Here is a 55,864-nt window from a genome sequence, read left to right as displayed (position 1 = left end):
GTGATGCCGGCGGGCCTGTCCTTCAACATGGACGGGTCGTGCATCTACCTCACCATGGCCATCGGCTTCATCGCCCAGGCGCTCAACATCCCGCTCAGCTGGGAGCAGCAGCTCGGCCTCCTCGCCATCGCTCTCGTGACCTCGAAGGGGGTGGCGGGCGTCGCCGGCGCCATCCTGTTCGTGCTCGCCGCGACGCTGCAGGCGTCGCAGGTCCTGCCCGTCGCCGGCATCGCACTCATCATCGGCGTCGACCGCATCCTCAACGAGCTGCGCTGCATCACCAACGCCATCGGCAACATGGTGGCGACCCTGGTGATCGCCCGCTGGGAGGGCAAGATCGACCTCGCCCATGCCCGCGCCGTCCTCGACGGGCGCATCCAGCCGGACCTCGACAGCCTCGACGAGCCGGACGAGGCGATGGACGAGGCGCCCGCGCCGGTCGCCCCCGCCAACCCGGCCCGTCACCGCCCGATGCCCGCCGTGGTCCCGGCCACCTGAGGGGCCGCATTCCCGCAACCGGAGTTTTTGTCCCTTGCCGACATCAGACACGCCGACAGGTCGCATGCCGAAGATCGTCATCAGCGAATTCATGGACGAGGCCGCCATCGCGGGCGAACTCGGCGGGTTCGCGACCCTCTACGATCCGGGCCTCGTGGACCGGCCCGCCGACCTGATGGCGGCGCTGGCGGGCGCGGACGCCCTGGTGGTCCGCAACCGCACGCAGGTGAATGCGGCGCTCCTGGCCGCCGCGCCCGACCTCAAGGTGGTCGGACGCCTCGGGGTCGGGCTCGACAACATCGATCTCGCGGCCTGCCGCGCCCGCGGCATCGCGGTCTATCCCGCCACCGGTGCCAACGACGTCGCGGTCGCCGAGTACGTCATCGGCACGGCGATGCTGCTCCTGCGCGGGGCCTACGGCGCGACCGACGCTGTGGCGGCGGGAACCTGGCCGCGCAACGCGCTCATGGGCCGGGAGATCGCGGGCAAGCGCCTCGGCCTCGTCGGTTTCGGCGCCATCGCCCGCGAGACCGCGCGCCGCGCCGTCGCCCTGGGCATGCAGGTCGCGGCCCACGATCCCCTCCTGCCGGCCGAGGATCCGGCGTGGCGGCCGGCCTACGGCACGATCGCGCGCCTCGACCTCGACACCCTCCTCGCCGGCAGCGACGTCCTGTCCCTGCACGTGCCGCTGACGCCCGAGACGCGGGGGATGATCGACGCGCGGGCCCTCGCCCGGATGCCGGCCGGGGCCGTGCTGATCAACGCCGCGCGGGGCGAGGTGATCGAGGTCGCCGCGGTGGCGGCGGCTTTGCGCGGCGGCCATCTCGGCGGGGCCGCCCTCGACGTCTTCCCGCAGGAACCCCTGGACGCGGCGGCGGGCGCCGTGTTCCGGGACCTGCCCAACCTCATCCTGACCCCGCACATCGCTGGGGTGACCCGGGAATCGAACGTGCGCGTCTCGGCCGTCACGGCCCGGGCCGTGCGCCGTCACCTCTCGGAGGGCTAAGCCATGACGACCCTGACCCTCGCCGAAGCCCACACCCTCGTGGCCGATGCCCTGGTCCGCTGCGGGACGGCGCCCCCCGCGTCGCGGAGCGTCGCCCGGGCCCTCGTCGGCGCCGAGGCCGACGGACTGAAGGGCCACGGCCTCTCGCGGGTGGCGTCCTACGCGGGGCAGGTCCGGGTCGGGAAGGTGGTGGGCGACGCCGCGGTCGCGGTGACGCGGCCCCGGCCCGGCCTCCTCGCGGTGGACGCCGCCCACGGCTTCGCCTATCCGGCCCTCGACGCGGTGATCGAGCAGCTTCCGCCGATGGTCCGGGATCAGGGCATCGCGGCGGCCGGCATCCGCCGCTCCCACCATTGCGGCGCGGCGGGGCGGCCCGTGGAGGCCCTGGCCGAGGCCGGACTCGTGGCGATCCTGTTCGCCAACACCCCGGCCGCCATGGCGCCCTGGGGCGGGTCGCGGGCGGTGTTCGGGACCAACCCCCTCGCCTTCGCCTGTCCCCTGCCCGGGCGCGCGCCCATCGTCATCGACCTCTCCCTCTCGAAGGTGGCGCGGGGCTCGATCATGGCCGCCCGGCAGCGCGGCGAGGCGATCCCAGAGGGCTGGGCCCTCGATGCCGAGGGCCGGCCGACGACCGATCCGGGCGCGGCCCTGAAGGGCACCATGGTGCCGCTGGGCGACGCCAAGGGCACCGCGCTCGCCCTGATGGTGGAGCTTCTCGCCGCCGGCCTGACGGGCGGGCGCTTCGCCGCCGAGGCGAGCTCGTTCCTCGATGCCGAGGGCGATCCGCCGGGCACCGGCCAACTCGTCCTCGCCATCGCGGCGGATGCGTTCGGGCCCGGGGCCCTCTCCCGGTTCGCCGATCTCGCGGGCTCCATCGCGGCGCAGGCCGGGGCGCGCCTGCCCGGTGCGCGCCGCCTCGCCCTCCGGACCCGGGCCGAGGCCGAGGGGCTCACCGTCCCGGACGCGCTCGTCGCCGAGATCAGGGCGCTCTGACCATGAAGGCCGCCAGCCCGAGCGGATTTCGTCCCAGGCCTCCGGCCCTCCGGATCGACCGATTGCCCGGAGCCGGGCTCGGCCTTATCGAGGAACGGGACACCGTGCTGGGAAACCTCTCCTTTCCTCTTCCCACGCCCGGGGAGCAGCGGCGCACCGACATGGAACGCACAGGTGGCAATGCGGTCGGTTTCCGGCCGCTCTATCGGCAGGTCTACGACACGCTCCTGCGCCGCCTCGCCGATGCGGTCTGGCAGCCGGGCCAGATCCTGCCGAGCGAGGGCGTGCTCGCCGCCGAACTCGGCGTCAGCCAGGGGACGGTGCGGAAAGCCCTCGACGCGCTCACCGCCGACAGCCTGCTGGTGCGCCGCCAGGGGCGCGGCACCTTCGTGGCCGAGCACGACGACAAGCAGAGCGTCTTCCGCTTCTTCAAGCTGCGGCCCGACGGGGCGGTCGCCGGCACGCCGTCGAGCCGCGTCGTCGCCATCGCGGAGGCCGCCGCCACCCTCGACGAGCGCGACCGGCTCGCCCTCCTGCGCAACGCGCGCGTGGTACGGCTGGAGCGGGTGCGCTCCCTCGACGGGCGCGCCTGCCTGTTCGAGACCATCGCGGTCCCGTCGAGCCTGTTTCCCGGCCTGGCCGGGATGGCGCTGCCGAACACGCTCTACAGCCTCTACGCGACCCGGTTCGGCATCACGATCGCGACCGCGCACGAGCGCCTGAAGGCGATCGCGCTCAGCCCCGACAAGGCGGCCCTGCTGGACAAGCCGGCGGGAACGCCCGTCCTCGAAGTCGACCGCGTCGCCGTCGATCTCGAGGACCGCCCGGTGGAGTGGCGCCTGTCGACCTGCCTCACCGAGGACATCCACTACGCCTCCGTCCTGCGATGATCGCGCGGAGGCTGCCAGCGGGACATGGAGATTCCGGGATGATCGAGACCGATCGCAGAACGCTCCTGAGGCAGGCCGGGGCCGGGCTGCTCGGTGCGGCCCTCGCACCCTTCGCGGCCCGGGCCGGCGAGGCCGTCACCTTGCCCTTCGGCAACGGCGAGCGCCCCCTCGTGGCCTATCCGGGCAAGCGCCCGCTGCTGCAGATGACCGCGCGGCCGCCACAGCTGGAGACGCCGTTCGCGGTCTTCGACGAGGCCGTGATCACGCCGAACGACGCCTTCTTCGTGCGCTACCACCTCGCCGACATCCCGACCTCCATCGATCCCGCCACGTTCCGCCTGACGGTCGCGGGGCATGTCGACGGGCCGGTCTCGCTGTCGCTCGCCGAGCTCAAGGCGATGCCGAACGCCGAGATCGTCGCGGTCAACCAGTGCTCGGGCAATTCCCGCGGCTTCGTCGAGCCCCGCGTCGCCGGCGGCCAGCTCGCCAACGGCGCGATGGGCAACGCCCGCTGGACGGGCGTGCCGCTGAAGGCCGTGCTCGACCGGGCCGGCGTGAAGGCCGGCGCGGTACAGGTCGTGTTCGAGGGCCTCGACGGCCCGGTCCTCCCGGAAACCCCGGACTTCGCCAAGGCGCTCGGCCTCGATCACGCCCGCGACGGCGAGGTGATGCTGGCCTGGGCCATGAACGGGCAGGACCTGCCCTGGCTCAACGGCTATCCCTTACGCCTCGTGGTCCCGGGCTTCTACGGCACCTACTGGGTCAAGCACCTCGACGCGATCACGGTGATGGATAAGCCCCACGAGGGCTTCTGGATGAAATCGGCCTATCGCATTCCCGACAATGCCTGCGCCTGCGTCGAGCCCGGGCAGACCCCCAAGGCCACCGTTCCGATCAACCGCTTCACGATCCGATCGTTCGTGACGAACCTCACGGACGGCGCTTCCGTTCGGGCGGGGCGCACGGACCTGCGCGGTATCGCCTTCGACGGCGGTTCCGGCATCCGGGCGGTGGCGGTCTCTACCGATGACGGGCGGAGTTGGACCGAGGCGAGCCTCGGCCCCGATCTCGGTCGGTATTCGTTCCGGCCCTGGACCCTGTCGGTCGATCTCCCCGCCGGTGCGCACGCGCTCCGGGTCCGGGCGACCGGCAACGACGGCGCGACCCAGCCGATGGAGCCGCGCTGGAATCCGCCGGGCTACATGCGCAACGTGATCGAGACCGTCCGGGTGCGGGCGGCATGAGGAGAGACAGGATGATTGTGCGTCCCCTCGCGGCGGCGCTGGCCGCCGCCGGCCTTCTGGCGAGCCTCCCGGCCGCTGCCGCACCCTTGAGCTACGACCTGCCGGAGCCGACCGCGCAACTGCGCCCGGCGCCCGGTCACGAAGCCGGCCTCGCGGCGGCCGAGGCGAACTGCCAGAGCTGTCATTCGGTGGACTACATTGCGATGCAGCCACCGGGCAAAGGCGCGGCGTTCTGGGTCAGCGAGGTGACGAAGATGCGCAAGGTCTACCATGCGCCGATCAGCGAGGCGGACGGCCCGGCCATCGCCGATTACCTCGCGGCGGCGTACTAGGCTCCGGCTTACGAGGCCGAGGGATACCGGGCACCGTACACGCGGCACCGGACCCTTACCGGAAGGCCCTTACAGGATGGCGGTGATGAAGGCGGCAACCTGCGCATGAGCGTTCGAGACCATCTGCGCCACGGGCTCGTCGGCGAAGTAGATCCGGCTCGCCGTCAGGGTCGCGGCCACCAGCCAGAAGCCGGTCACGGCCACGCTGCGCGCCCGGCGGTCGCCCGCCTGGGTCGTACCGTGGCAGGCGATCTCGACGGGTTCGCCGAACGGATCGTAGGCCATCGCCGGGCTGTCGGAACGCTTGCTCATGGGGGTAAATGTCGCGCTTCGACCCCGACCGATCAATGGACGGGATTTGCGAAGATTCCCGCCGGGAGAGAGCTTTATTCTCGTGGCTCCGCCCGTAGTAGAAGTTCCTTCCGATCGCCGCATGGGACGGCAGCATGAGCGTCAAGAGCATCTCCACGGCCGCCGCCGGGGCGGGCAAGCCGGGGGCCGCCAGCGGCCGGATCGCCTCCCTCGTGCCCGGCATCCTCGTCTGCCTCGCGGTCACGGTGGTGGCTCTCGCCGTGCAGGCCCTGGAGGAGCGCGCCACGGGCCACCCCTATGTCGAGGCGCTGGTCATCGCGATTCTGCTGGGGATCGCGCTGCGCACCCTGTGGAGCCCGGGCGAGCGCTTCCGGGCCGGCATCGCGTTCTCGGCCAAGCAGGTACTCGAACTCGCCGTCACCCTGCTGGGCGCCTCGATCAGCCTGGGCGCCATCGTCGCCTCCGGGACGAGCCTCCTCGTCGGCATCGTCGCCACGGTGGTGCTGGCGATCGTGGCCAGCTACGCCATCTGCCGGCTGCTCGGTCTGCCGCCCCGCATGGCGATCCTGGTGGCCTGCGGCAACGCCATCTGCGGGAACTCGGCCATTGCCGCGGTGGCACCCGTGATCGGGGCCGACAGCAAGGACGTGGTGGCAGCCATCGCCTTCACGGCGGTTCTGGGTGTCCTGATGGTGCTGGGCCTGCCCCTGTTCATCCCCCTCGCCGGCCTGTCCGAGCATCAGTACGGCACGCTGGCGGGCCTGACCGTCTACGCGGTGCCGCAGGTGCTCGCCGCAACCGTGCCGGTCGGCATTCTGGCGACCCAGGTCGGCACCCTGGTCAAGCTGGTGCGCGTGCTGATGCTCGGGCCCGTCGTGGTGGCGTTCTCGTTCATCGCGCCGCACCTGCCAGCGGAAGGGGCCTCCGCCAAGGGGCGGCCCGGGCGCCTCGGCTTCTTCAAGATCGTGCCCTGGTTCATCCTCGGCTTCCTGGCGCTGGCGACCCTGCGTTCGGTGGGGCTCGTCCCGGATGCGGCCTCCCAGCCGGTGACGCGGCTGGCCGGCCTCCTCACCGTGGTGTCGATGGCGGCGCTGGGTCTCGGCGTCGACGTGCGTGTGCTGGCGCGGGTCGGCGGCCGGGTCACCCTGGCGGTGACGGGCTCTCTCGTCGTCCTCCTCCTCGTCAGCCTGTCGCTGATCTGGGTTCTGCGGATCGCCTGAATCCGATCGACGTTCGCCGTCAGCGCGCCGTCAGCGCGCCGTCAGGCGCTCGGGAAGGCCGTGAACGTCTCCACCGGGCGTCAGGGCGTGAGCTGGCTGAAAGGTCCGCAGGAACGTGTCAATCGTTCGGCACAGGGTCTCGCGCTTGATGTGCGTGAGTTCCGGTCGCTCGATCCCGAAGGTCGCCCGGTCCAGGGGCGGCATGATCGCGACGTTGACGAAGTAATCGGCCGCGAAGCGCAGGTCGTCGATCGCGATGTCGCCGCGCTTCACGCCGAGGGCGAGGCTCTGCTCGATCAGGATCGCGATGCGCGCATGTCCGAAATCATGCAGCGTGCGCGCGAATTCGGGGAACCGGACCGCCTCCGCGGCGGCGATGCGACGCAATGCGATACAGGAGGGGGCGATCGCCGCCGTCAGGACCGCGTGGGCGATGCGGTAGAGGCACTCGGCCGTGGAGCCGCCGAGGGCGGCCTCCAGTTCGACGCGCGGCATGTGCGTCTCGATGAAGCGCAGGCAGGCCGCCTCGAACAGGTCCGCCTTCGAGGTGAACTTCGTGTAGACGGTCTTCTTGGAGGCGCCCGCCGCCGCCGCGATGGCATCGACGCTGGCCGCCTCGAAGCCGTCCGCGAGGAAGATCGGGATCGCCGCGTCGATGATGCGGCGGGTGGCCTCACCCTCCGTGCCCCGGCGCGGACGCCCGACGCGCCTGGGCGGATGCGCTTCCTCGATCGCCAAGCCGCCCCTCCCGCCCGTGTGCGCCACGAGTCTTCCACCCGCTCGGCCCCGGTGCAACCCGTCCTCTTGGGGGGAAGCGCGCGCGGGCGCGGTGCATCATGCGGCGGGGCGCGCCAGCACGCCGCCGGTGGTCGGCGCGCGCACCCCGGTGGTCGACGGGAAGGTGATCGGCAGGCCTTTCAGCGAGCGCACCGCGAGATGCGCGAACGCCTGGGCCTCGAGGTAGGCCGAGGACCAGCCGATGGCGTCGGCGGTCGTGATCTCGGCGCGCAGGTGGTAGTTCAGGAGGCGCACGAGTTCGCCGTTGCGCGCGCCGCCCCCGGCCACGATCCAGCGGGCCGGAATCTCGGGGGCGTGGTCGAGGGCGCGGGCCACCGCCCGGGCGGTGAAGGCGGTGAGCGTCGCCGCGCCGTCCTCCGTGGAGAGCTGGCCCGCGAGCTTGTGGGAGAACCAGTTCCGGTCCAGCGATTTCGGCGGGCGCCGGGCGAAGAACGGGTGGATCAGCAGCCAGGCCAGCAGGGGCTCGTCGGGGCGACCGCGGGCGGCGGTGCGGCCGCCGTCGTCGAGGGGGCGGCCGGTGCGCTCGCGCATCCAGTCGTCGATCAGCGCGTTGCCGGGGCCGGTGTCGAAGGCGATGACGTCGCCGTTGGCCGACAGGATGGTGGCGTTGGCCACCCCGCCGATGTTGAGGATGCCGAGCGCCCCCTCGAATCCGGAGGCGCGGGCGAGCGCCTGGTGGAACACCGGCACGAGCGGCGCCCCCTGCCCGCCCGCCAGCACGTCGGCGTGGCGCAGGTCCGAGACCACCGGGATGCCGAGGCGTCGGCTGAGCGCCGCGCCGTCCCCGATCTGCACGCTCATGCGTTGGTCCGGCCGGTGCACGACGGTCTGGCCGTGGAAGCCGATCACGTCGATGTCGGCGGGCGTCAGGCCGTTGTCGGAAAGGAAGCTCTCCACCGCCTCCGCATGGGCGGCGGTGACGAAGGCTTCCGCCGCGCCGAGGCAGCCCGGCCGGTCCTCGCGGGCGACGATCCCTTCCGCATCGACCAGCGCCTGGCGCAGCAGCGCCCGGTCCTCGTCCGCGTAGCCCCGGTAGCCGGTGGGCCCGAGGGGCTCGAGGTAGCCGTTGTGGCTCTGGACCACCCGCACGGTCTCGCCGTCGGTCTCGATCAGCGCCACGTCGACGCCGTCCAGCGACGTGCCGCTCATGAGTCCGATCGCGCGCATCATCGTCATGGTGCCTCCCCGGGCGTTCATGCCCGTGCCTTCCGTCCGCAGCCCTGCTAAGGAGCCGCCCATATCCCGTGCGGTGCTATCACGCGGCCTCCGAGCCTGTCGCGCGCCGCGTTGCCAGAGACCGGAACCACGCATGTCCTCCGACGCCCCCTTCCAGCCGCAATCCGATTTCCTCAAGGTCCTCACCGAGCGCGGCTACATCCACCAGGGCTCGGATCTCGCCGGCATCGACGCGGCGGCGCTGGAGGGCCGGCTGACGGCCTATGTGGGCTACGATTGCACGGCGGCCTCGCTCCATGTGGGCCACCTCCTCTCGATCATGATGCTGCACTGGCTCCAGGCCACGGGGGGCACGCCCATCACCCTGATGGGTGGCGGCACCACGCGGGTCGGCGACCCCTCGGGCCGCGACGAATCGCGAAAGATCCTCACCCTGGAGCAGATCGAGGAGAACAAGGCCGGCATCCAGAAGACCTTTTCGCGCTTCCTCACCTTCGAGGGTGCCGCCAACGCGGCGACCATGGTCGACAACGCCGAGTGGCTGACGAAGCTGAACTACATCGAGATGCTGCGCGACATCGGGCGCCACTTCTCGGTGAACCGGATGATGTCGATGGACAGCGTCCGCATGCGCCTGGAGCGCGACCAGGAACTCTCGTTCCTGGAATTCAACTACATGATCCTGCAATCCTACGACTTCGTGGAGCTGAACCGCCGCTACGGTTGCGTATTGCAGATGGGCGGCTCGGACCAGTGGGGCAACATCGTCAACGGCATCGATCTCGGCCGCCGCATGGGCACGCCGCAGCTCTACGGGCTGACCTGCCCGCTCCTGACCACGGCGTCCGGCGCCAAGATGGGCAAGACCGCCGCCGGCGCGGTCTGGCTCGATGCCGGTTTCCTCAGCCCGTACGCGTACTGGCAGTTCTGGCGCAACACCGAGGACGCGGATGTGGGCCGCTTCCTCAAGCTCTTCACCCTGCTGCCGATGGACGAGATCGCCCGCCTCGAAGCGCTCTCCGGCGCCGAGATCAACGAGGCCAAGCGGGTGCTGGCCACCGAGGCCACCGCCCTGATGCACGGCCGCGAGGCGGCGGAGGCCGCCGCCGAGACCGCGCACAAGACGTTCGTGGAGGGCACGGTGGCGCAGGACCTGCCGAGCATCACGGTCTCGGCCGACCTGCTGGAGGCCGGCCTCGGCGTCCTCTCGGCCTTCGGGCCGGACCATGCCAAGCTCCTGCCCTCCACCAGCGAGGGACGCCGCCAGATCAAGAGCGGGGGCCTGCGTGTCAACGACGTGCCGGTGACGGACGAGCGCGCCGTGCTGCGCACAGCCGACCTGACGGCGGACGGGGTCATCAAGCTCTCGTTCGGTCGCAAGAAGCACATGCTGGTGCGCGTCGGCTGAGGCGGAGGCGACGTCCCCCTCCCCCTTGCGGGGAGGGGTCAGGGGTGGGGGTGGCGCCGCCAGCCTCCTAGGCCTGAGGGTCACCCAACCACCCCCACCTCCAACTCCTCCCCGCATGGGGGAGGAGAGCCGCGCCACGCCTCACCGCGCGGGCGGAATCGCGTAGGTGCCGGTGGCGTGGCAGACGAGCGGCCCGCCCTCCGGCCCCGTGATGTGGACCTCGCCGACGGCGAGCCGCTTGCCGAGCTTGAGCAGGCGCGCGGTGCCGATGAGCCCGGAAGGCCCCGGTTTGCGCAGGAAGTTGAAGGTCAGGCTCGTGGTGACGGCGAGGGCCACCGGGCCGAGGCTCGCCAGGATCGCCGCGTAGAGGGCGTAATCGGCCAAAGCCATCATCGACGGCCCCGAGACCGTGCCGCCCGGGCGCAGGTGGCGTTCGTGGTGGTCCATCCGCATCCGGGCGAGGCCGGGGCCGACCTCGACGAGGTGATAGGTCCTGCCCCCGGCCGCCATCTGCGGAAACGCCGAGTCGAGGAACGCCACGGTCTCAGGCAGCGACAGGGTCTGGGGCAGGGTCTCGGACATCGTGGGGGGCTCCGGCTCACCTTGCGGCACGGCCGTTCCTGCCCGACAAGATGGGGGATGCGCCAGCCCCACGATGCCTACGACCCCGCCCTGATCCGCCGGGTGCTCGCCGAGACCCGGACCATCGCGCTCGTCGGCGCCTCGGCCAATCCGGCCCGGCCGAGCCACCACGTCATGGCCTTCCTGCTGGCGCGCGGCTACCGCGTGATCCCGGTCAATCCCGGGCTCACCGGGCAGACACTCCTGGGCCAGCCCGTGGTCGCGCGTCTCGCCGATTTGAGCGAGCCCGTCGACATGGTCGAGATCTTTCGCAGTTCGGACGCGGCGGGTGGCGTGGTGGACGAGGCCCTCGCCCTCACGCCGCCGCCGCGCTTCGTCTGGATGCAGATCGGGGTGCGGGATGCTGCGGCGGCGGCGCGGGCTGAGGCGAAGGGGTGTGTGGTGGTGATGGATCGGTGCCCGAAGATCGAGATTTGTCGGGTCTAATGCGGTTTTAGGGTTTCGCTGAAAAATTTTGCATCGGGACGTAATCTCAGGTTGAATTTTTATGTTCTTGTTTTATTCTTCTCTGCTTAGCGAATTCAGAGCGCGAGTTTTTGAGAAGCGAAATGCTCAATAATCTAAGACTGGCGAAATTCGAGGACGTCGACCTTTCGGATGAATTTTTTGACTCTCTTCGAGAAGATTATGTTGGATTTAATACATGGTACAATAGCAAGCTAAATCAAAATTGTTATGTAGTTGATAATGTATCAAAGCCCGGAATCCGTGGTTTTCTTTATCTCAAGGTAGAAGATGGGGAAGTCGGCGATGTTGTTCCGGTTATGGCAGCTGCTAAAAGGCTGAAGATTGGTACGCTCAAGATCATTGCTCATGGAACGAAGCTCGGCGAACGAGTTTTAAAGAAAGCTTTCGATACTGCTATTGCAGAGGGCGTGAGTGAAATCTACGTAACAATATTTCCAAAGCATGTAGGTCTGATAAAGCTCTTCGAGAGATACGGATTCTCAAAATGCGGTATGAAGGATGGCGAAATTGTATTTTTCGGAGAGCTGAACACACATTCTGGCGATATAATTAAGGATTACCCCCATATTGCATTGTCGGGGCACAAATGTTTTCTGTTGGCAATATATCCAGAATATCATACAAAACTTTTCCCAGACTCAATATTGCATAATGAAGATGCTGATTTGGTCCAAGACATAAGCTATACTAATACAATCCATAAAGTTTATATTGCTAAAATGCCGCTCACTCGTATGAAGCGCGGCGACATCGTCATAATGTATCGAACCACCGACAGACCCGGGCAGGCGCGTTTTCGTTCAGTAATAACTTCAATTTGCGTAGTAGAAGAAGTCAGAAAGAAGAAAGATTTTTCAAATCTAGCCGAGTTTCTTAAATTTTCAGTTCCACATAGCGTGTTTTCTGTTGCGGAATTGCGGAAAATTTATGCTGACCCAGATCGGCACTATATAGTTCGCATGACGTATAACGCAGCTTTTACTAAACGTGTTATACGTGACAAAATGTTGGATCTTGTCGGTATCACCGAGCAACCGCGGTGGGACCTGCGAGAGCTCACCGAAGATCAAGTCCGACATCTTGCAAATCTTGGTGTATTAAATGCGAATATTATTGTCGATTAAGCCAGAGTTCGCAGAAAAAATACTAAAGGGCGAGAAACGGTATGAGTTCCGCAGAGCAATACATTCAAATAGAAGTGTAGATATTGTCGTTATTTATATGACCGCGCCAATACAAAAAATTGTTGGAGAATTTCGTATCGATAGTATTTTGTCCGACAGTCCAGATAAAATTTGGGATAAAACACACCAGTTTGCAGGCATCAGTCGCGAGAATTACGATATTTACTTTAAAAGTCGAAAATTAGCATATGCATTAAGCATTGGATCTGTAACAAAATATCCTATTCCAATAGATCCGAAATTAACGATGCCTTCTTTTACACCTCCTCAATCGTTTATGTACTGCCCTCTAGAGCTCTCAAATCAAACAGTAAAAAATGAACTCCAGATTGAAATGGCATATTAATATTCGATCTAGATAGATTGACTTCGCGTCTCTGACATCAGCGCAACAGCCACAAAACTAATCCCAGCCGCCACCGCCAAATAAAGCCCCACCCAACCCACACCACCCCACTCACTCAGCCGCTGTGCCAGGTACGGCGCGGCGGAGGCCCCCAAGATCCCCGCCAGGTTGTAGGTCACGGAAGCCCCGGTGTAGCGCACGCGGGTCGGGAAGAGTTCGGGCAGCAGCGCGCCCATGGGGCCGAACAGCCAGCCCATGGCGAACAGGCCGAGGCACAGGAAGCCGAGGACGAGGCCGCCCTGGCCGCTGCCGAGCATCGGGCCCATCACGAGGCCGAGGCTTGCTGTAAAGATCAGGCCGGAGAGCAGGACGGGGCGGCGCCCGTAGCGGTCGGCGGCCCAGCCCGAGAGTGGGATGCCGAGGCCCATGAACAGCACGGCCACGCACTCGAAGAGCAGGAAGGTCGGCCGGGTGAAGCCCAGCGTCGAGACGCCGTAGCTGAGGGCGAACACGGTGGAGAGGTAGAACACCGCGTAGCAGGCCACCATCGCGAAGGTGCCGAGCAGGGTCGCGCGGATGTACTTCGTGAAGATGACGGCCAGCGGCACCCGCTCGGGGGCGGCCTTCTCCAGGGCGGCCTTGAAGACCGGGGTCTCGGTGAGTTTAAGCCGGACATAGAGCCCGACGCCGACGAGGGCGGCCGAGGCCAGGAACGGGATGCGCCAGCCCCAGGCCTGGAAGTCGGCGGGGCTGAGCGCCAACGCCAGCCCCAGGAAGCCGAGATTCGCCGTGATGAAGCCGACGGGGGCGCCGAGCTGCGGGAAGATACCGTAGAGCGCGCGCCGTCCGGGCGGCGCGTTCTCCACCGCCAGCAACGCCGCCCCGCCCCACTCGCCCCCAAAACCCACGCCCTGGCCGAAGCGCAGGACGCACAAGGCCAGCGGCGCCCACCAGCCGGCGGTGGCATAGGAGGGCAGGCAGCCGATCAGCACCGTCGACAGGCCCATGATCATCAGGGAGGCCACCAGCGTGGCCTTGCGGCCGACCCGGTCGCCGAAATGCCCGAAGAAGGCCGCGCCCAGGGGCCGGGCGATGAACGCGATGGAGAAGGTGGCGAAGGCGGCCAGCGTCTGCACCGCCGGATCGCCGGGCGGGAAGAAGATCGGCCCGATCACCAGGGCGGCGGCGGTGGCGTAGACGTAGAAGTCGTAGAACTCGATCGCGGTGCCGACGAAGCTCGCAATGAGGATGCGCGCCGCCGGCACGGCTTCCGGGGCGGTCGTGGGGCGGGTCGCTGTCTGGCGCGTTGCTGTCTGGCTCATGGCCGGGGCCATAACCGAAGCGCGACCGGCAGGATAGCGCCGGGTCTCGGGGAAAGGAGTTCCCTCGCCCCGCTTGCGGGGAGAGGGCCGCGACGACCTCGTCGTCGGCGCGGCAAGGCGGCAGCCGAAGGTGAGGGGGCCTCGACGGATCTGGTCGGTTCGGCATCGCCCCCTCACCGTCGCTCCGCTCGTCACAGGCACGACGGGGTGCCTGTGACCCTCTCCCCGCAAGCGGGGCGAGGGGAATGCGCGCGATCGTCGGTGGACGACGTCATCGGTCATTCGCTCCCGATCTTCCTTTGCGTCCCCTCCGTCTTGACCCCCTCTCCCGTCCGTCATAAAGAACCTACGTTCGTTTCAACGAATTGCGTCCTCTTCCGCCGTCCCGGGTCCGGGCGTAGAAGACGCGCGTTGCGGGCCCGCCGGCCCGGGAGGATTTTTCCGATGACCGATCGTCTGCCCGGCTTCAACACGCGGGCCATCCATGCCGGCGCGGCGCCCGATCCAACCACGGGCGCGCGCGCGACCCCGATCTACCAGACCGCCTCGTTCGTGTTCGACGATGCCGAGCACGCCGCCTCGCTGTTCGGGCTCGAGGCCTTCGGCAACATCTACTCGCGCATCACCAACCCGACCAACGCGGTGCTGGAGGAGCGCGTCGCAGCACTCGAGGGCGGCACCGCCGCCGTCGCGGTGGCCTCGGGCCACGCCGCCGAGTTCCTTGTGATGCACGCCCTGATGCAGCCGGGCGACGAATTCATCGCCGCCGACCGGCTCTACGGCGGCTCGATCAACCAGTTCAACCATTCCTACAAGAACTTCGGCTGGAACGTGGTCTGGGCCAAGACCGACGACCCGGCCTCGTTCGAGGCCGCGATCACGCCGCGCACCAAGGCGATCTTCTGCGAATCCATCGCGAATCCCGGCGGCGTCATCACCGACATCGCGGCGCTCTCGGAGATTGCCCGCCGCCACAACATTCCGCTCATCGTCGACAACACGATGGCGAGCCCCTACCTCATCCGCCCCTTCGAGCACGGGGCCGACATCGTGGTGCACTCGGCCACCAAGTTCCTCGGCGGCCACGGCAACTCCATCGGCGGCCTCGTGGTGGACGGCGGCACCTTCCCGTGGGCGGGGGACGCGCGCTTCCCCATGCTGTCGGCGCCGCGCCCCGAATATGCCGGCAAGGTGCTGGCCGAGACCTTCGGCAACTTCGCGCTGGCCATCGCGGTGCGGGTGCTGGGCCTGCGCGACCTCGGGCCGGCGCTCTCGCCCTTCAACGCCTTCCTGCTGCTCTCCGGCATCGAGACCCTGCCCTTGCGCATGCAGCGCCACTGCGACAACGCGCTCGCGGTGGCGACCTTCCTGCAGAACCACCCGGCGGTGGCCTGGGTCAGCTATCCGGGCCTGGAGACCGACCGCTACCACCAGCTCGCGAAGCGCTACACGCCGAACGGCGCCGGCGCGGTGTTCACCCTCGGCCTCAAGGGCGGCTACGAGGCCGGCGTCAAGCTCGTCTCGAACCTTACCCTGTTCTCGCACCTGGCCAATATCGGCGACACCCGTTCGCTGATCATCCACCCGGCCTCCACCACGCACCGCCAGCTCACCGACCCGCAGCGCATCGCCGCCGGGGCCGGGCCGGAGGTGGTGCGCCTCTCCGTCGGCCTCGAGGATCCACAGGATCTCATCGAGGATCTCGACGCCGCCCTGAAGGCCTGAGCGCCCCCGTGTTAACGCTTCCTTTACCAAGCCGGAGCGAGGCTCGCGGGACGGTCACCGGAGGGTGCGATGTCGGCCATGGGCGGGTTGGAACAGGTCAACGAAATCCTGGCGCTCTGCGGCGTCCTGGCCCTCCTGGTGGCCCTGGCGGTGGCCTGCGCGCCGCCCCTGCCGCGCCGGCGTCCGGCCCTGGCGAAACGAATGCGCGACACCGGCCGTTATTGACGACACCGTCGGCGGGGCCTAGGCCCCCGTCTCACCCCTGTCGCGAGATCGTCCGGCCGTCGATGACGCAGAACCCGCCAGACAGCCACGAGTCGACAGACCTCCCCGTCGTGCTCCTCGTCGAGGATGACGGCCTGCTCCTGATGGAAGCCGCCGACACCCTCGTGGATGCCGGGTTCGAGGTGGTGGAGGCGAGCCACGCCGACAACGCCCTCTCGGTGCTGGAAAGCCGCGACGATGTCGGCGTGCTGATGACCGACGTCGACATGCCGCGCGGCTCCATGGACGGCTTCGCGCTGGCCCGCCTCGTAGCCCATCGCTGGCCGGGCATCCCGGTCCTCGTCGTCTCCGGCATGGGCACGCCCGGCCCGAACGACATGCCCGACGGGGCGCGCTTCATCCCGAAGCCCTACGAGCCCTCGACCCTGGTCCGGACCCTGCGCGCCTTCGCCCGCCGCGCCGCCTGACCGCTCACCCGACCTTCACAGAGACGGGAGGCCCCGATGGCCACCGAGACCCAGACCCATCGCTTCGCCACCCAGGCGATCCATGCCGGCGCCGCGCCCGACCCCGCCACCGGCGCCCGGATTCAGCCCATCTACTTCACGAACGGCTTCGTCTTCGAGGACACCCAGCAGGCGGCCGACATCTTCGCCATGCGCCGGACCGGGTTCTCCTACTCGCGCGGGTCGAACCCGACGGTGGCGGCCCTCGAGCGCCGCGTCGCCGCGCTGGAAGGCGCCAAGGCCGCCGTGGCGGTGGCCTCGGGCCAGTCGGCCGTGCTCATGGTGCTGATGACCCTGATGAAGAGCGGCGACGCCTACGTCGCCTCCTCGCGGCTTTTCGGCGGCTCGCTCGGCCTGATGAACCGCCTCGACGGGCGCTACGACCTCAAGCCCCAGTTCACGAAGGGCCTGACCCCGGCGGATTTCGAGGCCGCGATCACCCCGCAGACGCGGGCGATCGTCTGCGAGTCGATCGTCAACCCCTGCGCCACCGTGATGGATCTGGCCGGCATCGCCGAAGTGGCGCGCCGGCACGGGCTGCCGCTCGTCGTCGACAACACGCTGGCCTCCCCGGCCCTGATCCGGCCGATCGAGCACGGGGCCGACATCGTCATCCACTCCACCTCGAAGTTCCTCGGCGGCTCGGGCCAGACCATCGGCGGCGTGATCTGCGACGCGGGCAAGTTCGACTGGGCGGCGGTTCCCGGCCGATACGACCTGATGAGCGAGCCCTGGGCCGATTACGACGGCCTCGTCCTCACCGAGCGCTTTCCGGATTTCGCCTTCGCGGCGGCCTGCCGGGTGTTCGGCATGCGCGAACTCGGCCCCGGCCTGTCGCCCATGAACGCCTTCCTGACGCTCACCGGCATCGAGACCCTGCCGCTGCGGATGGAGCGGCACTGTTCGAACGCCCGGACCGTGGCGGCCTTCCTCAAGGACCACCCGGCGGTGGCCTGGGTGAGCTACCCCGCCCTGCCCGGCCAGGAGGGCGAGGCCATGGCCGCCCGCTACGTGCCGCAGGGCCCGGGTTCGATCTTCACCGTGGCGCTCAAGGACGGCGAGGCGGCGGCGGTCCGGTTCATCATGAGCCTGAAGCTGATCTCGCACCTCGTGAACATCGGCGAGATCAAGTCCCTGGCGATCCACCCGGCCACCACCACCCACCGCCAGCTCAACCCCGCCGACAAGGCCGCCGCCAAGGTCGGCCCCGAGACGGTGCGCCTGTCGATCGGCCTGGAGAACGCCGAGGACCTCGTCGCCGACGTCGAACAGGCCCTGGCGCAGCTCGGCTGAGGGACACCCTGTCCAGGGGCGAGGGAGGGTCGTCACCCGCCCGTCAGCCTTACGGTTGGGATGAGGAGTTTCGCGCTGGTGCTTCAGGTGTGACGGTGCGGGCCGCTCGGCCTGACGAGCCCCGCGTCGATGGCCAGCCAGACCAGGTGGGCATCATTGCGAGCCCCCAGTTTCGCCTTGATGCCATAGTGGTAGTTCTGAATGGTTTTCGGGCTGAGGTTGAGCGCCGCGGCAATGGCTTCCGTCCTCATGCCGGAAGCCACGAGTTGAAGCACTTCCACCTCCCGCGGAGCGAGTTCCTCGAGCATCGAGCGCTTCCCATCCAGTCGCTCCGCGGCGAGCTCCTGCGCGATGTCGGCGCTGACGGCTCGATCGCCTCGTACCACCAGGGCAGCCGACCGGATCAGTTCCTCGGGCGCACTGCTCTTGGTGACGTAGCCTGAGGCCCCTGCCTCGAATGCCTTCAGGGCAAACGCCGCCCCCTGATGCATGGTGAACACCAGGATACGGGCGCAAGGGTCCCATTGCCGGATATGCCGGACCGCCTCGAGCCCGCTCGGACCCGGCAACGCCAAATCCATGATCACCAGCGTCGGGCTGCTCGCCTTGTAGGCCCGGTAGGCCTCGGCCGCTGTCTCGGCCTCGGCGACGACGCGATATCCAGGTTGACGCTCCAGCAGGCGGCGATAGCCCTCCCGAATGACCGGATGGTCATCCACGAGCAGGATCGCGATCCCACTCATGCGGCGCGTTCCGTCAACGCCAGGTTTGGACCGATCTTCCCTTCACTCAGAAATGGCGGTGGATCTGCGCTGGGCGAGCACGGAATCGTCGCTGCGATGCGAATGCCGCCGAGCGCAGTCTCGATGCTCAAAGTCCCTCCGAGAGCCCCGACCCGTTCTCGAATACCGAGGACGCCCTGGCCACTTCCGGCCTCGACAAGCCCCGCGTCGCCCCCGCCATCGTCCACGACCCGGAGCATCACCGTGTCCTGAATGCGGATGATGCTGACGTCGACGCGGGTCGGCCGCCCATGGCGAACAGCGTTGGTCAGGCACTCCTGAACGATGCGGTAGACGTTGAGCGCGGCCAGTCCGCTCACCGTGGAGAGGTCACCGATGACACTGAGATGAAAGGCCACGGGCTTCGCGCTTCGTCCCTGCCACGTGGAGACGAGCCGGCGCAGTCCGTGCTCCAGGCCGAACTCATCGAGATCCGGAGGGCGCAGACGTGCGAGTGCCCCCTTCAGCGTACCCATCATGTGGCGGGTGATCCGGCCGATCGCGCGGGCGTCGTCACGCAATGCCGGACGATCGCTGGCTTCGCCCTCGATCGCACTCGCCAATGCGCCCGTGGCGGTGAGACATTGTCCGAACTCATCGTGGAGGTCTCGGGCGAGAGCGCGGCGCTCCGCTTCCTGGACGGCGAAGAGGCGCCGGGTCAGTGCGGTCCGCTCGGCCGTGGTGTGCTGGAGGCGCTCGCTCAGGGCGTTGACGGCACACGCGATTCCATCGAACTCTGCGGCCCGGAAGCGGGGCAGGTAGGTAAATTGATCGCCTCGCTCCAGCCGTCTGAGGTTGCGCGTGATGATGCGCGCGGGCTGCAGGGCAGCGCCGATCACGATCGTGGCCAGGAGGGTGATGCTGACGGGCATGGCGGCGGCGGCGGCCATCAGTACCCGCACTTGGCGCCAGACCTGGCGAACGGCTGCGCCCCGGTCGGGCGTGGTGACGACGATCCCTGCCTCCCTGCGATTCAGGATCACCGCGCGGCGGATCGGCGAGATCGCTCCGAATGCCACGCGATAGAATTCCTCGAACCAAGCCGGGGCCGGTCCGCCGGCAGTCTCCAGACCGCTGCATTGCTGAAGCGTCGCCTCGCCTTCCCAAGTCAGGGCGACGCAGTTCCCGGGGCTGATGAAGCGGAGTGTGTGCGAGCTGCGCCAGTCCGGAAAGGCGTACTTGGCAAAGCGCCCGGCGCTGCCGCGCCACGTCATTTCACGCCAAGCAAGTTCCTGGGCCTCGCGCACCACCCGATCGGCCGATGCCGCCGTCTCCTCGCGAATGCTATGGTGCACCTCGGCGATGACCCAAGCCGTAGCGACGCCCAGGCAGAGGAAGACCACGACGGCGACCCGGACGATCAGCCCGATGAAGAGACTCATGGCCTCACGTTCCTCGCTTCCCGGGTAGAGGAGGCACGCAACCGCGGGATGCTGGCAAGGGGTCTGGGCCACGATCAGGCAAAATGCCCAATCAGCGACGGGGAGCTTGCCCTACCTGAGGGCACCGGCGGGCCCGTAGCGTCCGATCCGTCGGGCTGCTCCGCAAGACGATCGAAGAAGGCAGCCGGCGACCGGAGGAAATCCATGAAACACGCTTGCCTTCTCGGCTTGAGCCTCGCGGCTGCGGGTGCCACCGCCGGGCTTGCCAATGATGACGTTCTAAAGCGCAGCCAGGACCCCAATCAGCAGGTTCTGCAGACGATCGACTACGCCAACACGCGCTACTCGAAGCTTGACCAGATCAATGCCGGGAACGTGAAGACCCTGCAGGTCGCCTGGAACTTCTCGACTGGCGTCCTGCGCGGCCATGAAGGCTCGCCGCTCGTCGTCGGCGACATGATGTTTGTCCACACCCCCTTCCCGAACATCGTCTACGCCCTCGATCTCAACAACGAAGGCAAGATCCTCTGGAAGTACGAGCCGAAGCAGGATTCATCGGTCATCCCGGTGATGTGCTGCGACACGGTCTATCGTGGGCTGGCCTATGCGGACGGCGCCATCATCCTGCATCAGGCAGACACCACCCTGGTTTCACTGGACGCCAAGACCGGCAAGGTGAACTGGTCGGTCAAGAACGGGGATTCGAAGATCGGTGAGACCAACACCGCTACGGTGCTGCCGGTCAAGGACAAGATCATCGTTGGAATATCCGGTGCCGAGTACGGCATCCGTGGTCACATCACCGCCTACGATGCCAAGACGGGTCAGCGCGTCTGGCGCGGATACAGTGTCGGATCCGATGAGGACATGATCGTCGACCCGGTAAAGACGACATCGCTCGGCAAGCCGATCGGCAAGGATTCCTCGCTGAAGAGCTGGGAGGGCGACCAGTGGAAGACCGGAGGAGGCGCGACCTGGGGCTGGTACTCCTATGATCCGAAGCTCGACCTCGTCTACTATGGCACCGCCAATCCCTCGACTTGGAACCCCAAGCAACGTCCGGGCGACAACAAGTGGACCATGGCGATCTTCGCCCGTAACCCCGACACAGGCATGACCAAGTGGGTCTATCAGATGACCCCCCACGACGAGTGGGACTACGACGGCATCAACGAGATGATCCTCACGGATCAGAAGATCGACGGCAAGGAGCGCCCGCTCCTGACCCACTTCGACCGCAACGGTTTCGCCTACACCCTGGACCGGGCGACGGGCGAAGTGCTCGTCGCGGAAAAATTTGATCCGGTGGTGAACTGGGCCTCCAAGGTTGACCTGGACAAGGCCTCGCCCACCTACGGTCGTCCGCTCGTCGCCGCCAAGTACTCCACCGATCAGAACGGCGAGGACACCAACACGAAGGGGGTGTGCCCCGCCGCCCTCGGCACCAAGGACCAGCAGCCCGCCGCCTACTCGCCGAAAACCCAACTATTCTACGTGCCCACCAACCATGTTTGCATGGACTACGAGCCGTTCCGGGTCTCCTACACCCCGGGCCAGCCCTATGTCGGCGCGACAGTCTCGATGTATCCGGCTCCCAACAGTCACGGCGGCATGGGCAACTTCATCGCCTGGGACAACATCAAGGGCCAGATCAAGTGGTCGAACCAGGAGCAGTTCTCGGTGTGGTCGGGCGCCCTGGCCACCGCCGGTGACGTCGTGTTCTACGGCACCCTCGAGGGCTACCTGAAGGCCGTCGATGCCAAGTCGGGCAAGGAACTCTACAAGTTCAAGACGGCCTCGGGCATCATCGGCAACGTGATGACCTACACCCACAAGGGCAAGCAGCACCTCGCCATCCTGTCGGGCGTCGGTGGCTGGGCCGGCATCGGCCTCGCGGCCGGCCTGACCGACCCGAACGCCGGTCTCGGCGCGGTGGGTGGTTACGCCGCTCTGTCGAGCTACACCAACCTCGGCGGTCAGTTGACGGTTTTCTCGCTGCCGAACTGACGACGTCAGCTCCGTGCATCCGTTCCAACGGAGCGGATGCACGCACAGTCTCCCCGCGCAGTCATCCCTGCTCGGCGGAATGGCGTGTCGCCCTCGCGCCAACGATGAAGGGGGCTGTTTGCGACATCGACTGATCCGAACCTCCGCGTGGCGTACGTCCTCCACCCTGTCGTCATGCGGAAATGGATCGGCGGGCTTTCGAGCCCGCCTTTTTTCGATGGAAGCAGTTGTTCAGGCGCATATGGAGTGCAGGTCACCGATCGAATCGCGATTGTTCGACATTTCCGGCGTTCCGACGCGCTTTCCGCCGAAGGTTCGCCGCCGGGGCCGGTGTCGCATGATTGCAAGCCGTAACGTCGGTCCAGACGAGTCTGCGTGAGCGAAGTCCCCGACCCACGGCATCGGCGACCGGGGCAGTGCCTCAGGCGAGGCGCCGCTCCGGCATCGCCTCGTCCTCGCCGCCGAGGAGGTCGGGACGGTTGCGCAGGAACCAGGGGACGCGGCTCGCCGGCATTGGCTTGCCGTAGAGGTAGCCCTGCACGTTCGTGCACCCTTCCTGGCCGAGGAAGGTGGCCTGCTCCAGGGTCTCGACGCCCTCGGCGGTGACGTCCAGCCCCAGGCTCCGGCCGAGCTGAAGCACGGCGGTGACGATGGCGGCGTCGTTGGCGTCGCGCTCCAGATCGCGGATGAAGCTGCGGTCGATCTTGATCTCGTCGACGGGGAACTGCTTCAGGTGGGTCAGCGAGGCGTAGCCGGTGCCGAAATCGTCGAGAGCCACGCGGATGCCGGCCGCGTGGAGGGTGTGGAGCACGGCGTTCACCCGGTCGCCGTGGCCCGCGAGCAGGACGGTCTCGGTCACCTCGACGCCGATCCGGCCGCGCGGCACGCCGCTGCGCGCCACGTCGTCGAGGAGGCTCTCGGCCAGGTCGCCCTGCGCGAACTGGGCGGAGGACAGGTTGATGAAGACCCGTCCGGGATCGAGCCCGAGGCCGATCCAGCGGACGATGTCGGCGCAGATCTGGCGGCGCAGGGCGGTGCCCACCGCGACGCCGATCTCCGGATCGTCGAACACGGCCGAGAAGGAGGCCGGCGCGAGCAGGCCGCGGATCGGGTGCTGCCAGCGGGCCAGGGCCTCGAACCCGATCACCGCGCCCGAGGCCAGCTCGATCTTCGGCTGGTAGAACGCCACCAGCCCGCTGCCCGCCTCGAGGGCCGCGCGCATCTCGCGGGTCACCGCCACCCGCTCCTCGATATCGGCGCGCAGGGTCGGTACGAACAGGGTCGCGCAGTTCCGGCCGGACGCCTTGGCGGCGTAGAGCGCGAGGTCGGCATTGGTGAACAGGTCGGCGGGGTTGCCGGCGTGTTCCGGGTAGAGCGCCAGCCCGAGGCTGGCCCGGGCCGCCACCATCCGCCCGCGGATCGCCATCGGTGGCCGCAGGGCTTCGAGGATGCGCGTGGCGATCACGTGAACGCGGTATGCGCCCTGAGCGCAGATGATCACGAATTCGTCCCCTCCGAGGCGGGCCACGAGGTCCTGGGGCTCGACGACGCTGCGCAGGCGACGGGCCACCTCCGTCAGCAGGGCGTCGCCGGAATCGTGTCCGAGGGTGTCGTTGATCTCCTTGAAGGCATCGAGGTCGAGGAGGATCAGGCCGACCTCCCCGCCCTCGGCGCGCGCGCGGGCGAGGCTGGCGTCCAGGGTCGCGTGGAACAGGGCCCGGTTCGGCAATCCAGTGAGCACGTCGTGATGGGCGGCCGTGCGGGCCTGCTCCTCGATCGCCTTGCGGCTGGTGATGTCGACGAGGCTCGAGATGATGCAGGGCGCGCCCTCCACCCGCACCGGTTCGATCGACAGCAGGACGTCGTGGCGCTGTCCGCCCAAGTCGACGATGCTCGTCTCGTGGTCGCGGATCGTGCCCTCGGCGTCGAGGAGGCGCTGGATCTCGGCGCGCTGGTCCTTTGAGACGAAGTCGGCGGTGCGGTAATTCGCGAGGCTGTCTCCCGTGCCGACCGCGAAGAAGCGGTTGCCCGCATCGTTGGTGCCGACGATGCGGCCATCCGAGACGCTGGACACGACGATCGGAACCGGCACCGCCCGGAACGTCGTCTCGAACAGTCGGCGACTTTCCGTGAGGTCGCGATAGGCCCGGCGTTCCGCCTCGGTCGCCATCCATTCCAGGCGCCTCAGCCGGTTCGAACGGACGACGAAGAGGATGATCGCCCCGTTGGCCATGACCGACATGGTCAGCAGACCCACGGCGGTCGACGGGAGCGGCAGGGGCAGCAGGTAGCATCCGAGCAGGATCACGGCGGTGAAGGCGCCGGACGCCATCGTCCAGACGAAGCGCGTGGGCAGCACCAGCATGTAGACCGCCGGAAGGATCAACGCGGCGAGCAGCGCGACCTCGGAGCGCGAGGTGGTCATGTAGCCCACCGCCAGGGCGGTGAGCGCCTGCCAGGCCACCAGGACGCCCTGGAGGGCGTCGAAGGTCCGGACCCGCCGCAGGCCCACGATCGCCAGGACGGCGACCGCCACGATCAGGGCGCGGACGCACAGGACGGGCACGAACCGGTCGGTGCCGATGAAGCGCAGGTCGCTGGCCAGGAAGATCACGCTCAACGCGATCGTGAACATCAGGACGAGGCGCGCGTGGCGCAGGGTCTCGGGCAGCCGCTCCGCCTGGAAGGTGGCTTCCTCGGCCGGAGAGGCGAACTCACCCCCGAACGCTCTGAGACGATGACTCGACATAACCTAGGGCAATAATGGCGAAGTATGGCGCAGCCGTTAAGGCCGCGACGATTGTGTACGCCCTCAGCCTGCACGCGTCCGACGGGCCGCCAGCGCGCGCAGGGCGCCGCGCATCGTACGCACGTCCTGCTCGGTCATGGCCATGCGGTGGAGCATGTCGCGCATGTTGCGGGCGATGATCTCGCGCTTTTCCGGCGGGTAGAAACCGGCGGCGGCGAGCTGGTCCTCCAGGCTCGCGACCAGGGAGGCCATCGCCTCCCGGGTGGCCGGCGGCGACAGCATCTCGCCCGTGAAAGGCAGCACCGAGAGGCCGGCCGCACGGCGCCACTCGTAGCCCATCAGCAGCACGCCCTGCGCGAGGTTCAGCGACGAGAACCGGGGATCGACCGGGAAGGTCACGATGGCGTCGGCCAGCGAGACCTCGTCGTTGTCGAGGCCCGCGCGCTCGCGCCCGAACAGGATGCCGACGCGCTGGCCTTCGCGGGCGACCACGTCCTGCATGGCCGCGTCGGGGGCGAGCACGCGCTTCATCTGGCCGCGCTCGCGGGCGGTCGTCGCCAGCACGTAGTGCAGGTCGGCGATCGCCTCGGCCAGGGTGGCGTGGATGGTGGCCGCGTCGAGGATGTGCGTGGCACCGGAGGCCGCCTCGCGCACCCCCTTCTTCGGCCAGCCGTTCTTCGGAGACACCAGGCGCAGCTCGGACAGGCCGAAATTCGCCATGGCGCGCGCCGTCATGCCGATGTTCTCGGCAAGCTGCGGCTGGACCAGGATGATGACGGGGCCGGCGGGGGACGTCGCTTGGGTCATGGTCGCGTGGGGATCGTCGAGGGCGGAGGACATCCCCGCCCTCTCGCATGGCGCGCGCGGGCGCGCCAAGTGGCGCGCGCGCGGGCCGGGGCTGCTTCAGATCTTCCCGTCGAGGCCCATCTGGTAGTACTTGTGGGTGATCTTGTCCTGGTTCTCGAGGAGCCAGTCGATCGAGGGCTCGTTGGTCATGGCCTTGCGGATCGCTTCCGTCATGCCCCGGCGCTGGATCTCGAACAGCGCCTTGTGGTCGACGCGCTCGGCCTCGATCACCCCGGGGCTGAGCCAGACCGAGCAGATGATGCCCAGATCGTTGGCCTTCGCCTTGGGGATGTAGCCCGCCCGCACCGCGTCGAGGACGCCGTTGGCGATGGCGAACTGCACCGTGCCCATCAGGATCGAGGTGTATTTCGACTCGGTGACGCTCACCTTCGAGACGCAGAGCGTCACCGGGCGCACCATGATGTCGGTGTTAAGGAGCGCGAAGACCCGGCTGTGGCCCACCACCTGGTCGCCCGTGAGGGTGGCGAGCGCCGTGCCAACCGGCCCGTCGAGTTCGCCGATGATGACCTCGGGCTCGGCGGCCGTGTTGGGCGGCCCGCCGGCGACAAGGGCCTCGCCGGCCCGCAGGATGATGCGTTCGCTCATGGGGTTCCTCCGCTGGCGTCGTGCGCGGACTGTCCGCGCCGGATGGGACTTCACCCTGGCGCGCGCGAAGTCCAGCCCCCTCGAACCCTCCGCCTCGACGATTCCTCCCGTCGCATGCCCGGGCGGTCGCCCGCCTGGGGATGGCGCGGGGTCCGGCGCGGTTCCCCCACGGCTTCGACGATCCGCGTAATCCGGCCTTAAGGCTCCCCGTGCGAACGACGGTTCGACTGTCTACGCCGCTGGATCGTGGAATGCGCGTGATCGGAGCCGTGAGGTCGGGATGAAATGACGCGGTTCATCAAATCGAGTTATCGCGACGACATCGCAGGTCGCGCCGTTCCCGTGGTCACACGCCTGTCCCGCTGGCGCGTGGACGGGTTTCGACGCTCCTCCGACGGCGCGACGGCTGTCGAGTTCGCGCTCGTCATTCCGCTCTTCTGTTTGTTGCTGATCGAGATCTTCCAGGGCGGACTGTACATATTCTGTACTGCGGCCCTCGAGAAGGCGACCAGTGACGCCAGCCGCGCCGTGATGATCGGCGCGCTGAGCGCGTCGGCATCCACCGCCAGCGGATTCCGCACCTCCGTCGTCTGCGCGAACCTGATCGCCGGCCTGTCCTGCGACAACGTCGTCACCAGTCTGCAGACCACGACCCTGTCGGGCTCCGGCACGGGCTTCTCGAAATTCGTCAGCGCCGACGAGTTGAGTCTCGTCCCGGTGACCATGAACAACGCGCAGACCGACTACTGCACGGGAGCCCCCGGCACCTACGGGTACATCCAGGTCTTCTATGCCGTGCCGGTCTTCAGTCCGATCTGGAGGACGCTCGCCAACGCGACCGACTGGAACGGCGCGAAGGTCGTCTTCACCCGGGCAGCGATCGCCTTCCGCAACGAGCCCTACACCACCGCCAACGTCGCCACGGGGTGCTGACGCCGCCATGCCCCGCCTGAGCCTCACCCATTTCGGACGCGACCGGCGCGGATTGGCGATCGTCGAGTTCGCCGTGATCGCCCCTGTGATGATCCTGCTGTCCTGCGTCAGCGTCGATCTCGTCCGGTACATCTTCTTCCTGCGCAAGGTCGAGCTTGCCGCCAGCACCATGGCGGACCTCGTGGCGCGCAACGACACCGGCAAGATCACGCAGGCCGACATCCTGTCGATCTCGAAGACGCAGCTCGTGATTTTCCCCGAGGCGATGAAGGCAGCTCGGGATGGTGGCACCTCCGTGTGGTCGCTGCTGAGGTGGTCCCTGTCCGGCGTCCAGTTCCGGACCCTGCCGACCTGCACATCGCAATGCACCTACATCCCGACCGTGTCATGGACGTCGGGCCAGAAGCGCCCCTGCCTCGTCCCCCTGCAAGCGGCGCCGAACACGGCCACGCCGAGTCCCACGACCCTCCCGAGCGACACCTTCGGTCCCGGTTTCCTCGTCGTGGCCGACATCGTTTACACCTACAAACCGCTGATCGCCCAGTCCGTCGTCGGCTCCATCGACATCGCGAAATCCTTCTACTTCGCGCCGCGCTACGTCTCGGCCATCGCCTTCGATCCGAGCGGAGGTTCCACGTCCGCCTTTGCCTGCCCCCTCTCGTGAGGCGTCCTCTCATGTCCGAGAACCTGGCCGAACGGCTCATCCTGTCGCTGCGTCGCCTGCGTCGTGATCGCGGCGGCAACGTCCTGATCATCTTCGCCCTGGCCCTGGTGCCGATGATCGGGCTGGCCAGCATCGGTATCGATTACGCCCGGGGCCTCAACTACCGGGCTCAGCTCGACCGCGCGGCGGATGCCGCGACGATCACCGCGATCGCGGCGGCGCGGGACTACATCTCCGCGAACCCGAACAACGAGTCGAACCCCACGGCCTCGGCGCTCGCCCTCGGTCAGACGCGCGGACTGGCCGCCTTCCGCGTCAATGCCGGCTCGATGCTGACGAGCCTGGGCCTCACGCCGACGCTCACGGTGACACGGACGGGCGGCACCGTCACGGCGACGGCGAACTACGCCTCGAACTTCGACTCCTCTCTCAACCGGGTGCTGGGCAACGTGACCGCGGTCGCCGTCTCGGGCCAATCCACGTCCAGCCTGACGCTCGGCAACTATGCCGATTTCTATCTCCTCCTCGACACTTCGGGGTCGATGGGCTTTCCCACTTCCAGCGCCGCGCAGGTGCAGTTCGCCAAGCTGAATCCTGACATGGCCGACGGCAACGGAAACAACTGCGCCTTCGCCTGCCACTTTTCCGGCTGGAAAGGATTCAATCTGGCCAAGACGAACAACATCGAGTTGCGGATTGCGACAGTCAGCAACGCTGTCCAGCAGCTGATCACGAAGGCGCAGTCCAACCAGACCCTGACGAATCAGTATCGGATCGGCCTCTACCCGTTCGTCAGCTTCCTGGAGACCGCCGCCGCCCTCACGACGAACCTGACTTCCCTCTCGACGGTGAACCTCGAGAATTACATGGACATCGGCGACTCGACCGTGCCGCGCGGCAGCGGCGGGACGCATTACGAGAACGTGTTCTCTTCCATCAACACCAAGATCGCGACGGTCGGTGACGGGTCCAGCTCCAGCAAGCCGCAGCCCTTCATCTTCCTCATCACCGACGGCATCGGAAACAATCAGTTCTGGTACAATACGACGGGCTGGACCGGGTCGCAGGCCAAGCTGCTCGATCCCACCCTGTGCTCGACACTGAAGAATAGAGGGGTCACGGTGTCGATCCTCTACATCCCGTACGTTCCGCTCGCCCTGCCATTCAACACCAATGTGGGATACGAGAACGTCGTGGTGAACGGGCTCATTCCCAACGTTCCGGCGACGCTGCAGGCCTGTGCCACGCCGGGCTACTTCCGCACCGCGAGCTCGGCGAGCGAGATCCAGAACGCGCTGAACTCCATGTTCGATCAAGCCACGCGCAAAGCGCGCCTCGTCGCGGGTCCCTGATCGCACCGCCGCGCGATCGAAGCGGCGGAGGTTTCGGCTGCGCCGGCGCAGCGATTCGAAGAAGCCCGCGCAGCGCCCGAGGCAAACCCGGACCCGCCGTGTTCGCCCGGATCTGCCGTGACAGGCCAATACGTTTGTCATGGCCCCGGAGCGGCCAGCCTGCTTCCGCCCCGGGACCGCGCGGGCTAAGGACGGCGCGGGTTCGGCATCCGCCTTGCGTGGCGCCGGACATCCCGGCTCAGGAAGGCGTGCTGCAGATGGACAAGATCAAGGTTGCGAACCCAGTCGTCGAACTCGACGGCGACGAGATGACCCGGATCATCTGGAGCGAGATCAAGAACAAGCTGATCCACCCCTACCTCGACCTGAATCTCGAATATTACGACCTCGGCGTCGAGCACCGCGACGCCACCAACGACCAGGTCACCGTGCAGGCGGCCGAGGCGATCAAGCGCCACGGCGTCGGCGTGAAGTGCGCCACCATCACCCCCGACGAGGCGCGGGTGAAGGAGTTCGGCCTCAAGGAGATGTGGAAGTCGCCCAACGGCACCATCCGCAACATCCTCGGCGGCGTCATCTTCCGCGAGCCGATCATCTGCCAGAACGTGCCCCGCCTCGTGCCGGGCTGGACCCAGCCCATCGTGGTGGGCCGCCACGCCTACGGCGACCAGTACAAGGCCACCGACTTCAAGGTGCCGGGCAAGGGCCGCCTGACCATCAAGTTCGAGGGCGAGGACGGCACCGTCATCGAGCGGGAAGTCTTCAAGTTCCCGAGCCCCGGCGTCGCCCAGGCGATGTACAACCTCGACGACTCGATCCGCGACTTCGCCCGCGCCTCGATGAACTACGGCCTGAACCGCAAGTATCCGGTCTATCTGTCGACCAAGAACACCATCCTCAAGGCCTATGACGGGCGCTTCAAGGACCTGTTCGAGGAGGTCTTCCAGAACGAGTTCAAGGCGAAGTTCGATGCCGCCGGCATCACCTACGAGCACCGCCTGATCGACGACATGGTGGCCTCCGCGTTGAAATGGTCCGGCGGCTACGTTTGGGCCTGCAAGAACTACGACGGCGACGTGCAGTCCGATACGGTGGCGCAGGGCTTCGGGTCGCTCGGCCTGATGACCTCCGTGCTTCTTACCCCCGATGGCCGGACCGTCGAGGCCGAGGCCGCGCACGGCACGGTGACGCGCCATTACCGCGAGCACCAGAAGGGCAAGGAGACCTCGACCAACTCCATCGCGTCGATCTTCGCCTGGAGCCGTGGCCTCGCCCACCGGGCCAAGCTCGACGACAACGCGGCGCTCGCCAAGTTCGCCACCACCCTGGAGACCGTCTGCGTCGACACCGTCGAAGCCGGCTTCATGACGAAGGACCTCGCCCTGCTCGTCGGTCCCGATCAGAAGTGGCTCTCGACCACGGGCTTCCTCGACAAGGTCGACCAGCACCTCAAGACCGCGATGGCCTGAGGCCGTCGCGAGGAGGGCAGCGTTGGCGGTGGCGTCGGTTGGGTAACGCCTCGTCCGACGCCGGTCGGCGCAGCCACCTTGACCCTGCGCCCCTCGTATTCCTGCATCTGCGAAGGGCCTTCGAAGGCCCTTCGGCCTTGGCATCCCCCGTGTCATTCCGGGGCGCCGCGGGCGAACCCGGAATCCAGACCCACCGCGGTGGCAAGACGGAGCCCTGTCGACGGCTCTGGGTCCCGGGTTCCGCTTCGCAGCCCCGGGATGACGGCTCTGTCGCGAACAGCGATCGGAACCCATCGGACTGCGTGCCTCCGACAACCCGGGCGGGGGGCAACCGGAAAGGTCGCACGCCTCACTCAGGAGGCGTGCTGCGCGGCGTCCGCATTCCGCTTTCGGGTGGCGGCGGCCTTGCGCGCGGAGGCCGAGCGTTCCTCCGGCGTACGCCCGGCCGAGGCCTTGCCGCTGATCTTGCCGCCGCGATGCGCCGCCGGGTGGGCGCTGGCCCTGCCCCGTCCGGAGCCGCCCGGCTTCTTGCCGCCACCATCGTCCTTGTTGACCGTGGCCCAGGCCCGCGCCTCGGCCTCCGGCTCGGGCACGCCGCGCGCTTCGTAGGATTCGGCGATGTGCTCGGCCTTGCGGCGCTGCTTGTCGGTGTATTTCGATTTGTCGCCCTGGGCCATGCCAGACCTCCGATGTTCAGCCCGCCGCCGGCTCAGCCCGTCACGGCCGGCCCATCGAGGACCGCCCGGACGCGCCGGATCAGGTCCGTCCGGCGATAGGGCTTGTTCAGGAGATCGAACGCCGATCCGCCCGCATCGGTTCGCTCGAGGCTGGCCTCTGCGTAGCCCGTGGTCAGCAGGACGCGCAGGCCCGGGCGTCGAGCTTGCGCCTCCCGGGCCAGCGCGATCCCGTTCATGCCGCCCGGCATGATGAGGTCGGTGAACAGCAGGTCCACCGTGCCGCCGCCCTCCAGGATGTCGAGGGCCTCGCGGCCGTGCCGAGCCATCAGCGTGGTGTAGCCGAAGTCGCGCAGGATCGTGCGGGCGAGCTCGGCCACGTCCTCCCGATCGTCCACGATCAGGATCGTCTCCGTGCCCGTCCCGTCCGCCACCGCCGTCTCCGCCGCCTCGGCCTCCGCCTCGTCCTGCTCGGTGGCTGGGAAGGAGAGCCGCACCACGGTGCCCTTGCCGAGGGTCGATTCGATGCGCGCCAAGCCGCCCGACTGCTTGGCGAACCCGTAGACCATCGAGAGGCCGAGACCGGTGCCCTTGCCCTCCTCCTTGGTGGTGAAGAACGGGTCCATCACGCGGTTCAGCACGTGGGCGGGAATGCCGCTGCCGGTATCGGCGATGCTGACGGTGACGTAGCGGCCCGGTGCGAGGCCGCCGTCGGCTTCCGCCCCGAACACCTGATTCTCCGTGGTGATGCGCAGGCGGCCGCCGTCCGGCATGGCGTCGCGCGCGTTGATGAAGACGTTGAGGAGGGCGACCTCCGCCTGGTTCGGGTCGACCCGGCAGTTCCAGAGGTCGGGGGCGAGGTCGCGCGCGATGGTGATGGTTTCGCCCAGCGTCCGGGCCGCCATGTCGCCCATGCCCTGGACCAGGGTGTTGAGGTTCACCGAGCGCCCCTCCAGGCGCTGCTTGCGGGCGAAGGCCAGGAGCTGCTGCGTCAGGGTGGTGGCGCGCTCGGCGGCCGTGCGGATGTTGTCGGTGGCGCGCCGCAGGCGCCTCCGGTCGGGATCGGGGTCGTCGAGCCCGGCGCTGAGGATGTCGACGTAGCCGACGATCACCTGCAGCAGGTTGTTGAAGTCGTGGGCGATGCCGCCGGTGAGCTGGCCCAGCGCCTCCATCTTCTGGGCCTGGCCGAGGGCCTCCTCGGCGTCGCGCCGGCGGGAGACGTCGAGCTGCGAGGCGAAGAAGTACACCAGCGTGCCGTCCGCGTCGTAGATCGGCGAGACGAAGAGCGCGTTCCAGAACGGCGTGCCGTCCTTGCGATAGTTGACGATCTCGGTGGCGACGTTCTCGCGGGCCGCGATGGCGCGGGCGAGATCGTGCACGACGGCGCGGTCGGTCTCCGGCCCCTGGAGGAAGCGACAGTTCCGGTCGAGAACCTCGTCCCGGCCGTAGCCCGTCATCGCCAGGAAGGCGTCGTTGGCGACGATGATCGGATTGTCGGGCTGGCGCGGGTCGCTCACCACCATCGGCATGCGGGAGGCCGCGACGGAGGCGAAGAAGAAGGCCGTCGCCGGGTCGGTGGAAGCGACGCCCGCCGGGGCGGCACCGTCGGCCTGGCGCTCGCCCTCCGGCGGGCGGTTCGGCGTCTCGTTCATGGTCGCGCCATCACATCGGTGGGTTCCGGCCACGGGCCCCTAACATTGCTCCAACGCCCGGCGCCATCCGGGTTTCCCGCGAAAGTGGCGGTACGCACGCAACCTCTCGTGACCCGCCGCGCGCCGGGGCCGGCGCGCGGCGGGGCGTGTCAGCGCTGCTTCAGCTCGAAGCGGACGCTGTTCACGTTGGCCCGCTCGAAGGCCTGCATGACGTGCTGGTAGGAGCGCTCCATGTCTGTGGCCTCGACGCCGTCCACCTCCTCGGGCTTCAGGACGAACATCAGCATCGAGCGGCCGGTGACGTCGTAGGTCGCGCCGATGGGCTTGCTGACCACGTCCTGGCTGTCGGGCAGGTTGGTATCGAGGAGGCGGGTCCAGCCGACGCCGCCCACGGATTCCGGCACCGTGAACGACACGAGGTCGTGGTAGGCGTTGTAGAGCAGCAGCAGAGTGGCATCGCCGCCGCGCTGGTGGATGCCGGAGGCCTGGGCCCGGCCGTCGAGCAGCACTGCGATGGCCCGCGCATCGCCCTGCGTCCAGTTCTCCGGCGACATCTCCCCGCCGTCCGGGCGGAGCCAGGTCACGTCCTTGACGCCGAACTCCTCGTCGTAGGCCCCCGTGAGGAAGCGCCCGCGGGTCAGGATCGGCAGGGCCTCGCGCAGCAGGGTCAGGCGCTGCGTGAACTCGGCCAGATCCCGCTCCTCCGGGCCGATGGCCTCCCAGTCGAGCCAGGAGATCTCATTGTCCTGGCAATAGGCGTTGTTGTTGCCGTTCTGGGTGCGGGCGAACTCGTCGCCGGCGAGCAGCATCGGGGTGCCGCGCGACAGGAAGAGGGTCGCCAGCATGTTGCGCATCTGGCGCAGGCGGATGGCGCGGATCTCGGAATCGTCGGTCGGTCCCTCGGCGCCGTAATTGTTCGAGAGGTTGTGCGAGTGGCCGTCGCGGTTGTCCTCGCCGTTGGCCATGTTGTGCTTCTCGTTGTACGACACGGTGTCGTTCAGCGTGAAGCCGTCATGGGCGGTGAGGAAGTTCACGGACGCCCAGGGCTTGCGCCCGCGCTTGTTGAACTTGTCGGCCGAGCCGGTGAGGCGGGCGGCGAGATCCGGCAGCTTGCCCTCGTCGCCGCGCCAGTAGCCGCGCACGTCGTCGCGAAAACGGTCGTTCCACTCGGCCCAGCCCGGCGGGAAGCCGCCGACCTGGTAGCCGCCTGGGCCGCAATCCCACGGCTCGGCGATGAGCTTGACCGCGTTCAGCACCGGGTCCTGCCGGCAGGTGTCGAGGAAGCCGCCGCCCTCGTCGAAGCCGTGCGGCTCGCGTCCCAGGATGGTGGCGAGATCGAAGCGGAAGCCGTCCACCCGCATCTCGGTGGCCCAGTAGCGCAAGGAGTCGGTCACGAGTTGCAGCACGCGGGGGTGCGACAGGTTGAAGGTGTTCCCGGTGCCGGTGTCGTTGATGTAGTAGCGCGGCTCTTTCGGCATCAGCCGGTAGTAGGAGGCGTTGTCCACGCCCTTGAACGACAGGGTCGGGCCCTTCTCGTTGCCCTCCGCCGTGTGGTTGTAGACCACGTCGAGGATCACCTCGAGGCCGGCGCCGTGCATGCGCGCCACCATCTCCTTGAACTCGGAGAAGGCGAAGTCCGGCACCGCCGAATAGCGCCGCGCGGGGGTGAAGAACGAGATGGTGTTGTAGCCCCAGTAGTTCACCAGGCCCTTCTCCTGCAGGTAGTCGTCCTGCACGAAGGCATGGACCGGCAGGAGCTCCACCGAGGTGACCCCGAGGCTCTTGATGTAGTCGAGCACCGCCGGAGTGCCGAGGCCCGCATAGGTGCCGCGCAGCTTCTCCGGCACCGCAGGGTGCAACTTCGTGAAGCCCTTCACGTGGGTCTCGTAGAAGATCGTCTTCTCCCACGGCACGTGCGGCTTGCGGTCCCGGCCCCAGGTGAAGGCCGGGTCGATGACGCGGCTGCGCCGGGTGAAGGGCGCGGAATCGCGCTCGTCGAAGGTCAGGTCGTCGCCGGTCTCCATCTGGTAGCCGAACAGGGCCGGGTTCCAGGTGATGGAGCCGACGAGGCCCTTGGCGTAGGGGTCGATGAGCAGCTTGTTGTGGTTGAAGCGGTGGCCGGCCTTCGGCTCGTAGGGGCCGTGCACGCGGTAGCCGTAGATCGTGCCGGGGCGCGCGTCGGGCAGGTAGCCGTGCCAGATCTCGTCCGTGTACTCGGGCAGTTCGATGCGCTCGATCTCGTTCACGCCCTCGTCGTCGAACAGGCAGAGCTCGACCTTGGTGGCATGGGCGGAGAAGAGCGCGAAGTTGACGCCGAGGCCGTCCCAGTTCGCGCCGAGGGGATAGGGCGACCCCTCCTTGATGCGCGAGCGGGCGCTGCGGCTCTGGGGGCTCGCGCGATCGGCGGGAGAAGTCGTGTCGGCCATTTGCGCTCCGGAAGCGTTCTCGACGAGGGTCCGGGCATCGGCGATGCCCGGACCCTGAAAACCACGACGGCAACGCTCACGCTTCGGCGGAAGGTCCGCCGGGCCGGAAACTTTTTGCGCTGCGCAAAGCTGGCGCCAGACGGGCATGCCGGCGACCCCCCGGCTTCCCTGCCGCACGCGCATGCGGCATGACTGGATCTCACCGCCGCGCTGCGGCGAACGCCACGAGGAGCCCCCGGATGACCGAGCACCCCAACGCCTTGCAGAGCATCGCGGAGCGGCACGGATTCAGCCTCGATGCGGTCCGCCATCTCGTCCGGTCCCTGGAGGCGGGCCAGGGGCGCATGGCGCAGTTCAACCATCCCGATCTCGGCGGCCTCGGGCAGTGGACCAGCGGCGGCATGACGATGATCGGCGACATGTTCAACACCGGGCTGAAGGCCCGCGTGAGCGCCCTGTGCGCCGACCTCTCTTCCTCCCTTCCGGCCGCCGGCTGGGTCGAGCCCCGGACCGCTGCGGCGGGCTGGCCGGCCGAATGGGGGCCGCCCGCCACGTCGGGTTCGCAGAACGGGATGCGCTACGCCTATTTCCCGGCCCGGCATCGCCTGGCCGTGGAGACGGAGGGCCGGGTCGCGCTCTACGACACGGAGGGCCACGACATCAGCGGTGTCGCCCAGCAGCAGGGCGGTATGTCGAGCCTGCGCTTCTCCGGACGCGACGGTGCCGTCGAGCTCGCCAGCCTGAAGCGTGTCGACGAGGTCGGAGCCGCCGCCGAGGGGACACCGGACGCGCCGCCCGAGGTCCAGCCGTTCGAGCCCGCGCCCGCCGAGCCTGGGCCATTTGAACCTGGGTCCCACGCTCCACCGGCAACACCCGCAATCCTGGCCTCCGCCGGCCGGGCGGACGAGATCCTGGGAACGATCGAACGCCTGGCCGATCTGCACCGCCGGGGCATCCTCGATCAGACCGAATTCGCCTCCAAGAAGGCCGAGTTGCTGGCCCGCCTCTAGTCCCGGAGGCTCCGGCGCCCGATCTGAGGCGGGACCATGGCCCGGCCCCGCGATCTCCTCGACGTCACCACCATCTACCACGAGCCGGCGGTGCCGGATTTTTTGCGCGGGCAGGAGATCCTGGATCGGTTCCCGAAGGCCGAGCGCATCGTGGTGCCCTCGCACTGGAACATTCCGAGCCTGCACGGCAATGCCGGCTCGGTGGAGGACTGGGTGCGCATCAAGCGCTCCACCCTGGTCCTCGGCGTGAAGAAGGGGCTGGCGATGCGGCCGAACGGGCGCAGCGCCCACTTCATCGCGCCCTCGACCTCCAACGGCTGCGCCATGGCCTGCGCCTACTGCTACGTGCCGCGCCGCAAGGGCTTCGCCAACCCGATCTCGATCTTCGTGAACGTCGAGGCGATCGCGGCCGCGATCGTCCGGCACGCCGCCCGCCAGGGCCCACTGACCGAGCCCGACACCATCGATCCCGCCCTCTGGGTCTACGACCTCGGCGAAAACGGCGACCTCTCGGTGGACGCGATGGTGAGCGACACCGTGCGGGACCTCGTGGCGCTGTTCCGGGACATCCCCAACGCCAAGGCGTCCTTCGCCACCAAGGCGGTGAATCGCGACCTCCTCGCCTACGATCCGCAGGGCAAGACCCGCATCCGCTTCTCGCTGATGCCGGAGCGCATCGCCCGCATCGTCGACGTGCGCACCGCCCCGATCCCCGAGCGCATCGCCGCGATCGACGACTTCGTGGCCGCCGGCTATGAAGTCCACCTGAACTTCTCGCCGGTGATTCTCCACGAGGGCTGGGAGGCGGATTGGTGCGCCCTGTTCGATGCCGTCGACGGCGCGATCGGCCCCGCGGCCCGGGCCCAGTTGAAGGCGGAGATCATCCTCCTCACCCACAATGCCGACCTGCACGCGGTCAATCTCGGCTGGCATCCCAGGGCCGAGGAGCTGCTCTGGCGCCCGGACATCCAGGAGGCCAAGGTCTCCGAGGGCGGCGGCGCGAACCTGCGCTACCGCACCGGCTGGAAGAGCAAATGGCTCGCCCGTTTCAAGGCGCTGCTCGCCGCGCGCATGCCGTACTGCACGGTGCGCTACGCGTTCTGAGAGCGGGGGCAAGCTGGTGCTTCCGAACCGCCCGCGCGCACGACCGACCGTCGTCGACCGGGAGGGTTCGGGTCCGCGCTCGGATGACCGAACGCGGACGACCGCCGCCATCGAGATCGTCAATCGCAGCCGGCGGGACATCGCGATCGAGGAGGTTCACCTGGGGCGCGCCGACCTGCTTTCCGTGACCTATGGGGCGTCCGTGGACGAACCGCTCGCGGCCGAGACGAACGTACGCGGTCACGCCATCGTCCGCGCCAGCACACTTTCGGACTACGGTACGATCACGAGCGCGAGCTTCGGGCACGCTTCCGGGGCCGGGTTCACTGGAGGCCGGGTCTTCCAGTCCACACCTGCCGATGGTCTTTCGCACCAGTCTTCACGACCTCGATCGAGGCCGGCGCGCGGCCCTCGAACTCGTGACGGCGCTGGATTCTTGAGGAGCACCGCTCTCCCTGAGAAACGCCGTTGTTCCGCGCATCGAGCAACCGATCCGATGCGTCGCTTCACCTGGGTCGAGATCTGGCGGAGGGAGCGGGATTCGAACCCGCGATACCGTTTCCGGTATACACACTTTCCAGGCGTGCGCCTTCAACCACTCGGCCACCCCTCCGGTCCCGTCGCCGCGTCTCGCAGCCGCCGCGTGGACGGCCGGGCTTCGCTCGCGCCGGGAGGCGTCGTGTACAAGCCGTGCCCGCAGGGTGCAAGCGGCGCGAACGGCAAAGCTGCCGATTCCGGGAAAGAATGTGCGTCCACGGACGCGAACGCGTCGCCGTGGTGCGGGGACGATCCGCAAATTCGCCGTCTTCGGCGGGCAGGCCTCCCTCTCGCAGGGCCGTCCGAGAGCCTCGGGAGCGACTGACCACCGTGATCCGTTTCGACAACGTGACCAAGATCTACCGCACGGACGGCCATCGCCGGACCATCCTGGATCGCGTCTCGTTCACCCTGAAGCCCGGGATCAGCTACGGCATCCTGGGAATCAACGGCGCCGGGAAATCCACCACGATGCGCCTGCTCGGCGGGGGCGAGATGCCCACCAAGGGCCGCGTCGTGCGGAACCGACGCGTCTCCTGGCCCCTGGGCTTCTCGGGCGGGTTCCACCCGAACATGACGGGACGCGACAACATCATCTTCGTGGCGCGCATCTACGGCGAGGACCCGCGCCGGGTGCTCGAATTCGTCGAGGATTTCTCAGAACTCGGCAGCTACCTCGACGTCCAGATCCGGACCTATTCTTCGGGTATGAGCTCCCGGCTCGCCTTCGGCATGAGCATGGCGATCCCGTTCGACTGCTACCTCATCGACGAGGTCACGGCCGTGGGCGATGCCCGCTTCTCGAAGCGCTGCGAGGAGGCCTTCAGCGCGCGACGGGCCAACGCGGACGTCATCATGGTCTCGCACGGCATGGACACCCTGCGCACCTGGTGCCAGCAGGGCATCGTGCTCATCAACGGCCGCGCGATCGTCTACGAGAACATCGACGACGCCATCGAGGTCTATCGCCGCCTGAACGCCTGAGAATCGACGGGCGGGGGCGCTCGGCCATGGTTTCGCCGTGCGGTCGATGCAGGGTGCGGGACGTGCCGGCGCGGATTCCGCCGGACCAGATGGAATACCGGGGCAGATGAGCGTCGAAATCCGCAATCCTCAGGGGCAGCCGCTCACGACCGCCGACCGGTCGAACGCCGTCGCGGAATCCCTGCGGCAGATGGCGCGCGTCTCGCGCTTCGCGGACCGCAAGAAGGGCATCCGTTCCTACCAGAGCCACGTGAAGACGGATCCGTTGATCCCGGCGCTCTTCGCGTTCTGCTTCCTGATCCCGACCCTCGTGGCGGTCGTGTATTTCGGCTTCATCGTGTCCGACCGCTACGTGGTCGAATCGCGCTTCGCCCTGCGTCCGGCGCTGGGCAGCGTCGACAAGGCGGCCCCCGATCAGGTTGGCACCAATTCCGGCTCGACCTCGTCCCAGATGGTGGCGCAGGACAGCCTGATCACGACCAACTACATAATGAGCCGGCCGATGGTCGAGGCGATGGAGAAGGTCCTGCCCCTGCGGCAGATGTTCTCGCGGCCCGACATCGACTTCTTCTCCCGCTTCAATGCCGACAAGCCCATCGAGAAGCTGGTGAAGTTCTGGCACAACCGGGTCCACACCGCGATCGAATCCGGCTCCGGCATCATCACCCTGACGGTGAACACCTTCGATCCGCAGGAATCCCTCGAACTCTCGCAGGCCATCCTCGCCGAGAGCGAGCGCATGGTGAACGCCATCAGCATGCGCGCCCGTGCCGACGCCGTCGCGGAGAGCGAGCGCGAGTTGAAGCGCGCCGAGGAGCGCATGGCCAAGATCCGCATCGCGGTGGCGGCCCTTCGCAACAAGGACGGAGTTCTCGACGCCCAGAAGACCAACGAGAGCAATCTCAAGGTCATCGCCGAACTGCGCACCGCCCGCATCAACCTCGCGGTCCAGCTGATCCAGGGCCAGCGGGACCTGTCGCCCGAGACCCGGCGCATCCAGGACATGAAGGCACAGCTCAAGGATCTCGACGAGAACATCGCTCGTATCGAGCGGCAATCGGCGAGCGAGGATCCCGAGCAGCGCCGAATCCTCGCCGATTCGCTGACCCGCTTCGAGGCCTTCGACGCCGACCGGGCCGATGCCGAGAAGTACTTCTCCAAGGTGCTGATCGCCAACGAGCGCGCCCGCATCATGGCCGAGCGGCAGGTGGAGTTCTTCACCTCGATCGTGCAGCCGGTGAAGCCCGAATCCTCGCAGCAGCCGCGCCGCCTCCTCCTCATCGCCCTGATCGCCGGCGGCGCCGCCGTGGTCTTCACCGCCACCGTGGTGGCGCGCAAATACCTGGCTTGAGCAAATACCTGGCCTGAGGCGACACCCGCCACCGGTCACGTCCCGGTCGGCGGTCGGCGGTCGCGTGAGCGTGCCGACCCGATGGCCGGATCGGCGCCCGCGTTAACTCTTCGCTAACCCTGTGCTCGGCAAATCTTGCCGGGCCCCGTCATCCTCGGGGCGTCGAGGATCACGATGAGCGAGACTGCCGTTGCCACGCCCGCGGCGGGGTCGGGCGCCGGGTTCGGGCAGTTCGCGCTCTTCGCGATCCCCAACCGGGCGAACCTGAACGCGCTGTCCAAGCGCACGGACCTGTTCTTCGCGACCGCCGTGATGGGCATCCTTACGGTGCTCATCTTCCCGCTGCCGGCGTTTCTCCTCGACCTATTGCTCGCGGTCTCGATCATCATCTCGGTGCTGATCATGATGACCGGGCTGTTCATCGACAACCCGCTGGAGTTCACGGTCTTCCCGACCCTGCTGCTGGTCGCGACCCTGCTGCGCCTCGCCCTCAACCTCGCCTCCACCCGCCTCATCCTCGGCCACGGGCACGAGGGCACGGCGGCCGCCGGCCACGTCATCGAGGCCTTCGGCAACTTCGTGATGGGCGGCAACTTCGTCATCGGGATCATCGTGTTCGCGATCCTGATCATCGTGAACTTCGTGGTCATCACCAAGGGCTCGGGCCGCATCGCCGAGGTGGCCGCCCGCTTCACCCTCGACGCGATGCCCGGCAAGCAGATGGCCATCGACGCCGACCTCTCGGCGGGGCTCATCGACGAGAAGGTGGCGAAAGCCCGCCGCGCGGCCCTCGAGGAGGAATCCTCGTTCTTCGGCGCCATGGACGGTGCCTCGAAGTTCGTGCGCGGGGACGCCGTCGCGGCGCTGCTCATCACCTTCATCAACGTGATCGGCGGCATCGTCATCGGCGTCGCCCAGCAGGGCATGCCCTTCATGGGGGCGGCCAAGACCTACACGCTGCTCACCATCGGTGACGGTCTGGCCTCCCAGGTGCCCGCCCTCATCGTCTCCACGGCGGCCGGCATCCTCGTGTCGAAGGCGGGCGTGAAGGGCTCGGCCGACAAGGCGCTCGGCAAGCAGCTGGCGAACTACCCCAAGGCCCTCGGCATGTCGTCCGGCGTCATGGTGCTGATCGCGCTCCTGCCCGGCATGCCGATGCTGCCGTTCCTGGGCCTCGCCGGGGCCTCGGGCTACGCCGCCTGGCACTTCGCTAAGGTCGCCCGCGACGCCCCTCCCCTCGACGCCGACGGCGCGCCGATGGACGCCACCGCGGTCGCCGCCGCCCAGGCCGCGAAGGAGGAGACCGTCACCGACCTCCTCAAGCTCGACGACCTCAAGCTGGAGATGGGCTACGCCCTGCTGGCCATGGTCAACGGACCGGAGGGGCAGGACCGGCTCACCGACCAGATCAAGGCCCTGCGCCGCCAGCTCGCGGCGGATCTCGGCTTCGTCATGCCCTCCGTGCGCATCCTCGACAACGTGCAGCTCGACGCCAACGCCTACGTGGTCCGGGTGAAGGAGATCGAGGCCGGCACGGGGCAGATCTTCCCCGGCCAGTTCATGGCCATGGACCCGATGGGCGGGCAGGTGCAGCTGCCCGGCCAGCACATGCTGGAGCCGACCTTCGGTCTGCCCGCCACCTGGATCGACGCAAGCTTGCGCGACCAGGCCCAGCTCAAGGGCTACACGGTGGTGGATGCCGCAACCGTGGTCTCGACGCACCTCACCGAGATCATCAAGGCGCACGTCTCCGAGCTTCTCAACCATGTCGAGGTGCAGAAGCTCCTGCGCGAACTCTCCAAGGAGCACGGCGAACTCCTCAAGGAAGTCATGCCGAGCCAGATCGGCACCACGGGCATCCAGCGCGTGCTGCAGTTCCTGCTAGCCGAACGGGTCTCGATCCGCGATCTCGGGTCGATCGTCGAGGGCATCGCGGAGGTGGCCGGCCACGTGAAGAACCCGCGCGACATCGTCGAGCACGTCCGCGCCCGCCTCGGCCGCCAGATCTGCGCCCAGTACCAGGGGCCGGACGGCATGCTGCCGATCATCACGCTGTCGCCGGCCTGGGAGCAGGCTTTCCTCGAATCGATCGCGGGCGAGCGCGACGAGCGTTACCTCGCCATGCAGCCCTCCAAGCTCTCGGAATTCGTCAACACGGTGCGGGACCGCTTCGAGGCCGCCGCCCGCATGGGCGAGATGCCGGTGCTCGTCACCTCCGTCCAGGCCCGGCCCTTCGTGCGCTCCATCATCGAGCGCTTCCGCCGCGAGACGCCGGTGATGAGCCAGGCCGAGATCCATCCCCGCGCCCGGCTCCGGACCATCGGCTCGGTCTGAGCGGCGCCCGGCGAACTGGACGTCCGCTTTCCCCGTGGCTTGCGGCCCGCCGGAGCGATCCGGGAGCGGCTTTCCCCGAGCGACAACGAAAAAGGGCCGCCCTCCCGGGGCGGCCCTCCTGCGTGTCGGCTCTGATCGTTGAAGATCAGCGCGAGTAGAACTCGATGACCAGGTTCGGTTCCATCTGGACCGGGTAGGGAACCTCGCCGAGGTTCGGCACGCGGGTGACGCGGGCCGTCATCTTCTGGTGATCCACCTCGATGTAGTCCGGCACGTCGCGCTCGGGGAGCTGCGCGGCCACGACGACGATCTCGAGCTGCTTGGACGAATCCTTGACCTCGATCAGGTCGCCCGTCTTCACGAGGTAGCTGGCGATGTTGACGCGCTGGCCGTTGACCTTGACGTGCCCGTGGTTGACGAACTGACGCGCCGCGAACGGGGTCGGCACGAACTTCGCGCGGTACACGACGGCGTCGAGGCGGCGCTCCAGCAGGCCGATCAGGTTCTCGCCGGAATCGCCGCGCAGGCGGATCGCCTCGGCGTAGTAGCGGCGGAACTGCTTCTCGGTGATGTTGGCGTAGTAGCCCTTGAGCTTCTGCTTGGCGCGCAGCTGGGTGCCGAAGTCGGACATCTTGCCCTTGCGGCGCTGGCCGTGCTGGCCGGGGCCGTACTCGCGGCGATTGACGGGGCTCTTCGGGCGGCCCCAGATGTTCTGGCCCATGCGGCGATCGAGCTTGTGCTTCGCCTGAATGCGTTTTGACATCGCGGTTCCTCTCGCAATGGAGATCTGTCGAGGAACGCGCCCTCCTCTCTTCGCCGCCGGCTCGGGCCGGGGACGGAGCGACAGGACGGACAGGGCCGCCCACGGGTGCGCTTGAAAATGCGTCGGGGCCCCTCGTCGGAGCCCCGTCACCGGCGCTTCGTTAGAGCAGGCCCGCCCCCGCGTCAATGCCGAGCCGGCTCGGCACGGTCCGACGCCGCCGGGTGGATCGGCCCCGAACGGGTCAGGCGCGGCGCGCGGTCGGTCATCGTCGCGTGCTGCGGATCCGGATGTCCTGGGAGCCCGAAGCCCGGCAGGACGCGGACGGAGCGGAAGCGCGGGCGCGTGACGCCGATGAACGGCATGGCCGGTTCGTTCGCCCCGGCGATTTACCTGCCTGCGCCGATGTCCCCTCCCCGAGGAAATCGAAACCGTGGACCTGTATCGGGCCCGCTATTGCAGGCCCAGCGGCATGGCCTCGACCGCGATCCCGCCGACGCCCCGCGTGGCCAGGGAGCGCCGCAGCGGAGCGGTCAGACCGGCTCCGCCGGTGAAGGCGCCGAACACCGGGGCGGCATCCGGGGCATTGCGATCGACCGGGCCGAGGAGCTGGATCACCCGCCGGGCGATGGCCGGGGCGGGGTCGATCCAGGTCACCGGCCAGGGGGCGAGCGCCTGGAAGCGGGGTAGCAGGAGCGGATAATGCGTGCAGGCGAGGCAGACCACGTCCGTGCGCCGGCCGTCTTCCAGGGTGACGAAGCAGGGCGCGATCTCGCGGGCGAGCGCCGCGTCGTCGACCGGGCTGCCGGCCAGTTCGGCCTCGGCGAAGCCGGCGAGGTTCGGAGCACCCACCAGGGTGACGGCGCAGGCGCCCGCGTAGGTTTCCACGAGTTCGTGCGTATAGGCCCGTGCCACGGTGCCGGGGGTCGCCAGCAGGCTCACCACCCGCGAGCGCGTGGCCTCCGCCGCCGGCTTGATCGGCGGCACGACGCCGACGAACGGGGTGACGAAGCGCTGGCGAAGCGCCGGCAGGACCAGGGTCGAAGCCGTGTTGCAGGCCACCACCACGAGGTCCGGGGCGTGCAGGCCGATTAGGCGCTCCATGACGGTGAGCACCCGCTCCACCAGAACGGGCTCCGAGAGGCGGCCATACGGGAAGGCCGCGTCGTCGGCGGCGTAGACGTAGGCGGCGTCCGGGCGGGCTCGCCGGACCTGCTCCAGCACCGTGAGGCCGCCGAGCCCGGAATCGAAAACCAGGATCGTGGGCGTCGGCGCCAGCTTGCGTGCCACGGCGCCCGTGGTCGCTCCTGCCATGAGATCGATCCGCATCCGAGTCCGGTCCGGTTGCCCCGCGTCGAAAGCGGAGTGTCGGCCCCGGAGGGTTAAGGCGATCTCACCGTGGCGGCAAAAAGGCGACGCGGTTCCGCCGCGTAGGACGCGGTTCGGTCGCGGGTGGCGTGGTCGCGACGAAGAGCCCGGTCGGGCCTCGGTTGTCGAATGGCCGCGCAGCCATATCTCCCCCTCTCGATGGATGTTGGGAGTGGCCGCCATGGCAGCGACGGCAGCGTTTCGCGAGACCCGTGACGAGGTGGCCGACCGGGCGGCCTTCCCGCCCCCGCCGCTCGGCGCGCGCCCGGTCGATCGGGCGGCCTGGATCGCCGCCTTCCGCCACGTGCGCGACGAGACGGAGCGTCGCGCCGCCCCCCTGTCGCCGGAGGACCAGCAGGTCCAGTCGATGGCGGATGCGAGCCCGACGAAGTGGCACCGGGCGCACACCACCTGGTTCTTCGAGCAGTTCCTCCTGCGCGAGCACCTGCCGGGCTACGCGATCTACGACGAGCGGCTGCACTACCTGTTCAACTCGTACTACGTCGCCGCCGGCCCCCGTCAGCCGCGGATCATGCGGGGCCTCATCACCCGTCCGACGGCGGACGAGGTCGCGGGCTACCGGGCGCATGTGGACCGCGCCGTCGAGGCTCTCCTGAGCCAGGCCTCGGCCAGCGCCCTCGAGGCGATCCTGCCGGTCCTGGAAATCGGGCTCTACCACGAGCAGCAGCACCAGGAACTGTTGATCACCGACATCCTGCACGCCTTCGCGCAGAACCCCCTCGGCCCCGCCTACGACCCGAACTGGCGCTTTCCCCGGCCGCAGGGCGCCACGGGTCGGGCGGAGCTTGCACGCGGCATCACGCAGATCGGTCATGCCGGCGAGGGCTTCTCGTTCGACAACGAATCGCCCCGCCACGACGTGCTGATCCAGGGTGGTACCATCGACCGCGCCCTGGTCACCAATGCCGAGTGGCTCGCCTTCATGGCAGACGGCGGCTACGCGCGGCCCGAACTCTGGCTCTCGGACGGCTGGATCGCCGCGCAAGCCGAGGGCTGGGACGCGCCGGGCTATTGGCGGCGCGTGGGCGAAGACTGGGCGAGCATGACGCTCGCGGGCATCCGGGCCGTCGATCCGGCGCTCCCCGTCACCCATATCAGCTACTACGAGGCCGACGCCTATGCGCGCTGGGCCGGGCGCGACCTGCCGACCGAGTTCGAATGGGAAGTGGCCGCTCGCGAGGATCGCCTCGCCGATGCCTTCGGCCTCGTCTGGCAATGGACCCGTAGCGCCTACACCGCCTATCCGGGCTACCGGCCGGTGGACGGGGCGCTCGGCGAGTACAACGGCAAGTTCATGTCGAACCAGTTCGTGCTGCGCGGCTCCTCGGTGGCGACGCCGCAGGGTCATGCGCGGGTGGGCTACCGCAACTTCTTCTATCCGCACCAGCGCTGGCAGTTCACGGGCCTGCGCCTGTCGGACGTCCGCTGAGTTCTCGAGACCCGTCACGTATCCGGAGAGACGCCTTGACCATCAATCCCGTCTTCACGGACGCGACCCCGATCGCCGCCATCGACGCCGAGCGGCAATTCCTCGACGACGTGCTGGAGGGCCTGTCGGCACCCCAGAAGTTCCTCTCGGCCAAGTACTTCTACGACGCGGCCGGGTCGGACCTCTTCGAGGCGATCACCCACCAGCCGGAATACTACCCGACCCGCACCGAACTCGGCATCCTCGACGATCAGGGCGCGGCCATCGCCGCGACCCTGCCGGCGCGGGCCAACCTAGTGGAGTTCGGCAGCGGTTCCACCGTGAAGGTGCGGCGCCTGATGGTGCACCGGCCGGATCTCGCCGCCTACGTGCCGGTGGACGTATCGGAGAGCTTCTTGCGGAGCGAGGCGGAGGCGCTGGCTCGCGACGTCCCGAACCTGACGATCACCCCGGTGGCAGCCGATTTCACCCGCGCCTTCACCCTGCCGGAGGGGCTGTCCGAGGGACCGGTGGCCGGCTTCTTCCCCGGTTCGACCATCGGCAATTTCGAGCCGCCCCAGGCCACCAGCCTGCTGGCGCATTTCGGCCGGGTGCTGGGGCCGGGCGCGACCCTGATCATCGGCGTCGACCTCGTGAAGGACAAGGCCGTGCTCGATGCGGCCTATGACGACGCGGCCGGGGTGACGGCGGCCTTCAACCGTAACCTCCTGACCCGTATCCGGAACGAACTCGGCGCCGAGATCGACCTCGACGGCTTCGCGCACCAGGCCTTCTTCGACGCGCAAGCCTCTCGCATCGAGATGCACCTCGTCAGCCTGCGGGCGCAGTCGATCCGCCTCGCCAACCGGCGGATCGATTTCAAAGCCGGCGAGACGATCCATACGGAGAACAGCTACAAGTACACGGTCGAGCGCTTTCAGGCTCTTGCAGGCGAGGCCGGCTGGATTCCGACCGAGGTCTGGACGGATCCCGAGCGCCTGTTCTCGATCCACGCGCTCCGGCGACCCTGATCCCTCAGGCGCGCTTTTCCATCATGGCCTTGACCTGCATGAGCTGGTCCCAGAGCTGGCCCGGCGAGGTTCCGAGGAAGTCGAGGCCGGCGGTCACGCCCCAGTAGATGCCGAACACGATCAGCGGGACGAGGATCCAGCCCAGGATCTCCTCGCCCCGCCGCCGGCGTTTGCGGCGCAGGCGGCGCTCCTCGCGCCGGGACAGCTTCGGAGCGGTCTGGGCCTGCGTGCCGGTGACGGGCGTGAGGGGGCCCTCGTGCAAGTCGTTCATCGGGGACGCCCTCCTCGGTCGATCGCTGCGATGGGAGGCGTTTCCGGCTGGTCTGTCGTCTTGCCCGCCCTCCGTGTCCCGCGCTTGCTAACCATACCAGGATCGCGTGTCGACCGCCGGGCGTGCATTTGTCGGGCCGCCGTGACGGTGTGTCCCCATAGGGAAACGGCCTCCCCGGATCATCCGGGGAGGCCGTTCGGTTCGGCTCAGGCCTTGACCAGGGGCACCTTGGGAACGGTGCGCACGCCACCCGAGCCGCCGTTCGGACCGCCCTTGTCGTCGCGCTTATCGTTCGGCTTGCGTGCGGAGGCCTTCACCTTGGCGCGCTTGTGCTTCTTGGCGGCGTTGGCCACGTCCTTCTCGGGCTTCGGCGTGACCGGTCCGGCGGGGAACTCGAAGCCGAGGACATCCTTCGTCCCGTCCCTGGCCCCCGCGTCGGGCTTGCGCACCACGACCCGGACGGCCCCGCCTTCCTTGAGGCGCCCGAACAGGACCTCGTCGGCCAGCGGCGTCTTGATCGTGGACTGGATCAGGCGCGCCATCGGACGGGCGCCCATGGCGTCGTCGTAGCCGTTCTCGGTCAGCCAATCGCGGGCTTCGTCCGAGAGCTCGATGGTGACATTGCGGTCGGCGAGCTGCGCCTCGAGCTGGAGGACGAACTTGTCGACCACCTTCGCCACCACGTCCTTCGGCAGGTGGCCGAACGAGATGATCGCGTCGAGCCGGTTGCGGAATTCCGGCGCGAACAGCTTGTTGATCGCCTCCACGTCGTCGCCCGAGCGCTTGGTCTGGGTGAAGCCGTAGGCCGAGCGCGCGAGGTCGGACGCACCCGCATTCGTGGTCATGATGATGATCACGTTGCGGAAATCGACCTGCTTGCCGTTGTGGTCGGTCAGCTTGCCGTGGTCCATGACCTGCAACAGGATGTTGAACAGGTCCGGATGCGCCTTCTCGATCTCGTCGAGAAGCAGCACGCAGTGCGGGTGCTGATCGATGCCGTCGGTGAGCAGGCCGCCCTGATCGAAGCCCACGTAGCCGGGCGGCGCGCCGATGAGGCGGCTGACCGTGTGGCGCTCCATGTACTCGGACATGTCGAACCGCAGCATCTCGACGCCGAGCGAGGCGGCGAGCTGCTTGGCGGCCTCGGTCTTGCCGACGCCGGTCGGACCCGCGAACAGGTACGAACCGATCGGCTTGTCGGGATCGCGCAGGCCGGCGCGGGCCAGCTTGATCGCCGAGGTCAACGCCTCGATGGCGTTCGGCTGGCCGTAGACGACACGCTTGAGGTTCTCGGTCAGGTTCTTGAGCACCACCGCGTCGTCCTTCGACACGGTCTTGGGCGGGATGCGGGCCATCGTGGCGATGGTCGCCTCGATCTCCTTGACGCCGATGGTGCGCTTGCGGCGCGCCTCCGGCACCAGCATCTGCGAGGCGCCGGTCTCGTCGATGACGTCGATGGCCTTGTCGGGCAGCTTGCGGTCGTTGATGTAGCGCGCCGATAGCTCGACCGCGGCCTTCACGGCCTCGGTGGTGTACTTGAGCTTGTGGAACTCCTCGAAATACGGCTTCAGGCCCTTCACGATCTCAATCGCGTCGGGGATCGACGGCTCGTTAACGTCGATCTTCTGGAAGCGGCGCACCAGGGCGCGGTCCTTCTCGAAGTACTGGCGGTACTCCTTGTAGGTGGTCGAGCCGATGCAACGGAGCGACCCGTTGGCCAGAGCGGGCTTGAGGAGGTTCGAGGCGTCCATCGCGCCCCCGGAGGTGGCGCCGGCGCCGATCACCGTGTGGATCTCGTCGATGAAGAGCACCGCGTTCGGGTGCGCCTCGATTTCCTTCATCACCTGCTTCAGGCGCTCCTCGAAATCGCCCCGGTAGCGGGTGCCGGCCAGCAGCGTGCCCATGTCCAAGGAGAACACGGTCGCGTCGATGAGGACCTCGGGGACCTCCTTGTTGATGATCTTGCGGGCCAGCCCCTCCGCGATGGCGGTCTTGCCGACGCCGGGCTCGCCCACGAGGAGCGGGTTGTTCTTCTGGCGGCGGCAGAGGATCTGGATCGTGCGCTGCACCTCGGCCTCTCGGCCGATCAGCGGGTCGATCCGGCCATCACGGGCCTTCTTGTTCAGGTTGACGCAGTAGGCCTCGAGGGCATCGCCCTTCTTCTTGGCGCGATTGTCGCCCTCCTCGCCGCTGGGACGCTCGGCGACGGGCTCGTCCTCGGCGCCGCGCACGGGCTTGGCCTCGGAGGCGCCGGGACGCTTGGCGATGCCGTGGCTGATGTAGTTGACCGCGTCGTAGCGGGTCATGTCCTGCTCCTGCAGGAAGTAGGCGGCGTGGCTCTCGCGCTCGGCGAAGATCGCCACCAGCACGTTGGCTCCCGTCACCTCCTCGCGGCCGGAGGATTGCACGTGGATTACTGCGCGCTGGATCACCCGCTGGAAGCCCGCCGTGGGCTTGGCGTCCTGGCGCCCGTCCCCGATCAGGTTCGACAGCTCGGTGTCGACGTACTCGACGAGGCTGCGCTTGAGGGTGTCGACCTCGACGTTGCAGGCTCGCATGACGGCCGCCGCGTCCTGATCGTCCACGAGGGCGAGCAGGAGATGCTCCAGCGTCGCGTATTCGTGCCGGCGCTCGCCGGCGAGCGCCAGGGCGCGGTGGAGAGCTTGTTCTAGGCTGCGAGAGAAGCTGGGCAAAGCGTGGCCTCTGTGTGGGATGCCTATTTCTTTTCCATAACGCACTGGAGAGGATGTTGGTGTTTGCGGGCGAAGTCCATCACCTGCGTCACCTTGGTCTCCGCGACCTCGTAGGTGAAGACCCCGCATTCGCCGACACCGTTGTGGTGCACGTGCATCATGATCTGGTAGGCGTCTTCCTGCGACTTGTTGAAGAATTTCTCGACGACATGCACGACGAATTCCATCGGCGTGTAGTCGTCGTTCAGCAAGAGAACCCTGTAGAGGCTCGGTCGCTTGGTCTTCGGCTTGGTCCGGGTGATGATCGCCGTGCCGGAGCGGCCATCATCGTTGCCCCCCGGTTCGCGGGGGTCGTCGGCGGCGCGCGCCGGTGAACCATGGCGGTTCGGGAGGGAAGTCTCGGGGCCGTCCGCGCGCGCTGATTCGCTGCCCCGTAGCAGGACGTCGGTCATCTGAATCGCATCGACCCCATGGTGCGGCATGCTGCTCGTGAAGCTGCTGGTCCGCGGGTCGCGCCGGCGAGGCGCGCTCGCATCGTCAGCAATCTATAGAGCGATCGGCCGCTTCGCCAGTCGGCTGCGCGCACTTGTCCGACCCCTCCGGACCGGCCTGGTCCCGGAAACGCGACCGGCCCCGCGCGATGTCTCGCGCGGGGCCGCCTCGGGGTTTCGTCGCAAGGGATGGCGGGGCGGGCCGGAGGCCCGCTGCCGCCGCCGGATCAGGCCGCCAGCTTCGGCGCGGTCACGGCCGGGAACTTCGGAAAGTTCTTGGCGTCGAAGAAGGCCTTGGGATCGAAGAACGTCTTGGTGTCGAAGAACGCCTTGGGATCGAAGAAGGTCTTGGTGTCGAAGAAGGCCTTCGGATCGAAGGTCGCGGTGTCACCGGCCAGCGGGGCGCCGACGTCCTTGGCGAGGCCCTGGTACAGGTCGCTCATCACCTTCGCCTGGCTCTGCAGGCGCTCGAAGGAGGCCTTCAGGTAGGCGCCCTGGATCTCCATGGCGGCCTGCAGCGTGCGCGCGCCGGCCAGCTTCTTCATGGTCTCGCTGCCGGCGGCATAGGATTCCTTGGCGAAATCCGCCCACTCGATCCCGGCGGTCTGGTTGGTCTTGGAGACCGTGGAGACGGTCTTCATCAGCTTGGCCATCCCGGTCTTGTTGATCTCGGCGGCCTTCTCGAACATCTGGGTCATCGGGTGCTCCTCTGCGCCCTCGTCGGGGCGTCCCTGTCGATCGGGCAGATGCCCGCGAAGCCGAATGCGGCTCGTCCCCCATAAGTGTGCGATGCAACACGAAACGTCAAGACGTATATTGCACTGCAATATGGGCCGGTATCGCGATAAATTGCCGGCCAGCCATTAACCCGGCCGTAACTGCGTCGACCTAGCCTGATTGACAGATGTTGCGGGGGCACGGCGGCGACGCGGAGCCCTCCGCCCAGATGTTGCAGTGCAAGCCGGTCGTCTCGGGCCGTGCATGTCGAGGCAGTGAGTCGTGATGCGTAGCCATACTCCCCGCGTCGGCCGGGTGCCTGCGTTGTCGGCCGCCATCGCGGCGGCGGCGGTCCTGACGGCCCTGGCCTCCCCGGCCGAGGCGCGGCGCGGGCACCACCATCGCGGTGGCGGGGGCGGCGGCTACAACCCCCCCTACGCGGCCATGGTGGTGGACGTGAAGACGGGCAAGACGCTGCACGCGATCAACGAGGATTCGCTGCGCCATCCCGCCTCCATCACCAAGGTGATGACCCTCTACATGCTGTTCGAGCAGCTGGAGCGGGGTCGCTTCACCCTCGAGTCGCCGCTCACGATCTCGTCCTTCGCCGCCGCGCAGGCGCCCTCCAAGCTCGGACTGCGTCCCGGCTCCACCATCGCGGTGGAGGACGCGATCAAGGCGATCGTGACGAAGTCCGCCAACGACGTGGCCTGCGCCATCGGCGAGAACATCGCCGGCTCCGAGCCGCGCTTCGCCGAGATGATGACCCAGAAGGCCAAGGCCCTGGGCATGACGCGCACCAACTACGCCAACGCCTCCGGCCTGCCCGACGCCGACCAGATCACCACGGCGCGCGACCTCACCGTGCTGGCCCGGGCGATCCAGGACCGCTTCCCGCGCTACTACCGCTACTTCCAGACGCGCTCCTTCGCCTTCCGGGGCCGCGTCATCGGCAACCACAACCGCCTCCTCGGCAACGTCCAGGGCGTCGACGGCATCAAGACGGGCTACACCCGCGATTCCGGCTTCAACCTGATGACGGCGGCCCGCCTCGACGACCGCCAGATCGTCGCGATCGTGCTGGGCGGCAAGTCCGGCGCCAGCCGCGACCGGATCATGGCCGATCTCGTGCGCCAGTCCCTGCCGCGGGCCTATGCGGGCGCCCGCCAGACCCCGGCGGCGATCGAGGTCGCCGAGCGCGCCCGTCCGGCGGTGGTGGCCGACGGCGCGTCCCGCACCCGCACCCAGGTCGCCTCGGCGGACGACGAAGACGTCGAGACGACGGCCTCGACGGTCCGTGGTGGCCAGCCCCTCGACATCACCCCGGCCCGCACCGCGACGACGACCCCCGGCAGCGCCGGCATGAAGTACCGCTCGGGGACGCTCCCGGGCTCCGCCCAGGCCTACGCGTCGACCGGCGGGCAGGCCCCCTTCCCCGGCTCCAAGACCGATGCGCGCCTCGCCTCCGTCGACGGCCCCCGCGCCGAGGCGCCCAAGCCCGTCTCGGGCGCCCGGATCACTCCGACCGCCTGGGTGATCCAGCTCGGCGCCATGGACGACGAGGACAAGGCCAAGTCGATGCTGGCCGAGGCCCGCAGCCGGGCCAGCGGCGCCCTCGCCAAGGCCGCGCCCTACACGGTGAAGGTCGAGCATGGCGGCGCCACCCTGTTCCGAGCCCGCTTCTCGGGCTTCGCCGAGCAGGACACGGCGCAGGATGCCTGCAACGCCCTGAAGCGCAGCGGCTTCAGCTGCTTCGCCACCCGGAGCTAGAGCCCCCGCGAACGCGGGTGATCCGGCCCCCGACGGGGCCTTCGTCCACGCCCGGTGCGTTTCGCCGGGGGGGCGCGAATCGACCAAACCCCTGTCTGGCAACGCGCGTGGAGTATCAGCGATGTCGGTTGTTAAGCCTGTCACGGGCCGCGTTGACGCGGGCCGCCTGCTCGGCCGTGCCTCCCTGGTCGGGATGCAGGCGCTTCATCAACGCCCTGTGGGCCACCCGGATCTGCTCCAGGGTCGCCCCGCGCTCAAGCCCCAGGATCTGATAGGCCTCCTGCTCCGTCATCGCCCCTGGGTCCGGCGGGCGGCGCGGCCGCGGGTCGGCATCAGCCTGAGCGTCTACACGCCAGCCGGGGTGCCGGCGGTCCAGATACGCCTCTAGCCGGCGGGCCGTGTCGGGGTTGCGCCCGAACAGGGCGAGGAGTCCGGACAGGGGAATCGTCCGCAGGGACTGGCCCGCGTAGGGGCCAGCGAGTACCACCCCCTCCCCGTCCGCGTCGAAGCGGATGGTGGCTCCGGAGAGCCGGCGCGGATCGTAGCGCGCCGCCAGCGCCTGGCCCCGCCGCCGCAGGCCGGCGGAGCCCTCCAGCAGCCAGATCGCGCCGGCCGCGAGCAGGACCGCGAATTCGATCCGACCCCGGACGAGGAACAGGGCTGCCGCCGCGAGGGCGGCGTAGCCCCCGACCTGCCGGATCAGGCGGGTGCTGAGCGACGGATAGCGGCGCAGGGCATCCCGGCCGAACCACCACAGGATGAGGAGGGCGAGGCCGCCCGCGAGGATCGTCATCGGCCGACGCCGTACTCGGCGCTCACGCGACCGCCGACGCGCAGTTGCACCCCGCCGAGGTCGTGGACGCCGCGCGCCGGCGCGGCCGGGCGCCGCGTTCCGGTGCCACAATCCGGCCGGGGCGGCAGGCGCACCCCCTCGGGTGCATCCTCGGGACAGAGGCGCGGCGGCACAGGGCGCTCGCCGGCTCCGGCCGCTCGGGGGACGAGGGCGCCGAGACACAGGAGGGCGAGGAGGACGTGACGCTGGAAGACCATGCGGTGCTTTCGAAGTTCGATCGCGAGCCTTAGCGGCCCTGACCGCCCCTGACGAGGCGGCCGGGTCAGAGGCGCGTCTCCGCGACGTCGGTGGTGGTGACCCGGACCCGGCGGGTCCGGCCGTCGCGCTCTACCATCAGGTCCACCGCCGCGCCGAGGCCGGCCGCCTCCATCGCCGCGGTCAGGTCGGCGAGGCGGTGGACGGGGCGGTTCCCGGCGCCCACGATGATGTCGCCGATCTCGCCGGTCTGCGGATCGACGCCGCGCAGGCCGGCGGCGGCGGCCGGCGAGCCCCGCAGGACGCGCAGGATCACGACGCCGTCGATGCCGAGGCGGGCGGCGGTGGCTTCCTGTCCGGCGATGATACCGATCCCGGGATTGCGGGTCCGCCCGTTCCGGATGAGTTCCGGCACGACCCGGTTCACCACGTCGACGGGAATCGCGAAGCCGATGCCCGCGCTGCTGCCGGAGGGCGAGTAGATCGCGGTGTTCACGCCGATCAGGCGCCCGGCGGAATCGAGCAGGGGACCGCCGGAATTGCCGGGGTTGATCGCCGCGTCTGTCTGGATGACGCCCGAGAGCTCGCGCCCCTCCCCCGTGGGCAGGCGGCGCTGGAGGGCGCTGATCACGCCCGTGGTCAGGGTGTGGTCGAGGCCGAACGGGTTGCCGATGGCGTAGGTCGATTGCCCGACCTTGAGGTCGGCGGAGGTGCCCAGCGCCAGGGGCCGCAGGGCCGCGCCGGTGCGGCCGAGGCGCAGGACCGCGAGGTCGTAGCTCGGCGCGGTGCCCACCACGCTGGCGGAGACGACTTCGCCGGAGGAGAGGCGCACGGCGATGGAGCCGCCACTCTGCACGGCCGCCGCGACCACGTGGTTGTTGGTCACCACGTGCCCGGCCGCATCCCAGATGAAGCCCGTGCCCGTCTGCGAGCCGTTGCCCTGCTCAGCCCCCTCGCCCTCGACGCCCATCAGGGCCCGCCCCTGCGCGGCCGCCTGCGCGAAGACGTGCACCACCGAGGGGCTGGCCTGGGCGAACAGATCCACCGTCGCCGTCTCGGCGGGCGCGAGGTCACCCCGCGCCGTGACGGCGCGCGGGGTCTGCGCGGCATAGAGGAAGCCGTTCACGTAGGGCTGCGCCACGTAGAGCGCGAGCAGGACCAGCGCCGCTCCGGCCGCCCACCTCAGGAAGCGATCCGGCGACCGAGGGGCCGGGTACCGGTCGGACATGTGGCATCCCCTTCACCATGCTGCGAAAACCGTATCGCACCGCGTGCGCATTAACTGGTCGGTGACGCAATGTCCTTCAACTGGACCGGTCCCGCAGCGGGAAGGGGGTGCGTCAGCACACCGAAGCCCGCAATGGCCGAAGATAAAACCGGCGCATTGCATCAGCGCCTATACGTCGAAGTATCAGGGGGAAGCGTCCAAAAGCAGCCATATTCTGCGCGCTCATCAGCAATGCTGGTGCGTGCATGAGACGAGGATGGTTCAGGCTCGGACGATGATTTCGGCCGTGCCTGAATCGACCGCAAAGTTGCCTTAGTGATGCTTCCTTTCTCCCGAATGGTGCCCTGCAGCAAACGTTCAGGTTCGAGATCCTAAAGATTTTCGGCCGAACGACGGCATCGCGGGGACCCACGCCCACGATCGAAGGAATGAGACTCATGGAAACCCAAGCCCTGGAACGTCCCGCCGATCTCACGATCTGGCGTACCGCTCCGGTCCCGGCTCCCCTGGCCCAGCCCGCGCGTTATCGCACCCTGCGCGAGGCCATCGAGGCCGCGGCCGGCGCCCTCGCGGACCCGGCCAAGCAGCCCTGGATCATCACCGAGGAC

At 68.2% G+C, this 55,864-nt stretch carries 51 protein-coding genes, 1 tRNA gene and 1 pseudogene (2 of these 53 only partly in view); 29 read left to right on the top strand and 24 right to left on the bottom strand.

What is annotated here, in order from left to right:
* From MKK58_RS09865 to MKK58_RS09840, 6 genes are all read left to right on the top strand, one after another.
* Positions 1–498: the 3' portion of a cation:dicarboxylate symporter family transporter gene (locus MKK58_RS09865; protein WP_243911910.1), read on the top strand. The gene continues 873 nt to the left of window position 1, outside the view; the window shows 498 of its 1,371 coding nt (coding positions 874–1,371); its start codon lies off the left edge, out of view; its stop codon occupies positions 496–498.
* 64 nt (positions 499–562) lie between these two features.
* Positions 563–1,504 carry a hydroxyacid dehydrogenase gene (locus MKK58_RS09860; RefSeq protein WP_243911909.1) on the top strand — a complete coding sequence of 314 codons (942 nt, stop codon included), beginning with the start codon at positions 563–565 and terminating at the stop codon, positions 1,502–1,504.
* A 3-nt stretch (positions 1,505–1,507) separates the two neighbouring features.
* Positions 1,508–2,497 (top strand): Ldh family oxidoreductase, encoded by a 990-nt coding sequence (locus MKK58_RS09855; RefSeq protein ID WP_243911908.1) that lies wholly within the window; start codon positions 1,508–1,510, stop codon positions 2,495–2,497.
* 161 nt (positions 2,498–2,658) lie between these two features.
* A complete protein-coding gene (locus MKK58_RS09850; RefSeq protein WP_243911907.1) occupies positions 2,659–3,387 on the top strand; it encodes a GntR family transcriptional regulator in 729 nt (242 codons plus the stop codon).
* A gap of 38 nt (positions 3,388–3,425) precedes the next feature.
* Entirely contained in the window at positions 3,426–4,631 is a 1,206-nt protein-coding gene (locus MKK58_RS09845) for a molybdopterin-dependent oxidoreductase (protein WP_243911906.1), read from the top strand.
* 11 nt (positions 4,632–4,642) lie between these two features.
* Complete coding sequence (locus MKK58_RS09840) at positions 4,643–4,963, top strand: cytochrome c (protein ID WP_243911905.1); 321 nt, start codon at positions 4,643–4,645, stop codon at positions 4,961–4,963.
* A 69-nt stretch (positions 4,964–5,032) separates the two neighbouring features.
* Here MKK58_RS09840 and MKK58_RS09835 read toward each other — a convergent pair whose 3' ends face one another.
* Entirely contained in the window at positions 5,033–5,275 is a 243-nt protein-coding gene (locus MKK58_RS09835; RefSeq protein ID WP_243911904.1) for a hypothetical protein, read from the bottom strand.
* A gap of 134 nt (positions 5,276–5,409) precedes the next feature.
* On the opposite strand from MKK58_RS09835, the gene MKK58_RS09830 reads away from it, so the two are divergent.
* The gene (locus MKK58_RS09830; protein ID WP_243911903.1) at positions 5,410–6,495 is read left to right on the top strand and encodes a YeiH family protein; all 1,086 of its coding nucleotides are present in this window, start codon (positions 5,410–5,412) and stop codon (positions 6,493–6,495) included.
* A 30-nt stretch (positions 6,496–6,525) separates the two neighbouring features.
* Here the strand turns inward: MKK58_RS09830 and MKK58_RS09825 are convergent, their stop codons facing one another.
* Together MKK58_RS09825 and MKK58_RS09820 are read right to left on the bottom strand one after the other, a co-directional pair.
* Positions 6,526–7,233, bottom strand: coding sequence for a TetR/AcrR family transcriptional regulator C-terminal domain-containing protein (locus MKK58_RS09825; protein ID WP_243911902.1), 708 nt, complete (start codon positions 7,231–7,233; stop codon positions 6,526–6,528).
* 96 nt (positions 7,234–7,329) lie between these two features.
* Entirely contained in the window at positions 7,330–8,469 is a 1,140-nt protein-coding gene (locus MKK58_RS09820) for an anhydro-N-acetylmuramic acid kinase (protein WP_243911923.1), read from the bottom strand.
* Between the two features lie 133 nt (positions 8,470–8,602).
* Here MKK58_RS09820 and tyrS point away from each other — a divergent pair, with 133 nt between their 5' ends.
* A complete protein-coding gene (gene tyrS, locus MKK58_RS09815; RefSeq protein ID WP_243911901.1) occupies positions 8,603–9,877 on the top strand; it encodes a tyrosine--tRNA ligase in 1,275 nt (424 codons plus the stop codon).
* A gap of 141 nt (positions 9,878–10,018) precedes the next feature.
* Here the strand turns inward: tyrS and MKK58_RS09810 are convergent, their stop codons facing one another.
* Positions 10,019–10,459, bottom strand: a complete 441-nt coding sequence (locus MKK58_RS09810) for a PaaI family thioesterase (RefSeq protein ID WP_243911900.1) — start codon at positions 10,457–10,459, stop codon at positions 10,019–10,021.
* 57 nt (positions 10,460–10,516) lie between these two features.
* Here MKK58_RS09810 and MKK58_RS09805 point away from each other — a divergent pair.
* The 3 genes and pseudogenes from MKK58_RS09805 to MKK58_RS27135 form a co-directional block, all read left to right on the top strand.
* A pseudogene (locus tag MKK58_RS09805) lies at positions 10,517–10,942 on the top strand (CoA-binding protein); the annotation flags it as partial.
* 125 nt (positions 10,943–11,067) lie between these two features.
* Positions 11,068–12,111 carry an N-acetyltransferase gene (locus MKK58_RS09800; protein ID WP_243911898.1) on the top strand — a complete coding sequence of 348 codons (1,044 nt, stop codon included), beginning with the start codon at positions 11,068–11,070 and terminating at the stop codon, positions 12,109–12,111.
* Positions 12,089–12,517, top strand: a complete 429-nt coding sequence (locus MKK58_RS27135; RefSeq protein WP_409565227.1) for an ASCH domain-containing protein — start codon at positions 12,089–12,091, stop codon at positions 12,515–12,517. Before MKK58_RS09800 ends, MKK58_RS27135 begins: the two co-directional genes overlap by 23 nt.
* Positions 12,518–12,525: 8 nt before the next feature.
* Here MKK58_RS27135 and MKK58_RS09795 read toward each other — a convergent pair whose 3' ends face one another.
* Positions 12,526–13,839: an MFS transporter gene (locus tag MKK58_RS09795; protein WP_243911897.1), complete on the bottom strand. Its 1,314-nt coding sequence runs from the start codon at positions 13,837–13,839 to the stop codon at positions 12,526–12,528.
* Between the two features lie 444 nt (positions 13,840–14,283).
* Here MKK58_RS09795 and MKK58_RS09790 point away from each other — a divergent pair, with 444 nt between their 5' ends.
* The 4 genes from MKK58_RS09790 (at position 14,284) to MKK58_RS09775 (ending at position 17,588) form a co-directional block, all read left to right on the top strand.
* The gene (locus MKK58_RS09790; RefSeq protein ID WP_243911896.1) at positions 14,284–15,564 is read left to right on the top strand and encodes an O-acetylhomoserine aminocarboxypropyltransferase; all 1,281 of its coding nucleotides are present in this window, start codon (positions 14,284–14,286) and stop codon (positions 15,562–15,564) included.
* A 69-nt stretch (positions 15,565–15,633) separates the two neighbouring features.
* Positions 15,634–15,789, top strand: a complete 156-nt coding sequence (locus MKK58_RS09785) for a hypothetical protein (protein WP_243911895.1) — start codon at positions 15,634–15,636, stop codon at positions 15,787–15,789.
* Between the two features lie 62 nt (positions 15,790–15,851).
* Complete coding sequence (locus MKK58_RS09780) at positions 15,852–16,256, top strand: response regulator (RefSeq protein ID WP_243911894.1); 405 nt, start codon at positions 15,852–15,854, stop codon at positions 16,254–16,256.
* 36 nt (positions 16,257–16,292) lie between these two features.
* A complete protein-coding gene (locus MKK58_RS09775) occupies positions 16,293–17,588 on the top strand; it encodes an O-acetylhomoserine aminocarboxypropyltransferase/cysteine synthase family protein (RefSeq protein ID WP_243911893.1) in 1,296 nt (431 codons plus the stop codon).
* 83 nt (positions 17,589–17,671) lie between these two features.
* Here the strand turns inward: MKK58_RS09775 and MKK58_RS09770 are convergent, their stop codons facing one another.
* Positions 17,672–18,331 carry a response regulator transcription factor gene (locus MKK58_RS09770; protein WP_243911892.1) on the bottom strand — a complete coding sequence of 220 codons (660 nt, stop codon included), beginning with the start codon at positions 18,329–18,331 and terminating at the stop codon, positions 17,672–17,674.
* Positions 18,328–19,752, bottom strand: coding sequence for a sensor histidine kinase (locus tag MKK58_RS09765; protein WP_243911891.1), 1,425 nt, complete (start codon positions 19,750–19,752; stop codon positions 18,328–18,330). The genes MKK58_RS09770 and MKK58_RS09765 overlap by 4 nt, the downstream gene beginning before the upstream one ends.
* 204 nt (positions 19,753–19,956) lie before the next feature.
* Between MKK58_RS09765 and MKK58_RS09760 the strand changes: the two genes are divergently transcribed.
* Positions 19,957–21,759 carry a methanol/ethanol family PQQ-dependent dehydrogenase gene (locus MKK58_RS09760; RefSeq protein WP_243911890.1) on the top strand — a complete coding sequence of 601 codons (1,803 nt, stop codon included), beginning with the start codon at positions 19,957–19,959 and terminating at the stop codon, positions 21,757–21,759.
* Between the two features lie 421 nt (positions 21,760–22,180).
* Here the strand turns inward: MKK58_RS09760 and MKK58_RS09755 are convergent, their stop codons facing one another.
* The 3 genes from MKK58_RS09755 to MKK58_RS09745 all read right to left on the bottom strand — a co-directional run bounded on the left by MKK58_RS09755 (position 22,181) and on the right by MKK58_RS09745 (position 25,960).
* Entirely contained in the window at positions 22,181–24,508 is a 2,328-nt protein-coding gene (locus tag MKK58_RS09755) for a putative bifunctional diguanylate cyclase/phosphodiesterase (protein ID WP_243911889.1), read from the bottom strand.
* A gap of 63 nt (positions 24,509–24,571) precedes the next feature.
* Positions 24,572–25,348, bottom strand: a complete 777-nt coding sequence (locus tag MKK58_RS09750) for an RNA methyltransferase (protein WP_409565226.1) — start codon at positions 25,346–25,348, stop codon at positions 24,572–24,574.
* A 63-nt stretch (positions 25,349–25,411) separates the two neighbouring features.
* The gene (locus tag MKK58_RS09745; RefSeq protein WP_243911888.1) at positions 25,412–25,960 is read right to left on the bottom strand and encodes a formaldehyde-activating enzyme; all 549 of its coding nucleotides are present in this window, start codon (positions 25,958–25,960) and stop codon (positions 25,412–25,414) included.
* A gap of 285 nt (positions 25,961–26,245) precedes the next feature.
* Between MKK58_RS09745 and MKK58_RS09740 the strand changes: the two genes are divergently transcribed.
* From MKK58_RS09740 to MKK58_RS09725, 4 genes are all read left to right on the top strand, one after another.
* Positions 26,246–26,893 (top strand): TadE/TadG family type IV pilus assembly protein, encoded by a 648-nt coding sequence (locus MKK58_RS09740; RefSeq protein ID WP_243911887.1) that lies wholly within the window; start codon positions 26,246–26,248, stop codon positions 26,891–26,893.
* Between the two features lie 7 nt (positions 26,894–26,900).
* On the top strand, positions 26,901–27,557 hold the full coding sequence (locus MKK58_RS09735; RefSeq protein WP_243911886.1) for a TadE/TadG family type IV pilus assembly protein: 657 nt from the start codon (positions 26,901–26,903) through the stop codon (positions 27,555–27,557).
* 11 nt (positions 27,558–27,568) lie between these two features.
* Complete coding sequence (locus MKK58_RS09730) at positions 27,569–28,909, top strand: pilus assembly protein TadG-related protein (RefSeq protein WP_243911885.1); 1,341 nt, start codon at positions 27,569–27,571, stop codon at positions 28,907–28,909.
* 257 nt (positions 28,910–29,166) lie between these two features.
* Positions 29,167–30,378 carry an NADP-dependent isocitrate dehydrogenase gene (locus tag MKK58_RS09725; RefSeq protein ID WP_243911884.1) on the top strand — a complete coding sequence of 404 codons (1,212 nt, stop codon included), beginning with the start codon at positions 29,167–29,169 and terminating at the stop codon, positions 30,376–30,378.
* A gap of 353 nt (positions 30,379–30,731) precedes the next feature.
* On the opposite strand, the gene MKK58_RS09720 is transcribed toward MKK58_RS09725, so the two are convergent.
* The 3 genes from MKK58_RS09720 to glgX all read right to left on the bottom strand — a co-directional run bounded on the left by MKK58_RS09720 (position 30,732) and on the right by glgX (position 35,130).
* Entirely contained in the window at positions 30,732–31,055 is a 324-nt protein-coding gene (locus MKK58_RS09720) for a plasmid stabilization protein (protein WP_243911883.1), read from the bottom strand.
* 32 nt (positions 31,056–31,087) lie between these two features.
* A complete protein-coding gene (locus MKK58_RS09715) occupies positions 31,088–32,704 on the bottom strand; it encodes a histidine kinase famiy protein (protein ID WP_243911882.1) in 1,617 nt (538 codons plus the stop codon).
* 149 nt (positions 32,705–32,853) lie between these two features.
* Positions 32,854–35,130 (bottom strand): glycogen debranching protein GlgX, encoded by a 2,277-nt coding sequence (gene glgX, locus MKK58_RS09710; protein WP_243911881.1) that lies wholly within the window; start codon positions 35,128–35,130, stop codon positions 32,854–32,856.
* Positions 35,131–35,369: 239 nt separating this feature from the next.
* On the opposite strand from glgX, the gene MKK58_RS09705 reads away from it, so the two are divergent.
* Both MKK58_RS09705 and MKK58_RS09700 read left to right on the top strand, forming a co-directional pair.
* The gene (locus tag MKK58_RS09705; protein WP_243911880.1) at positions 35,370–36,140 is read left to right on the top strand and encodes an SHOCT domain-containing protein; all 771 of its coding nucleotides are present in this window, start codon (positions 35,370–35,372) and stop codon (positions 36,138–36,140) included.
* Positions 36,141–36,176: 36 nt separating this feature from the next.
* Entirely contained in the window at positions 36,177–37,244 is a 1,068-nt protein-coding gene (locus MKK58_RS09700) for a spore photoproduct lyase family protein (protein ID WP_243911879.1), read from the top strand.
* Between the two features lie 523 nt (positions 37,245–37,767).
* Here MKK58_RS09700 and MKK58_RS09695 read toward each other — a convergent pair.
* Positions 37,768–37,857: transfer RNA gene (locus MKK58_RS09695), tRNA-Ser, on the bottom strand.
* 254 nt (positions 37,858–38,111) lie between these two features.
* On the opposite strand from MKK58_RS09695, the gene MKK58_RS09690 reads away from it, so the two are divergent.
* The 3 genes from MKK58_RS09690 to flhA all read left to right on the top strand — a co-directional run bounded on the left by MKK58_RS09690 (position 38,112) and on the right by flhA (position 42,450).
* Positions 38,112–38,765, top strand: a complete 654-nt coding sequence (locus MKK58_RS09690) for an ABC transporter ATP-binding protein (protein WP_243911878.1) — start codon at positions 38,112–38,114, stop codon at positions 38,763–38,765.
* 106 nt (positions 38,766–38,871) lie between these two features.
* The gene (locus MKK58_RS09685; RefSeq protein WP_243911877.1) at positions 38,872–40,116 is read left to right on the top strand and encodes a capsule biosynthesis protein; all 1,245 of its coding nucleotides are present in this window, start codon (positions 38,872–38,874) and stop codon (positions 40,114–40,116) included.
* A 174-nt stretch (positions 40,117–40,290) separates the two neighbouring features.
* Positions 40,291–42,450, top strand: a complete 2,160-nt coding sequence (gene flhA, locus MKK58_RS09680) for a flagellar biosynthesis protein FlhA (RefSeq protein WP_243911876.1) — start codon at positions 40,291–40,293, stop codon at positions 42,448–42,450.
* 145 nt (positions 42,451–42,595) lie between these two features.
* Here flhA and rpsD read toward each other — a convergent pair whose 3' ends face one another.
* From rpsD to murI, 3 genes are all read right to left on the bottom strand, one after another.
* Positions 42,596–43,213: a 30S ribosomal protein S4 gene (gene rpsD, locus MKK58_RS09675; protein WP_243911875.1), complete on the bottom strand. Its 618-nt coding sequence runs from the start codon at positions 43,211–43,213 to the stop codon at positions 42,596–42,598.
* 182 nt (positions 43,214–43,395) lie between these two features.
* Entirely contained in the window at positions 43,396–43,575 is a 180-nt protein-coding gene (locus MKK58_RS09670) for a hypothetical protein (RefSeq protein WP_243911874.1), read from the bottom strand.
* Positions 43,576–43,663: 88 nt separating this feature from the next.
* Complete coding sequence (murI, locus tag MKK58_RS09665) at positions 43,664–44,539, bottom strand: glutamate racemase (protein ID WP_243911873.1); 876 nt, start codon at positions 44,537–44,539, stop codon at positions 43,664–43,666.
* Positions 44,540–44,759: 220 nt separating this feature from the next.
* On the opposite strand from murI, the gene egtB reads away from it, so the two are divergent.
* Together egtB and egtD are read left to right on the top strand one after the other, a co-directional pair.
* Positions 44,760–46,028: an ergothioneine biosynthesis protein EgtB gene (egtB, locus tag MKK58_RS09660; RefSeq protein WP_243911872.1), complete on the top strand. Its 1,269-nt coding sequence runs from the start codon at positions 44,760–44,762 to the stop codon at positions 46,026–46,028.
* Positions 46,029–46,063: 35 nt separating this feature from the next.
* On the top strand, positions 46,064–47,038 hold the full coding sequence (egtD, locus tag MKK58_RS09655; protein WP_279578302.1) for an L-histidine N(alpha)-methyltransferase: 975 nt from the start codon (positions 46,064–46,066) through the stop codon (positions 47,036–47,038).
* A gap of 4 nt (positions 47,039–47,042) precedes the next feature.
* Here the strand turns inward: egtD and MKK58_RS09650 are convergent, their stop codons facing one another.
* From MKK58_RS09650 to MKK58_RS09635, 4 genes are all read right to left on the bottom strand, one after another.
* Positions 47,043–47,309, bottom strand: coding sequence for a hypothetical protein (locus MKK58_RS09650; RefSeq protein WP_243911871.1), 267 nt, complete (start codon positions 47,307–47,309; stop codon positions 47,043–47,045).
* A 206-nt stretch (positions 47,310–47,515) separates the two neighbouring features.
* The gene (gene clpA / locus MKK58_RS09645) at positions 47,516–50,002 is read right to left on the bottom strand and encodes an ATP-dependent Clp protease ATP-binding subunit ClpA (RefSeq protein WP_243911870.1); all 2,487 of its coding nucleotides are present in this window, start codon (positions 50,000–50,002) and stop codon (positions 47,516–47,518) included.
* 23 nt (positions 50,003–50,025) lie between these two features.
* On the bottom strand, positions 50,026–50,454 hold the full coding sequence (gene clpS, locus MKK58_RS09640; RefSeq protein WP_243911869.1) for an ATP-dependent Clp protease adapter ClpS: 429 nt from the start codon (positions 50,452–50,454) through the stop codon (positions 50,026–50,028).
* A 266-nt stretch (positions 50,455–50,720) separates the two neighbouring features.
* Positions 50,721–51,191, bottom strand: coding sequence for a phasin family protein (locus MKK58_RS09635; RefSeq protein WP_243911868.1), 471 nt, complete (start codon positions 51,189–51,191; stop codon positions 50,721–50,723).
* A 304-nt stretch (positions 51,192–51,495) separates the two neighbouring features.
* Between MKK58_RS09635 and MKK58_RS09630 the strand changes: the two genes are divergently transcribed.
* On the top strand, positions 51,496–52,980 hold the full coding sequence (locus MKK58_RS09630; protein ID WP_243911867.1) for a D-alanyl-D-alanine carboxypeptidase: 1,485 nt from the start codon (positions 51,496–51,498) through the stop codon (positions 52,978–52,980).
* A 115-nt stretch (positions 52,981–53,095) separates the two neighbouring features.
* On the opposite strand, the gene MKK58_RS09625 is transcribed toward MKK58_RS09630, so the two are convergent.
* The 3 genes from MKK58_RS09625 to MKK58_RS09615 form a co-directional block, all read right to left on the bottom strand.
* Positions 53,096–53,773 (bottom strand): J domain-containing protein, encoded by a 678-nt coding sequence (locus MKK58_RS09625; protein WP_243911866.1) that lies wholly within the window; start codon positions 53,771–53,773, stop codon positions 53,096–53,098.
* On the bottom strand, positions 53,770–54,030 hold the full coding sequence (locus MKK58_RS09620) for a hypothetical protein (protein ID WP_243911865.1): 261 nt from the start codon (positions 54,028–54,030) through the stop codon (positions 53,770–53,772). Before MKK58_RS09620 ends, MKK58_RS09625 begins: the two co-directional genes overlap by 4 nt.
* A 65-nt stretch (positions 54,031–54,095) precedes the next feature.
* Positions 54,096–55,256: a S1C family serine protease gene (locus tag MKK58_RS09615; RefSeq protein ID WP_243911864.1), complete on the bottom strand. Its 1,161-nt coding sequence runs from the start codon at positions 55,254–55,256 to the stop codon at positions 54,096–54,098.
* Between the two features lie 437 nt (positions 55,257–55,693).
* Here MKK58_RS09615 and MKK58_RS09610 point away from each other — a divergent pair, with 437 nt between their 5' ends.
* On the top strand, positions 55,694–55,864 hold the 5' portion of the coding sequence (locus MKK58_RS09610; protein WP_243911863.1) for a hypothetical protein. It continues 45 nt past the right edge of the window; the window shows 171 of its 216 coding nt (coding positions 1–171); its start codon is at positions 55,694–55,696; the stop codon falls past the right edge of the window.

The sequence above is a fragment of the Methylobacterium sp. J-078 genome, assembly GCF_022829285.1.
GTDB lineage: Bacteria > Pseudomonadota > Alphaproteobacteria > Rhizobiales > Beijerinckiaceae > Methylobacterium.
Note: the sequence above shows the minus strand (reverse complement) of the source record. Positions and strands in the feature narration are given on the sequence as shown.

What these genes read in the sequence shown, in the direction of transcription:
- MKK58_RS09810 (WP_243911900.1), bottom strand. Translation starts at nt 10,459, where the DNA reads ATGTCCGAGACCCTGCCCCAGACCCTGTCGCTGCCTGAGACCGTGGCG.
- MKK58_RS09630 (WP_243911867.1), top strand. Translation starts at nt 51,496, where the DNA reads ATGCGTAGCCATACTCCCCGCGTCGGCCGGGTGCCTGCGTTGTCGGCC.
- glgX (WP_243911881.1), bottom strand. Translation starts at nt 35,130, where the DNA reads ATGGCCGACACGACTTCTCCCGCCGATCGCGCGAGCCCCCAGAGCCGC.
- MKK58_RS09615 (WP_243911864.1), bottom strand. Translation starts at nt 55,256, where the DNA reads ATGTCCGACCGGTACCCGGCCCCTCGGTCGCCGGATCGCTTCCTGAGG.
- MKK58_RS09795 (WP_243911897.1), bottom strand. Translation starts at nt 13,839, where the DNA reads ATGAGCCAGACAGCAACGCGCCAGACAGCGACCCGCCCCACGACCGCC.
- MKK58_RS09685 (WP_243911877.1), top strand. Translation starts at nt 38,872, where the DNA reads ATGAGCGTCGAAATCCGCAATCCTCAGGGGCAGCCGCTCACGACCGCC.
- MKK58_RS27135 (WP_409565227.1), top strand. Translation starts at nt 12,089, where the DNA reads ATGCGAATATTATTGTCGATTAAGCCAGAGTTCGCAGAAAAAATACTA.
- rpsD (WP_243911875.1), bottom strand. Translation starts at nt 43,213, where the DNA reads ATGTCAAAACGCATTCAGGCGAAGCACAAGCTCGATCGCCGCATGGGC.
- MKK58_RS09785 (WP_243911895.1), top strand. Translation starts at nt 15,634, where the DNA reads ATGTCGGCCATGGGCGGGTTGGAACAGGTCAACGAAATCCTGGCGCTC.
- MKK58_RS09720 (WP_243911883.1), bottom strand. Translation starts at nt 31,055, where the DNA reads ATGGCCCAGGGCGACAAATCGAAATACACCGACAAGCAGCGCCGCAAG.
- MKK58_RS09830 (WP_243911903.1), top strand. Translation starts at nt 5,410, where the DNA reads ATGAGCGTCAAGAGCATCTCCACGGCCGCCGCCGGGGCGGGCAAGCCG.
- MKK58_RS09800 (WP_243911898.1), top strand. Translation starts at nt 11,068, where the DNA reads ATGCTCAATAATCTAAGACTGGCGAAATTCGAGGACGTCGACCTTTCG.
- MKK58_RS09730 (WP_243911885.1), top strand. Translation starts at nt 27,569, where the DNA reads ATGTCCGAGAACCTGGCCGAACGGCTCATCCTGTCGCTGCGTCGCCTG.
- MKK58_RS09635 (WP_243911868.1), bottom strand. Translation starts at nt 51,191, where the DNA reads ATGACCCAGATGTTCGAGAAGGCCGCCGAGATCAACAAGACCGGGATG.
- MKK58_RS09855 (WP_243911908.1), top strand. Translation starts at nt 1,508, where the DNA reads ATGACGACCCTGACCCTCGCCGAAGCCCACACCCTCGTGGCCGATGCC.
- MKK58_RS09755 (WP_243911889.1), bottom strand. Translation starts at nt 24,508, where the DNA reads ATGTCGAGTCATCGTCTCAGAGCGTTCGGGGGTGAGTTCGCCTCTCCG.
- MKK58_RS09760 (WP_243911890.1), top strand. Translation starts at nt 19,957, where the DNA reads ATGAAACACGCTTGCCTTCTCGGCTTGAGCCTCGCGGCTGCGGGTGCC.
- MKK58_RS09740 (WP_243911887.1), top strand. Translation starts at nt 26,246, where the DNA reads ATGACGCGGTTCATCAAATCGAGTTATCGCGACGACATCGCAGGTCGC.
- MKK58_RS09845 (WP_243911906.1), top strand. Translation starts at nt 3,426, where the DNA reads ATGATCGAGACCGATCGCAGAACGCTCCTGAGGCAGGCCGGGGCCGGG.
- MKK58_RS09790 (WP_243911896.1), top strand. Translation starts at nt 14,284, where the DNA reads ATGACCGATCGTCTGCCCGGCTTCAACACGCGGGCCATCCATGCCGGC.
- MKK58_RS09820 (WP_243911923.1), bottom strand. Translation starts at nt 8,469, where the DNA reads ATGACGATGATGCGCGCGATCGGACTCATGAGCGGCACGTCGCTGGAC.
- tyrS (WP_243911901.1), top strand. Translation starts at nt 8,603, where the DNA reads ATGTCCTCCGACGCCCCCTTCCAGCCGCAATCCGATTTCCTCAAGGTC.
- MKK58_RS09835 (WP_243911904.1), bottom strand. Translation starts at nt 5,275, where the DNA reads ATGAGCAAGCGTTCCGACAGCCCGGCGATGGCCTACGATCCGTTCGGC.
- flhA (WP_243911876.1), top strand. Translation starts at nt 40,291, where the DNA reads ATGAGCGAGACTGCCGTTGCCACGCCCGCGGCGGGGTCGGGCGCCGGG.
- MKK58_RS09860 (WP_243911909.1), top strand. Translation starts at nt 563, where the DNA reads ATGCCGAAGATCGTCATCAGCGAATTCATGGACGAGGCCGCCATCGCG.
- MKK58_RS09775 (WP_243911893.1), top strand. Translation starts at nt 16,293, where the DNA reads ATGGCCACCGAGACCCAGACCCATCGCTTCGCCACCCAGGCGATCCAT.
- MKK58_RS09850 (WP_243911907.1), top strand. Translation starts at nt 2,659, where the DNA reads ATGGAACGCACAGGTGGCAATGCGGTCGGTTTCCGGCCGCTCTATCGG.
- MKK58_RS09750 (WP_409565226.1), bottom strand. Translation starts at nt 25,348, where the DNA reads ATGTCCTCCGCCCTCGACGATCCCCACGCGACCATGACCCAAGCGACG.
- MKK58_RS09670 (WP_243911874.1), bottom strand. Translation starts at nt 43,575, where the DNA reads ATGCCGTTCATCGGCGTCACGCGCCCGCGCTTCCGCTCCGTCCGCGTC.
- MKK58_RS09735 (WP_243911886.1), top strand. Translation starts at nt 26,901, where the DNA reads ATGCCCCGCCTGAGCCTCACCCATTTCGGACGCGACCGGCGCGGATTG.
- murI (WP_243911873.1), bottom strand. Translation starts at nt 44,539, where the DNA reads ATGCGGATCGATCTCATGGCAGGAGCGACCACGGGCGCCGTGGCACGC.
- MKK58_RS09705 (WP_243911880.1), top strand. Translation starts at nt 35,370, where the DNA reads ATGACCGAGCACCCCAACGCCTTGCAGAGCATCGCGGAGCGGCACGGA.
- MKK58_RS09625 (WP_243911866.1), bottom strand. Translation starts at nt 53,773, where the DNA reads ATGACGATCCTCGCGGGCGGCCTCGCCCTCCTCATCCTGTGGTGGTTC.
- MKK58_RS09770 (WP_243911892.1), bottom strand. Translation starts at nt 18,331, where the DNA reads ATGAGTGGGATCGCGATCCTGCTCGTGGATGACCATCCGGTCATTCGG.
- MKK58_RS09780 (WP_243911894.1), top strand. Translation starts at nt 15,852, where the DNA reads ATGACGCAGAACCCGCCAGACAGCCACGAGTCGACAGACCTCCCCGTC.
- MKK58_RS09745 (WP_243911888.1), bottom strand. Translation starts at nt 25,960, where the DNA reads ATGAGCGAACGCATCATCCTGCGGGCCGGCGAGGCCCTTGTCGCCGGC.
- MKK58_RS09620 (WP_243911865.1), bottom strand. Translation starts at nt 54,030, where the DNA reads ATGGTCTTCCAGCGTCACGTCCTCCTCGCCCTCCTGTGTCTCGGCGCC.
- MKK58_RS09840 (WP_243911905.1), top strand. Translation starts at nt 4,643, where the DNA reads ATGATTGTGCGTCCCCTCGCGGCGGCGCTGGCCGCCGCCGGCCTTCTG.
- clpS (WP_243911869.1), bottom strand. Translation starts at nt 50,454, where the DNA reads ATGACCGACGTCCTGCTACGGGGCAGCGAATCAGCGCGCGCGGACGGC.
- MKK58_RS09650 (WP_243911871.1), bottom strand. Translation starts at nt 47,309, where the DNA reads ATGAACGACTTGCACGAGGGCCCCCTCACGCCCGTCACCGGCACGCAG.
- MKK58_RS09700 (WP_243911879.1), top strand. Translation starts at nt 36,177, where the DNA reads ATGGCCCGGCCCCGCGATCTCCTCGACGTCACCACCATCTACCACGAG.
- egtB (WP_243911872.1), top strand. Translation starts at nt 44,760, where the DNA reads ATGGCAGCGACGGCAGCGTTTCGCGAGACCCGTGACGAGGTGGCCGAC.
- MKK58_RS09715 (WP_243911882.1), bottom strand. Translation starts at nt 32,704, where the DNA reads ATGAACGAGACGCCGAACCGCCCGCCGGAGGGCGAGCGCCAGGCCGAC.
- MKK58_RS09765 (WP_243911891.1), bottom strand. Translation starts at nt 19,752, where the DNA reads ATGAGTCTCTTCATCGGGCTGATCGTCCGGGTCGCCGTCGTGGTCTTC.
- MKK58_RS09725 (WP_243911884.1), top strand. Translation starts at nt 29,167, where the DNA reads ATGGACAAGATCAAGGTTGCGAACCCAGTCGTCGAACTCGACGGCGAC.